The sequence below is a fragment of the Desulfovibrio inopinatus DSM 10711 genome (assembly GCF_000429305.1).
Lineage (GTDB): Bacteria > Desulfobacterota > Desulfovibrionia > Desulfovibrionales > Desulfovibrionaceae > Alteridesulfovibrio > Alteridesulfovibrio inopinatus.
Genome location: NZ_AUBP01000029.1, coordinates 1 through 57,671, shown reverse-complemented (window position 1 = coordinate 57,671; position 57,671 = coordinate 1). Strand labels below are relative to the sequence as shown.

Genomic DNA, 57,671 nt, shown 5'->3' with positions numbered 1-57,671 from the left:
AGGGCCGTTTTTCGATATCGGTGATGCCAAATTGTTTCTCGCCAAACAGGATGGAAATATCGTGGGGCGCATTAGTGCGCATGTGAATTATGCGTACGATAAACTCCATGATCCACGAACGGGATTTTTTGGTTTTTTTGAATCGATAGATGATACAGCCGTATCCCGAGCGCTCTTTGACACGGCAGCAGCGTGGGTTGCCGAAAAAGGTAAGTCCAAGCTGCACGGTCCGCTGAACTTTTCTATCTACGACGAAGTCGGTCTCCAGATAGAAGGGTTTGAAACCATGCCCGTCATGTTTCACGTTCATAATCCGGCGTATTATGAGCGCCTTGTGCTTGATTGGGGATTTGAAAAGGCGTTTGATTGGTATGCCTATCTCATTACGCGACCAGATACGTACGATGCAGACAAGATGGAGGCTATGCTCAATAAAATTTTAGAGCGCAATAACCTGACCATCAGCAACCCCAAGCGGAATGAGTTTCGGCTTCGTGCGGAAGAAGTACGCGCCTTGTTCAATGATTGTTGGAGCAAGAATTGGGGCCATATTCCGCTGACCGAGCGACAGTTCGATGATATCTTTGTTCAGCTCCGTAAGTTGCTGCGTACCGATCTGCTCAACGTCATTCTTGACGGCGATGAGCTCGTTGCCTTTAGTGTCGTTTCTCCGGACATGAACCCGATGGTCAAAAAATTTAATGGCCGATTTGGTCCCATCGAGATATTACGGCTTTTTTGGTATTGCCGGGTACGTCCCCTGACATCAGCGCGGGCAATTATTCTTGGGGTTAAGGCCAGCCATCAATGGCGCCGCCTTCATCATGCACTTATCCTCAAGATATGGAGCAATTTCCTGAAGAATTATCCGCACATTCAGTCGTGCGATTGTTCGCTTATTCCGGAATCGCTTACCGCGTGGAACAAAACACTTGTTCAGTACGGCGGCCAACGCAATAAAACGTTTCGTCTGTACGAACGCGAAATTTAATAACGCTCCGGCGTTTTGGAAAGAGCGAGGAGATGACGGGAACCCCCTTTAAGAATCGGGGGAACCTGTTATCTCCTCGCTCTTCTTTCAATTTCTCTCTTCCTGTCACCGTTACGGTTTTTCCTCAAACCATTGTCGCGGGTACAATAAAGGTGATGATATATGGTGTTGATGGGATTTCTGTATGATGACGCATCCAATACGGGAAGGGACGAGTCCTTTGTGTTCATTAAAGCCTTTTAATCTGTCGGAGGCATCTTCACGATGAACTCTTCCGAAACGCGTGACGGGGTTGTCGTTGCTGTGATGACACTGTGCGTGTATCTGGTCGCACACCGTTCTGGCATTTTGAGTGCGTTTGTTATCAATGACGACACCCGACAGCAGATTTTTTGGATGCGTCAGTATACCTCGCCAGAGCTTTATCCCCCTTCGATTCTTGTTGCCTATGCAAAAGCGTATGTGCCGTATGGTGTTCGCGCACTCTACTGGCTTGGCGCAATGTTTATGGATCCCGTGCAGTTTACTAAAGTCGTGGCTGGCGGATTGTTTGTCCTTCTGGCTGTTATTCTATCCGGACTCGGGCGAGTCTTTGCCGGACGTACTGGAGCGTTTGTCGCGCCGGTTGTTGTTTGGCTGATGCCGTTTTTTCTGAATAATATTTCTGGCGGATTATCACGGGCATTTGCAGCACCACTCTTGGCGCTGTTTGCCCTTGGTCTTGTTCGCGAACGATTGTGGATGGTCGTCACAGCTTTGTTGGTCATGGCAATCTGTATCCCATACATCTGGGTATTGGCAGCATTGGCTTCAGGACTTGGATATCTGGCGGGGTTGATATCCCGGAAATGGCGTCCGATTTTTCCTTCTACGTGGTGGCATCTCGGCATTTTAGGATGTATGGCACTGCCAGTTTGGATGTTCAAACATGCCATGGACACCATGGGATTTGGCCCTTTGGCCGGCCGAGCCGATATGACAGGGCCGCATGGTTCTATTTTGCCCCTGTATACCCAAGCAGGGCGGTTCGAAATCCTTCCCTTGCCGAATCCATTTATCGATCTGATCTATCGACCGTTTGAAAAGATCGGTCTCTTTCTCGATGTGGGCTTGGTTGCCGGGATCATCAGCCTCATAGTCTTGGCCCCATTCCTGGTTATGGGGTGGCGCTGGGTTGATTGGAAGCGAGTAGGGCACAAAGCACGGCCGTTGATTTTTCTCGGACTGTCATCGCTGCTGTTGTACTGCGTTGCACGATGGGTCGTGGTGAAACTCTTTGTTCCGGATCGATATGTACAATACAGCGTGAACATAGCCTATGCGCTTGGTTTTACCGTTCTATTTTCTGCTTTGATGAGCCAGTGGAAGGTTCGGCGGCAGGTTAAGGTCGTTTTGCTTGCTGTCTGTTGTGTGGCGGGAATGGTGCGCTTGAGTGGAGAGAGTCTGTATGATTACCGAGGAGATAGAGCCTTGACTCACGCTGTGCTTGATACCCCGGTGACAAGTGTTTTTGCCGGACCGCCACGGCTTCTGGATAATGTGTTGACGTTTGGCAAACGTGATGTCCTGTTCTCTTTTGAGCTGGCTCACCCATGGAATTTGGGATACTGGCATACCATTGCACCGCGTCTCACAGAAACTCTTGATGCTCTCTTTGCCGAATCGCGTGATGCGGCCGGTCGGTTCGCCCGGAAATATCGCGTTGATTTCATGATAGTGGACCCGACATGGTTCCATGATGACAGTGCTGTACGATCCGGATTGTTTGCGCCGTATGCGGACCAGGCCTTGCAACGGAAGCAGGAAAGCAAAAGGTTTTTCTTTGAACAGGATAGGAGTCTGCCACGTATTATATTGCCGGATGGGCGAAGCATTGTCGATCTGCGTCCTTTACTGTAAGGAGAGGCGGATGTTTCGACTCCCGATGCATGTGCTTACCACATAGTCCGTTCAGTGCGTTTCGTTTCTGCCACTTCAACAAACGAAGTTTTCCCCATGAATAGTAAACTATCGATTATTATTCCTCTCTATAACGAGGAAGACAATATTGAGCCTCTGTACGAGAAACTTGAATCCGTACTTGGGGAAATCGGTCACGAATACGAAATTATTCTGATCAATGACGGTTCCGAGGATGACACGAAGAGGCGTATTGATGCCGTCGCATGCCGCGATACGCGAGTGAAGGTCGTTCACTTGCGCCGGAATTTTGGACAGACTGCTGCCATGATGGCCGGCATCGACACGGCCGAGGGAGACATTCTTATCCCGATGGACGGCGACCTGCAAAACGATCCTGCCGATATCCCGGAACTCTTAACCAAACTTGCAGAAGGGTATGACGTCTGTTCGGGCTGGAGAAAAGATCGTAAGGATAACCCGCTGAAACGCAACTTTCCCAGCAAAGTGGCCAACTGGCTTATCTCAAAAATTTCCGGAGTCCATCTGCATGACTATGGATGTTCGTTGAAAGCGTATAAAAAAGAAATCATCAAAGGCGTGAAGCTCTACGGGGAGATGCATCGTTTCATTCCCATCTATGCCTGTTGGCAGGGAGCCAAGGTGACCGAAGTCGGCGTCCGTCACCATCCGCGCATCCACGGACAGTCAAAATATGGTATTGAGCGCACCATTAAAGTTATTTTGGACCTTATGGTTGTGAAGTTTCTCGACAAATATGCGCACAAACCCATGTATTTGTTCGGTGGCTTTGGATTGGTCAATATTTTTGTCTCGTTTCTCTTTTTTATGATGATGTTGGGCTACAAGTTTTTTGACAACAAGAGCTTTATTGAAACGCCGTTGCCTCTCGCTGTCGTGCTGTTTTTTCTGATGGGCTTCATGTCCATTTTCATGGGGCTTATTGCAGAAATCCTCATGCGAACCTACCACGAATCACAGAATAAACCGACCTACATTATCGACCGGACATGCAATTGTAAGGATATCTAATCAATGTGTGGCATCTGTGGGTTTGTCGGTTCGATTGATCGGGATGCACTCAATGCCATGAACGCTGCGCTTGCACGGCGCGGCCCCGACGGGGAAGGCGTTTTCATTGATACGCAAACCGGTGTCCATCTTGGACATCGACGTTTGGCTATTCTTGATATTGCGGGTGGGCATCAGCCCATGGCGCTGGCTGACGATTCGCTTATTATTGTGTTTAACGGAGAAATCTACAACCACCGTGAACTTCGTACTACTTTGGAAGCGGAGGGTTGTGTTTTTCAGACCGACCACAGCGATACCGAAGTTTTGCTCCATGGTTATGCACGATGGGGAACATCGCTTCCGACTCGTCTTAATGGCATGTGGGCGTTTGTTTTGTATGATCGAGCCCGGCATCGGCTTTTTGCCAGCCGCGATCGTTTCGGCAAGAAGCCATTCTACTATAGCAACACCTTACAAGGGTTTGCATTTGCCTCAGAGCTGACCGCATTGGGGGTTCACCCGTCTGTAGAGACAGACTGGGATATGCTGAGCCTGGCCAAATATTTTGCGTATGGATTTATCCCGGCCCCGCGTTCGCTTTACCAGGGTGTGCAGAAGTTGCCGGCCGGCTCCAATCTTGTTTACGACATCAACTCCCAGTCCCTTCATATTGATCAATACTATGCATTTTGTCTGGAACCGGATGAGTCTTTGGCTCGTGACGGCGAAGATGGATTAGCCGAGGAATTATCCATGCGGCTCCGTCGCGCTGTTGCGTGTCGGCTCGAAGCGGATGTACCTCTTGGGGTGTTTCTTAGTGGGGGAATTGATTCATCGACCATTGCGGCGCTGGCTGTGGATGAAAAAGGGCACGCAGATGCCGTCCATACATTTGCCGTGGGCTTTGCTGATCCCCGATTTGACGAATCCGGATATGCCGAGAATGTTGCTCGATTCCTTGGTACGACGCATCATACCCAGCGATTGGAAGTTCACGCCGGGTTGCAGATGGCCTCCGAGATAGCCGGCTTTCTGGACGAACCCATGGGGGATTCTTCGCTCTTGCCAACCGCGTTGCTCTGTCGGGAAACGCGTAAATCCGTTACCGTGGCGTTAGGAGGCGATGGGGCTGATGAACTGTTTGCAGGGTATGCTCCATTCAAGGCTTTGGGGCCGGCGATGTGGTACGACCGCTTGATGCCTCCCCGCGTACACCAGGCTATACGCCTTGCTGCAGCACGACTTCCTGTATCTCATGGATATATGACCTTTGCATTCAAGGTGAACAGATTTTTGCGGGGTATGGGCTACAATTGGCGTGTTCGCAATCCTGTTTGGCTTGGTCCGCTTGCTCCGGATGAGGTCTCCGATCTGCTTTCCACGCGGTATCATGTCGAAGAACTGTATAGTGAAGCTATCGAGGTGTTTGAACGTTGTCCTTCGACACATCCAATGGACAAAACATTAGAATTCTATACCCGTCTGTATCTGGTTGACGATATCCTGACGAAATTGGACCGTGCCTCTATGATGTTTTCCTTGGAAGCTCGGGCTCCATTTCTTGACCTTGATGTTGTGGATTTTGCTCAGCGTCTTCCCCGCCGCTTTAAATATAGACATGGTCAAACCAAGTATCTTTTGCGTCGAGCTATGGCTGGGCGTATACCGGAAGAAGTCTTGCAACGCGGTAAACATGGTTTTGCTCTGCCTGTCGGCCAGTGGTTCGCCAATGGAGCATTACATATTGATCAGCATAGTGCTCCTCCGGGATGTAATTTAGAAATTCTTGCCCAAAAATGCATGGCCCATAAAGCAGGCAAATCTGATGAACGTCTTTTCCTTTGGAATATTTGGTTGTTACAGCATCGTGAAGTGCTGTAATAAAAAGAAGATAGGCATCTCTGCTGTCATGTTTGTTAATATGATAAAATAATAGGGAAAGGACTTTTCATTCTGCTCGCCTCATTGTAGTGTATCTCCAAAAATAACCCTGCTTTCATACGTGCTCTCTTTCTTGATTTCCTCCCCTTGTAGTCGATATTTCCGTCCGAAGTACACAGCAGGATATCCACGGAGGAGAATATGCATGCCCTATTTTTTATTGTGTGTATCCTCGCAAGCATTGTGGGATTACCAGGCAATTCTCTGGCTGAGAATGAGATCTCGTCCATTATAGCATCGATTCTCCTTGATGATGAAGGAGTTACAAACCTCTCTGGTACAGTGATATTGCCGGATGGTGTTTCGCTTGCATCTTGTCAGATTGAGACAAGTCTCTCGACGACAACCATGGGAAGTGATGGGCAATACACCATTGAGACATTTTCCGATGAACCACAGTTGGCTTTAGCCGTCGATGCATCCGGTAATGTCGTTCTCTTGGGATTTATCGGCGAAGGACAAACCAAACTGGATAGTCTGTCCACAGCGAAAGCACTCGTTTTCTTCGGACTTGGATTCTATAGCCTGTCTTCTGTCGATGATGCGCTCACTTTGCTCGATACCCAGGAATCAACGCTTGCGCCTTTAGTAGAAGCCATTGAATCTGCTATGCAAACCGATCCTGCCGCATTGGCACATGGTAATAGCGATATCCATCAAGCCTTGCTCGATGTCGTGGAAACATTTCGGCAAGTCAGTGTGTCGACAACACATCGCGAAGCAATACCAAACGCTTTGAGCATAACCCCAACGCAAGGGGCCAGCGGCCTGCGTCTCAATCAACTTAGCGGATTCAACACTATACGGCTGACCAATGGATACCGCCGTCGACCGATCGTGCTTATCGAAGAGCTCGGATATGTGCCCGAATTATCTGATACATTTGTGACGTTGAGTGGTATCAATTATCTTGTTGATCCTTATTGGCTTGCTCCAACAGACGGACTCAATGGGTCTGTCGGGACGTTCGGCGATCTTCTCTCCGGCAAATTTGCTTATGAGGAAGTTGCAGACGCAAGTCATTATTTACCCTTACATGAGGGATCCAAGAAAACTGTGTATCGAGTCTCGGTCCTTGGCTTGGGAGCTTTCGCTGGAGACAACGATGGAAGCCTGTCGAGCAACCAGATCGATAAAATGCATGAGGCCTGGGGAACGGCGCTTCTTTTTGATATTTTCATTCCTCTTGTTCTCAATATCGCTTTACCGGCAACGGGTTCGGTTCAGCAGTATTATGAGATGCAACCGTCGCTTATGAAGGATGCTGGGTTTTGGAGTGATCTCACGAATTTTCAAATTTTGATGTGGAATAAGGACGGGTTGCTGAATAGCTTGTCGGGTGGGCATATCGGCGATGCCGTCCATAAATTGTTGGAGTATTGCGTGTTTAACGGCACGGCTCAGAAACAAGCCGCCAACCTTATTCGATATGTGGCCAGCAAGCTCGGGACTTCATCCGGCACGATGGGCAATCTCAACACCGTGTTTAAAAACGCATCCAACCTCTTTTTTGCTTTAGGTGTGCTTGATATCGCGATGAGCATAGGTGACCAACTGACGGTCATCGGTCACGCTGCGATGTCAAATCAAGCCGACGTTTGGGAAATTGACGCCACCAAGGCAAAGATTGTGATGGCTCCCGAATCGAGCGAGATAGAACCGGACTTTGTGGAGACTTTTAAGGTGACTTTGCCTGATACAACCGGTTCGATTGGAGATGAACCGACATTTTCTTTTGTTTTTAACAACACGGGGAATGCCGGGGTGTTAACCAATGCAATTGCAACTGGAAACACGATTACGACATCGTCAGATTGGATTAACTATAAGGGACGAGAAGAGGGAAGTGATACCGTTACAGTTGATGTGACCTGGAAGCGTCCGCTAGATAGCGGTGGATTTGAAGATGTCTATTTAGGTAAAACCACATCGGCAATCGAAGTTGTGGATGACGGCGTCACCATTGAACCAGCCGATACGTGGGTGTGTAATCAAGCTCTTGAGTTGACGGCTGTCGTCACAGCACCGGACTTGTCCGGAACGACACTAAGCTATCATTGGACCAATAGCGGCAATTCCAGCACCATAACGGATGGTGTGACCACGGCGAATTCTATTGAAAGTTCGATGGATCATGTCACGTATACACCTCAAGAGCAGGGGCAACTCGATGATACGGTCATGGTCACGGTCTATAAAGACGATGGTTCCGGCAAGAAAGAGTTGGTTGGATACGGAAAAGCATTCTTGCATCGTCCCGTAGCGACCATCACACCGGATGTCTCCCGCATCATGGTTTCCAAATCCGTCGATTTAGCCGCCAAAGTGGAAGATGGCGTGAGTGATGCACTTTACTCGTATGCATGGTCAGGAGGGACTGCAGGGAGTCTTGTTTCCACGGACGATACCGCAGTGTATACGGCCGGTACTGATGAGACGGTGGATGTGGTGGCATTGAATGTCACTCGGACTGATTCCGGCAATGTATGTAAATTGGCGATGGCGCAAGCTGAAATTGATGTCATCAGTGCAACATCTCCATTAGCCGGGGTGCGCGACCTTGTTGTTGAAAGTGGAGAGACATTGATCTTGTCTCCGGGAGTGTATGAGTTCGATACGTTTACCATTTCCGGAACGCTGTTATTGCGTGGCGATACAACGATTCGAGTAGTGGAATATCGTACTGATGAGAATGGAAACCCGAATCGTGCTGACGCTTTTGTCTTGAATTCGAATGGACGAATACAATCCGATGTTGTCGACAAAAAGCACGGAGCCGATGGCCGACCTGCTGCATCCTGCGTAACGAGTCCTCCGGATGATACCTATGCACCGGGGCGAAGTGGTGAATCAGGTCAATCCGGTAGCGCCGGTGGAGATGCACCGGACCTCACTTTAGAAGTATTCGGAAATGCTCGTATCACCGGCAATATTGATCTCAGTGGTGGCGCAGGCGGACGCGGTGGTGATGGTGGCTATGGTGCTTCCGGATGCTCCAGCGAAAACTACACGGGAAGAACTGGTGGAAATGGTGGTGCTGGTGGCAATGGAGGAAAGGGAGGCAATGGAGGATATCTTCGCCTTCTTATCCATGGCACATTGACGAGTGGTGGGCATTTTTACGCCAACGCTGGCTCCGGCGGTTCCGGTGGCGATGGTGGGGCCGCTGGCAATGGAGAAATTTGCGACAAGTGTTCTCCTGGAAATGGCGGAGTTGCGGGAGTTGGAGGTTCGGGTGGCGCTCCGGGGGAAGCGGGACGTATCGAAGTCTATGCCGACAATATTACAACCAAGGCCTACTTTATCGCTAATGGAGCAAGTCCAGGTTCTCCGGGACAAGGAGGCGATGGTGGAAATGGTTCATCTGCCAGTGGTGTCGGCTGTAAGGATGCGGGGTGCTCCTGGACGGATTGTCTGTGTATTCCGACGACTTCCGGAACAGTGGGCGCTCTTGCGCATTCTTCCTATGGTGTTGGGTCGGCTGGTGGAAACGTGTCGCTCCGGTCGGCAGGCACGGTAAATGTTTCCATTACTGCCAATGGTGGAGGTGGTGGTGCAGCCGGTAAAGCCGGCGAGCACGGGGCGCCTTCTGGAGGGAACTCCGCCGCCTGCTTTACGTCACACGATTCACGCCCTGGTCAAATAGGGCTCAGTGGAAGCACTGGTGGAGCTGGAGGAAAGGTGTCCATCGAAGCCACTGTTCTTGATGCGCTAACAGTCGATACGTCTGGTGGAACCGGTGGGAACGGGGCGGACGGCACGAGCGCATCGGACCCGACGACGTATCAAAGTTATGACTGCCAATGTGTGCCGTACGAATATGGTGATGGAAATCGTTTTGACTGTGATCCCACGGCATACCGTTCCTATGCCTCTGCCGGGGTAGGGGGAAACGGCGGTTTGGGGGGACAAGGCGGAACGGTACATATACGAACAGCGAACTATGACGACACGTCGTTGCATGTGTCTGTTGCAGGCGGAGACGGTGGGCAAGGCGGCGATGGTGGAACGACGTATGACGTGAGTGGATTTTCAAAAACCAAAGTGTACGCCGATGAAGGTGAGGACGGTGCATCTGGTTCAAGTGGAACCTCATCCATCACAATGTACACAGTGGATTGGACAACCGATCTGACGGTATCAGATTCCGCAGTACAAAAAGGTGATCTCCTCACCTATCGTTTCAGTCTCACGACCGATGCGGCATTATCCGATGCACATTTTACCCTGCCACTGCCAGAGCATGTGTATGCCCGTTCGGTCAGTACAGGTGGATATAATTATGATGGTCGCACCTGGAATTGGATTGCGGATGTGGGCGCAGGAGAGACTTATACGGTGGAATGCACTGCTGATACGAGTAAGATAACCGAAGCGACGACATTGTCTGTCACGGGAACGGTCAAAACTCCTCTAGGTGAAGGCAGTTCACCAACCGTCCAAACGACCGTCACCCCGTAGAACGCTTGCAGCGAGTGTGGATCGAGCCTTTGTCGAGAGACCCTTTCAAGAAGGAGAGCCCTCTTACGTAAAAGAAAGAGGGCTCTTTATGTCAGTGTGCGGTTTTGGGCTCAGTTCATGCGTTGTTGAACAATATTTCTGACATGTTGAGCGACATCGTGTTGTGGATCGACAGCAAGTGCGGAATCGGCAAAAGTTAAAGCTTCCTGATACCGTCCCTGTTTTGCTTCGAGCCACGCCGACGTTGCGAGAATCTGTGCATGATTCTCATGCTTTTTCCTTGCTTCCGTAAGCATTTTCGTGGCTTGTTCGTACTCGTTGAGTTTGCTGACGGCGGTCCGCAAAAAGTCATACGCCCGACTGTTATTGGGTTCTTCAATAATGGCGTGTCGTGTATATTCCAAAGATTGCTTGAACAAATTGGCGTCAATGAGACGTGAAGCAATAAGGGGAAAAAGGCCTTTTTCATCCACGTAGAGTTCCACCGCTTCGCGGAAATTGCGTTGCGCTTCCAGAATATTTTCCTGCTCAAGGAATTTTTGTCCACGCAGCACGCATTGATCGATCTTGAGCTTGCGTTCTCGCATGGCATCCAAAGTTTCCAGCTTTATCTCTTCGTCAATGCGCTTGACCAATGGAATAAGAAGCTTGAGCATTTTGGCTTCTTCACCCTTAAGGTAGGGCATAGGGCCTGGTGCCAATCGCTTCACATATTCCATCTTGTTGATATTGGCGATCGATTCACGCATTTGAGAATCGATTTGCATTCGATCTGGACCAATAAGGCGGACTTGTGTGTACGCTTTCAATGCCGTGGCTAAAGCAGTCATCGCACGCAAGTCGTCATTGCGAAGGTACGCGCTTTTGCAGCGGGCAAGGTCTTCCTTAATGGTTTTTGCCGTAATTTTCATATGAGGTTCCTTGGGGCAAAAAAAGATATCAATTTCAGTGCGCGTCGGCCCAACTTTTGCCAATGCCTTTGTCAACGGCGAGAGGGACGCTTAGTTTGTAAACTTCGCTCATAATTAAGGCAAGTCGTTCTCCTGCGGCTTCAGCCTGTGCGATCGGACATTCAACGAGAAGTTCATCGTGAATCTGAAGGAGCAACCGTGCATCGAGTTCAGCCAGTGTGGAATCTGCTTCGACACGCAACATGGCTTTTTTAATGATATCGGCAGCGCTTCCCTGGATAACGGTATTAATGGCTTGCCGCTTGGCTTGAGAGGCAAGCTGGTTGTTGCGGGAACGCAAGTCTGGCAGCATCCGGCGTCGTCCGGCAAGCGTGGTGACAAAACCGTTATCCCGGGCATCCTCAACGACGTGGTCGTAAAACGTTTTTAGCGCGGTAAGCCGTTCAAAGTATTTTACAATGAACTCTTTTGCTTGCGGTAAGGTCAGGCCGAGTTCCCGACCAAGTTTTTGAGGCCCCATGCCATAGAGGAGTCCGAAGTTGATGGTTTTCGCCAAACGTCGTTCCTCTTTTGCAACTTCCGCAGGCTCTTTATCGAAAAGCAGACCTGCCGTGCGTGCATGGATATCGATTCCCCGTGTAAACGCGTCCATGAGCGTCGGGTCTTGTGACATGTGTGCCAGAACGCGGAGTTCGATCTGGGAGTAGTCAGCTGCGGCCAACAAATTCCCAGGACCGGCAGTGAAACAGGCACGCATACGTTGTCCTAGTCGACCGCGAACGGGAATATTTTGCAAATTAGGATTTTTGCTCGATAGGCGACCTGTTGCGGTGGCGAGCTGATCAAAGGTGGTGTGAATGCGGTCCTGATCGTCGGCCAGCTTGGGGAGAGGTTCCAGATAGGTGGAACGCAGTTTTTCGAGCTTCCGGAATTCAAGGATACTTCCAATGATGGGATGGGCATCCTGAAGTTGCTCAAGAACGGCAACAGACGTCGATGCGGCACCACCAGGTGTTTTCCCTTTTGTTTTCAAGCCGAGATCGTTGAAGAGCACTTCGGCGAGTTGTTGACTTGAACGCAGATTGAACGATTTTCCGGCCTGTTGTTCAATGGTTTCAGTCAAGCGATTGAGGTCTGTTTCCACTTCGCCGAGAAATGAGGAAAAAGCGCCTCGATCAATGCCGATGCCGCGTTGTTCCATGGTAAAAAGAACTGGTTCGAGTGGAAGTTCAAGATCGGCGATAAGTTGCTTCAGACCGGCTGTCTCCAATTGGCGATCGAATAAGTCGGCTAATGCGAGTCCCGCCAAGCCTCGTGAGCCTTCGGGTAAGCTGGAAGGATCATGGTTTGGGTCCAGCAGGAGGGATTCGCGAAGTCTTTCAAATTGGTAATTGCGCTGTTCAGGACTGAGTAGATAGGCGGCCAATCCCAAGTCAAACCATGTTGTAAGAGGAATGTCGCACCAGGCTGCATTGCGGGCAAACATATCTTTGACTGATGTTGTGACCACGGTTTGGGCATTTCTGACTCGCTGTGCCAATGCCGCTTCATGTTCAGTTCCGGCAAGGCGTCGTTCTTCCGTGTCCCAGGCTACATACAGGGTCTTGTTAGCTTCAATGATGGCAACGGATTTTCCTGTCATATCAGGTAAATCCTCTGGGTGAATCGGAGCGGCTTCGATGGGAGCAGCTTGTGGAGAAGATTGGGGAAACAAAGAAAGTTGCTCTCCAACCTTTGCCGGAGAGGCCGGTTTGACCGCCGGAGCGTCTTTGGCCAAGGCGGCAAATTCCGCGGCGAGTGAACGGAACTCGTATTCCCGTAGAAACGAAGCCATGGCTGCAGCATCGGACGGTGTCGGAGCAAGTGTTTCCAGTGGAATATCCTGTGCCAGGTCGGTGCGCAGCCGTGTCAATTCGCGATAGGTAAACACCGCATCAATATGCGATTCGATCTTCTTGCGGAGATTGGGTTTGAGTTCGGTTACATGCGCGGCCAATTCTTCCAGGGTAGGGAATTGCTCCAGAATGGTCATGGCAGTTTTGGGGCCGACACCGGGGACACCCGGAATATTATCACTTGCGTCACCTGTTAATGCTTGAAAGTCAGCCCAATGATTTGGAGGAAGGCCGAATTCATTATGGAAATCGTCCAAAGTGACGATTTTTTCTTTTTTTCCGGCCGGATCCCACATGATGACTTGTTTATCCAGGCACTGACGCAAGTCTTTATCCGACCCGACGATGACGACGGGATGCGTGGCCTTGAATCGAAATGCCAAGCTGGCGATGACATCGTCGGCTTCTACATTTTCCCGAATAATGACAGGGATACCCAGTAAATTAATTCCCTGACGCAACGGGGCGATTTGTTGGACAAGGGGTTCCGGCATGGCGTCCCGGTTCGCTTTGTACTCGGGAAAGATCTCGTGCCTGAAGTTTTTCCCCCTTCCGTCGAGAATGAAGGCGATATAGGTCGGATTTTCTTCCTTCAGAAGACGGACAAGAAGGCGGATAACAACAAAAAGTGCATTTGTAGGAAAGCCGTCAGAGCGGCTGAGATCGCGTAATGCGTAAAAACCGCGATAAAAAAAAGAACTCCCATCAATAAGATAGATGGGGTTGCTATCGAGAGGACATTTTTGGGCTAGAGACATGCGTTTTTCCCATTCAGAGCAAAGATTTTATGACGTCGACGATGTGTACCTGCTCGGCAGGATTCTGCCAAGTCGTCCCGATTGATTACTTGGGTAAGTAAATGATTTTTGGAAATTGGAAATATGTTCAAAATGTCACAAAGCCTAGAGCCTGTCACGGCTTGAGGTCAATCAATTGATCAAAGATTGATACGGCAATCGATCAGTAAGGTATAAAAAGAAAAACGTTGCCATAAGTTGACACCGTTGTTATACAATGAAGTTCTCACGTATTCTCTTGTTTAGGTGATTTTTGTCATCGAAACAATCCCCACTGCATGCCATGAGTCGTTGAATGAGAAGACAGGCGGCATGCGATAACATGATCGAAGAGGAGTTCCATAATGGCAAAAACCGTCAACATTATTCTTTTGGCTGTCGTTTGTGGTCTTTTATATTTCGGAAATGATACTTTATCGAACATGAAAGCTGAATTAAATGATTTGAAAGATCGCAACACCGCCCTTGAAACAGCGCTTTTCAAACAGCACGACATCAACGTGCTCCTGCAGAAAGTCGTCTTGGCAGCGCGCGGCGAGAAAGCAAGCACCAAACCTATACCGACAAAAAAACTGACCGTCACCGCCTACAGCCCTCGCCCACAAGAAACAGATGATACTCCGGGGATAACGGCATCAAATACCCGTGTCCGGGAAGGGATTGTCGCTGTATCACGAGACCTTTTTCGACAAGGTTGGGTTTTTGGGAAAAAGGTGTACATTAAAAACCATGGTGTATTTACCATTTCAGATCTGATGAACAAAAGAAAACAAAAGAGCATGGATATTTTTATGCACAATACCAACAAAGCTCTTGAGTTCGGACGGCGCAAACTTGAAGTGATTTTGCTGGATGTCTAACATCCCGTTTGAAACGAAAAGCCTCTGCTTCTGCAGAGGCTTTTTTTTCTGGAACATGAATTCGGTGCTTTCCGAGCTTTTCAATACGGTCAATTCTTGATAGGCGAAGTCAAACAGCGTAATGCGAAATCGCCCTGCAGGCCCTATTCATCCAAATACAACATCGCGAAGGTCCATGACCATGACGACGAAACTCTTTTTCCGTATGCTGGCGTGCACCTTGGTCGCCATCTCGTTTTGTCTCGGAACCACTCCTGGTTTTGCTCAGAAACTTGAAGACCCTGATAAGTTGATCAGTCAGTCTGAGATTGAACTGGCAAGCCCCCCTGTGACACCGGGAAAGCGTACGATGCCGACCGCTGCTCAAGTACAAGCGGGTTCAAAAAGCAAAGCGAAAGAGGATGCACAAGACGCACAGGTGTATAATGATGTCAAGACACTTGACTCGGGTGACAGGTCTATGCCGAAAACCGAAGGGCCGGTTATTGACCTCGAGAAAAGTGTTCAACGTGCTTTAGACGCCAACCCTCAACTGCAAGCTGCGCAGGCCGCTATTGTTTCGGCTGAACAAGGCCGTCGAAAGGCTATGGCCGATTTTGGTTTTGTGGGTACGGTGAGCTACGGCTATTCCAATAACAACGTCTTATATAATACGCATACAAGTACGATGACGATGTATGACCCCATTACGTCATCCTCGTCGTCTTTGACGTTTCGCGATCCGAAATGGAGCCGTGATCAGGAATGGGCGTTGAGTTTCGATATCACTCAGCCTTTGTTTACTGGCTTCCGTTTGTTGAGCACCTATCAGAAGGCCGCACTGTCCAAGGACTCTGCGACGGCTCAATTAACGCAAACCGAACTGGATTTGATTTTGGCTGTTCAGCAGGCGTTTTTGAGTTTGCTTAAAGGACGTTCTGATGTGAAAAGTAATCAGGACTCGGTGACACGGCTCGAATCACAATTTCAAGTGACGCAAGCGTTTTACGATGTTGGTTTACGGCCTCGCCTCGATGTCCTTCAGGCCGAAGCCGATCTTGCGACGGCTGAAAGTCAACTGCTTATTGCACAAAACGACGTTGCGACGCAAACTGCACAATTGAATTCATTATTGAACGTACCGTTGGAGCAATCGACAAATTATGTCGGTGAATTGACGTATTTGCCGTTTACTTTGAGTGTGGATACTTGCCTGGCAGAAGCCTATAAGTACCGTCCCGATCTGTATATAGCACTCAAAAGCGTCCAGATGGCAGAGAAAGATGCGAAGATCGCGTTGTCTCCGGCATATCCGCAGGTCAACGGTGCATTCAACTACACGTTTGTCGGCGACAATCCCGACCTGACTTATGATGAAGCCGAAATTTCGGCACCGCAATCATGGACATTGTCTGTTCAAGCACAATGGCAGGCTTGGGACTGGGGAAGCACCTATTTTAACTATCGCGCTGCCAAAGAAAATGTGAAACAGCTCCAGGCTGAATTGGCCAACACGCGCTTGAATGCCGGGTTCAGTGTGAAGGCCGCTCACCTGAGCATTCAAGATGCAGCCAAGCGTATTGGCGTGGCACGCAAAGGACTTGAAGCTGCGAAAGAAGGCTACCGTATGGCCGTCGCTCGCTATCAGGCACAGGTCGGTACGAACACCGAAGTTTTGGACGCCCAATCTCGTGTGTCCACGGCAGAATCCGATCTGAACCAAGCGTTAGCTGATTATGAAGTCTCCATTGCAAGTATTTATTATGCCATGGGGAAAAAGAATATGACGCTTACACCGCAATAGTGCAAACGTACGTCGAATGCGTTCATGAATAGACTTGCACGAAGGTATGGGCGGCGATGCTGGAGTGTTCTCCTCGTTGTGGGCTGTTGTATCGTTTGTGGAGCCTGTTCGGACGCAGTGGAGCAGCAACAAGCGGCGCAATATCCGCAAGAGCTGAGAGATTCGTTTTTATCAAGCTGTGTCGCTCGAGCTAAGGAGAATATTCCGAGTGAGGCTGCAACAACACTTTGTAAGTGTGTGTTGCATGGTCTTGAGACGAATTTTTCGCTTGAGACAGTCTTTAAAAACCAAGTTTTGATGGGGATCAACACCACACTTGATCCCGACTTCAGCGATCGTTTATCGACACTTGTCGCTGAATGCCAAGTTGAGTTTTTTCAGAAACGCCAGCAAGCTCCGTAGCGAATTCGATTTTACTTTTGATGAACAGCGCCTCTGTCGTACGATGGGGGCGCTTTTTTGTGTATCGAGTGAGGAGGATGACAAAACGTATCATACTGAAGGGAGGAGATACGTTGGGTGAGAATATAAGAAAACGGTGCGAATTCGAATCACGTCTCAGAATCGCATGACATCATACGGAATGGAGACGTTTGAAAATTCGTCGAGGGAAACAGGGAGGTCGTCACAACTCTCCTCTCGGCGTCCGCAATACGTTGAACTATGGATTAATATGCTGGGACATCATGGCAGTCTGTGATGATTGTGCTTTGGTGAAGTGTCCGGAGCTGAGGCTGGAAGCGGTTTGAGCAAAAGCCATGAGGAGACAGGCTGTGATAACAAGAATGCGAATTGAGGACATAGGACACTCCTTATTTTGTCGAAAAGATCGACAGAACACAAAGCAATCCGCAGGCCAATCTGTCATTGTTTCGTCATAAACAACAACATTGGGCTGTTTTGCACTCAATATCTTGAGATTTCAGCTACATCAAGTTGTCTCCTCTTTAGCTGTATACGTTTCCCATACGTTGTATATTCAGTTTGGGGGTTTCTTTTTCGTTACTCAATACAAAATTGTCATACATAATGTGAGGACGATGAGAAAAACGATGGTCAATGGTAAACCCGCCTTGATGAAGTCTCGACTTGTATAGCCGCCAGGCCCCATGTAGAGCGCGTTCACTTGGTGTGTTGGCAGCAAAAAAGAATTGGACGCCGCCAATGCCACGGTCAAAGCTGCAAGTCGAGGATCGGCTCCAGTCGAGTTCGCCATATCTACAGCTAAAGGAACGAGCAGCACTGTTGCGCCAACATTGGATACGACCAATGTCACGATTGTCGACACGGCACCCAGGATAAAAAAGAGCAAACCGGGAGATGGAGTGCCGACTGCCGCCAAAAGTTTTGTGGCAAGGTAGGTGGCGGCTCCCGTTTTTTGCATGGCAATACCGAGTGGAATAAGTCCCGCCAGCAAAAACACCGTCCGCCAATCCACTCCACGATATGCTTCGTCAATATCAAGCACACCTGTGACAATCATACCGGCCGCCCCAGCCATAAGGCATACAGCCAATGGTAATCCGGAGAACATGACGAGAATGGTCGCCATGGCAAAACAAGCTATGGCAAGCCCGGCTTTTTCTGGTTGAATGATTTCACGGTCCATGGGTTGGGCAAACAAAAGGTCGCGTTGCGGGCGCATAGCGCTGAATCGTTTCCAGGCTGCATGCATGAGAATGATGTCTCCCGCTTCAAGCACGAGATGACCAAGACCCGTGTAAACGGGATGATCGCCGCGAGAAACTGCAAGGGGAGCCATGTGGTAATTGTGTCGAAACCGAATGCTCGACAAGGACCGACCGACAAAGGTTGATCGCGGCGAGATGATTGCTTCCACAACTCCTGCTTGTTCTAACGACAGGTCATTGGCAAAAACATCGAGATCGTCCTGCAATTCAAATCCGAATGTACCACAGGCGCTTTGGACATGGTCACGAGTCCCGTAGACGGCAAAGACTGATCCGGAAGGAATGGCCATATCACGATCAGGTGGAATAATCTTGTCATGTCCTCCGTCTGGAGACAGCGCAACGGTATGAACGTTCAGTGGGTCGCAGAGATTGACAACTTGAAGCGCGGGGCCGCTCCCTCTTGGGTATCGGAGTTCATAGAGATTTCCGAGTTCGGGGTAAAATTGAACGGGATTACTTGAGGGAGGGCGTTCCGAGCCGGCATCTCTCGTTCCGGGAAGAACCTTGCGACCAAGAACGAGAAAGTAGGCAATTCCGGTTCCGACGAGGAGAAGACCGATGGGAGTGACATCAAAGAGGTTGAATGGTGCGAGCTGGAATGGTGTCAACAAGTCGTTGAGCATAATGAGCGGGCTAGATCCGACAAGGGTGACCGTTCCTCCGAGAATGGCAGCAAAGCCGATAGGCATGAGCAATTGGCCGAGCGGGATGTTGGCAGCGACCGACAAGCGTTTAATTGCCGGTAAAAAGAGTGCTGCCGCACCGACGTTTTGCATGAAGCTTGAAATGATGGCGATGGTGCCCGAAAGAAGAGCGATACAGCGTGTACGACTTGAACCGGCGAGGCGCATCAGTGGGTTGACGAGACGGTTGACTACGCCGGAATGGTCCAGGCCACGTCCCATGATGATAACAGCGATAATGGATAAAACGGCTGTACTGGAGAGGCCGGAGAATGCTTCCGGCCCGCTGACGTGTCCCATAATGGGTAAGATGACCATGACGACAATGGCGACCACATCGACACGAAGCCATTCCGTTACAAAAAAGACGACGGTCAATGCGGTGACAATCAGAACCGACGCCATTTCCAGGGTGAACGTTGGGGCTGTCATGCGCACCTCCTGAAGAAAATCGGATTTCGTGACAGGACAGCCTCCATCGTGAGCCGGACTGAATCACTCAAACCGGCCAACGTTAAGACGGTCCCTGATTATTCGTAATTTTTGCCGTTTGAAGGATAGGTGTCAAGGTGTGGCGTAATGGCATTACCAAGCCACACAATCGCCTGGCCGAGCTGTTCCATGTTGGCCAAACCTTCTTCATCGGAGGACACTTCACCTTTATTCAGGCCGAACCCCAAATTCCAATAGTTGGAACCCGGGACGATCATTTGGGACATAAGATACATGTGATTGATGGTATCATAGACATGGATACCACCTCCACGGCGTACTGCGACGACCGCTGCGCCGATTTTTCCACAGAACAATTTGTCATTGGCCAGAGATACAAGGCCCGATCTGTCGATGACCGCTTTGAGTTCGGCACTGACATCCGTGAAATATGTCGGTGATCCCATGATGATAGCATTGGCTCGCGTCATTTTTTCCATGACTTCGTTGAAGAGGTCTTTCTTCACTGCACATTGCCCATCAAGTTTTTCAAAGCATTTATAGCACGCAATACAACCACGAACTTCTTTTCCTCCAACCTGAATGAGTTCCGTTTCCCAGCCTGCTTTTTCGATGGGGGCGAGGGTTGCTTTAAGTAAATATTCGGTGTTGCCGTCTTTTCTGGGGCTTCCATTGATAGCAAGGGCGTACATGATATCTCCTTTTCTTCTTGACGTGTTTCCTTTCATGCTCGTATTACCCTTTCCTTCTTTCTGTGCAAGTACACACTTTTTTGTCATGTACAAACAAAAAGTATAGTATGAGGGGATCATGCCAAGCACGTGTAAAGCCAAGCAGCTCAACGGGAAAAAATACCATTGTTTTTTTGAACTCACGTTGCTTGTTATCGGTGGGAAATGGAAACCGATCATTTTGTATCATCTTGCCATGTCTGGAGTCATGCGATTTAGCGAGTTGCGTCGGTCCATTCCTGATATCACCGAGCGAATGCTCACCCGCCAACTTCGGGAACTTGAGGCCGATGATTTACTTATTCGAACTGTATACAAACAAGTTCCCCCTAAAGTGGAATATGCATTGACGCCTATGGGACGCAAATTACTTCCGGTTCTTCAGCAACTTCGAGATTGGGGAGCGGAATATGAACAAGAACAAGGAGGGCAATTCTTTGGTGAAGAATATGAGCGACTTTGAAAATATTGAGCAGAGAGTTGTATAAACATGTGCTCCAGCCTTTTCGATCCATGAACGCAATTGTTCAGAACAATTGGAAAGAGTATACAGTCTCTCTTTTGTGTTGGTGATAGTGTATGACTATGGTGATATTTCTCAAAAAATACTTTTTTATTATGTTTTTATCTTGCATCTCTCGTCTTGAGTCTTATTCTTATACAAGAAATGTCGTAATGCATAAAACGATTGGGGGATGCCATGAAGCAACGTATTATCCAATTTATCCGAGACGAAGAAGGGGCTTCGGCCGTTGAATATGGCCTCTTGGCTGCGCTTATAGCTGCTGTCATTGTCGGATCTGTGGCTGCCCTTGGACCAAAGCTAAAGAAAGCCTTTGACGACGTCACAGCCGCACTTCCATAAAAATAATTCTACAGATACGATCCACAAAAAAGTGACCATTTAGGTGGTCACTTTTTTTGTGCGGAATGCATACGCTGTTAATCTCATGATTGTGGAATGCGGTCGCTTTTTTGTGGAATGAAGTCCATGCGTCGTGGACTGAGGTAGACGGTATGAATATCAGAAATTTTCAAATTATGGATGTGCGCCTTGTACTTGAAGGGATTGCTTTCGATTTAAATTGCCTTGCGTTGTGATCGCAAGAGAAGGCATCAATATTGCTCAGAGGAAACAATTTTAATTTGCGTGGAGGGTGTTTAACGTGGATTCCACTGAATGAAAGTACTTTCTTTGAGAGTCTTGGATTGAGGGCCACCTAAATACGAAACACCTCGGATCAATCTCTTGCTATGATGTTGCGTCTTGTGCTGTCAGAGCTTGAACGCTGTACAGGAGAACCGTCGTATTACCAAGGCGAACGAGTTTTCGGAAATTACAGACGCAACTTCACCATATCGGCAGAGTCATACGACTCCCGTAAGCACATGACAAGGCCCCTCCGTCGAAAGGGGCCTTGTCACGTTTAGGCCGTCTTGTTTTGTGCGAAACATCTTGTCGTTTCGGAAAGACTGCAATGCACTCGGACAAGCAGAGATATGATTATATTGCGATGCTACGGGTATGGTGTTCAGTGATGAGGCGTATGCAATGAACGTTACTGGTTTTCAGGGCACAGACACACATCCGCCTGGGCATCCATCACACACCCTTTGATCATACCATCTTTGTCTACGGTCATAATGGCTTCACCCTGGTCTGGTACCATGCCGTTGCTGAATGTAAAGTTCAGATAAACGATGGTAGCATCGTCTTTTTCTTCGGTTTTCACCACGTGTGTTTCGTATAGTCCGGTATCGCGGCAGTTATTCCAATAGGTCGAGAAAAGTTGTCCGTAGTCGGCGCATGTAGCAGGACCGGCGGCGAATACGCACGTCATGGCGAGCCCAAGAGAGATAAACCAATGATTCATCATGTCGAGTTCCTCTAAGTTGTATTCATGTAAGACATGGCGATAGTGAAGATATCCTCATACGGGAAGTGATTTCGTACGCCAAGGGCCAATTCAAGAGCCATATCCATTTTGCATGCCGTATCGCTCAGTAATTCCTTCTTTCGAGAACGTAGAATCGAGATGACAATATCTTCTTCGAAACCGTCAGCGATAAGAAGGAACGCTTCGGAGAGTGAGCCGAATCGGACATACGGGGCAAGCAGGCGGCAGGCATCGCGTCCCATTCGTCGAGCGTACATTTGACAGAATATCAGTTTTATCAGGAGCGTTTCGCTCCGATGGACATGATCCACTTCGGCGAATTTAGCGAGATCGGCATCGTCTTCACGAATGGAGGCCAGCCATTGTGTTGCTGTTTCAAATACTTCATGCTCCGCAATACGTGGTGCAGAAAAGATGGCGTTCATTCGGACAATAGTGAGGCGAGGGTTCTCATTGGCAAAAAGTGCGCGGACCGTGATATCGACGAGGTCGAGTTTACGCCGCAAATCATGGAGAAGCGTTCGTTTTTTTTCTTTTGCCAGAAGGCTGACTCGTTCATCGCCAAAAGGGGAGGCGGCCAGTCGAAGGATGTGACTTATATATGGTTCGGAGGTGTGTTGCGATTCCTCAAGCAGCAGTGAGTCGTCTTCTTGATCGTCCAAGATCTTTTTCAAAGAAAGCCAATACGCGGCCAGTCCGCTGACCGGCATTTCCATGATGTCAAAATCCCTGTCCATCAGGCTATCATCCGTATTGTCCTTCGGGGAGTTGTCGACGTCGTGATGCATCGGATTCTTTTGTGCTACCTGTCTCGTGTTGGAAGGATATGATGTCCAGGAGCTTCAGTACGGGAGAACCAAAGGTACGTAAGTCATTCTAGCCTGCTCAAGAAGAGCTGGCAAGGCTGAGGAAAAAGCGACAGAATCGTAAGAGAGATACATATAAGAAAGTTTTTTTTAAACGAAACATTTTTTTTGTTGAAAATCCGTGGTATGATTGTAACACTTATATAAGTACATTGATCCAATGCTGTGTTGATGCTCCATAGCTTTGTATTGTACCGTCTGCTTTCAAAAGTATGCTCTTGTGCGAAGATTGCGTGATTGTTCTCGCCAGTCTTGAGAAAATCGAGTAGGGCAGCGCGAATGCAGCAAAATCGGCGGGTTATCCTGTCATCACTTTCATGAATACGAGGCCGCGATGTCGCAAACGAATATCCTTTTGGAGTCTGGAACAAATGAACTTGAAATTGTTGAATTTTACATCGACGAGGTTGATGTAGACGAAGACAAGCCGTACCGTGGGTATTTTGGCGTTAATGTGGCCAAGGTTCTTGAAATTATACGTATGCCGAGAGTGACGGAGATGCCGAACCCTCCGCATCCGTCTGTTGTCGGAACATTTAATCTTCGTTCGCGTGTTATTCCTTTGATTGATCTCAGTGTCTGGCTCGGCAAGCACATGTCGTCGAAACATCCTCCCAAAGTTATTGTCTCCGAGTTTAATCGCGTCACGAACGCATTTCTTGTTTCCGGTGTGACACGCATTCACCGTTTGAGCTGGGAGCAGGTCGAACCACCAAACAGTTACGTTGCCAGTGTGAGTTCCAATAGTTTTACTGGAGTCGTCAAGTTTGAAGACCGTATTTTGTTGTTGCTTGATATGGAACAGATTATTTGGGATTTGAACCCGAATCTGGCCATGCATATGTCTCCAGAAGATGAAGCTCGTCTTGGGGGCGAAGGCGACAATGTCACAAGGGCTATTGTTGTCGATGACTCCAATTCTATTCGTAAAATGATCGTGAACGTGCTTGAGCGTGATGGATATGAGGTTATGCAGGATATCAATGGACAATTCGCTTGGAATCGTCTGCTTGATCTCAAACGTCGCTCCATTGAAGAAAAACGGAGCATCTTCGACTTCGTCAAGCTCATTGTATCCGATATCGAAATGCCATCGATGGACGGGCACAATTTATGTAAACGGTGTAAAGATGACCCCGTGTTAAAAAATGTTCCTTTTATTCTTTTTTCGTCTTTGATTAACGAGCGACTGTTCCACAAGGGTGAGTCGGTTGGAGCAGACGCGCAGGTCACAAAGCCTGAGATTGCAACACTGACACAGAAGGCCAAACAGCTTATTGAACAAATGGCTCGATAGACGAGGCATTTGCACTGTGCCATAAAGAGAAGAAAAGGCGTGTAATCTGCATAGAGCAATGTGTTGTCCGGAGATTCTAGCGGACGTCGGTTGATCGAAGGTCATGCTACGGCGTACTTCGTATAGAGCGTGAGGGTTGTGGCTAACGACGTGGCGCACAGTGTAGTAATTCTCAAATTGGCACTACCATGAAACTGTTACTTGTCTCTGGGCCGGGAGAGGCCAGGAACGCATTTCTGCGAGAACTCACATCATTTGCTGATGTTGAGGTCGAATGTGTTGCTCACCCTGACGAGATTGAATCTGTATTGACCAACGAGTCGGTCAGCGGAATCCTCTTTAACATCGCCACAATGGTTCGTGAAAAGAACTATAATAAACGGCGTATTATTGAATTTACTGAAATGTATCCGGTCGTTCGGCTTCGCTACAACCTGCAGGCCGGGACAGTACATGTTCTTCATTATGATCAAATCGTGGAACGTGAGGATACGTTACGGCGATTTGTGCTTGAAGAGTGTGCTTCTTTCACCGCGCGGCCCCTACGTCAGCGAGAAAGAGTGCGTGCGTATTTTCATGTTTTCGTATATACAGACTCCGAACTTGGAAATGAAGCAGGCGAAAGAGCTTGTACGCTCAATTTGTCTGGACTTGGATGCTATATTGTAACATGCGTGGAGCATAGTGTCGGCCAGATCGTGTGGTTGAAGTTTATGGACCATCCTGATGTGCCTGCCATTTCCAGCAAAGTAGTCTGGAGAAAGCCCTGGGGAGAAGGTGTCGGTTTGCCGGGCTTGGGGCTGATGTTTTTAAACTTGAAGCCGGAACAAACAGAACTCGTTGAAACTCTCATCAAAAGTTCCGCTTCATACCGTCAGAAGTAAACAACATGAGTACAAACACTTCTCGTGATTCACTGATGGGCCGTGTCGTTGAAGCACAAAATCGGTTTTGTGCTAACATGACTAAGCGCTTCAACCTTATGCAAGGGCGCATGCTGAATGAAAAAGAGTTCTGCATAAAAAAAAGCATATTCGACGAACTCGGCCAATCGTTTGCCGATGATCTGCGACAAAAAATAATTCTCCCTCATACAAAATCCCTTTTGCAAGTTCGCAATACCGTTTCTGGTGTAAAAAGTGGTTTCCTTGAAGAAGCGACCGCTTATATAAATCGAAAAACTGAACGCTTTGATGAATCGATTCGCTCTTTGTTTCGTAAGACCATGTTGAAACAGAGTGAATTGTATGATCAGACTGTTTTTTCAACCAAAGAAATTGAGCAGTCTGCTGAACAGTTTGGTTCGCAGGTGAAGAAATTTATTCTTCAATACAATGAATCTATTTTATGTCTGCTTGGCCTAGAAGGCGTGTCCCAGGCGCAATGCTCATGTTCCTTGCTTGAAGAAACCAACTCGTCGTCTGACTATGTTGTGCAGGATGTGTTCGGCCGTATTATCTTGAATCCATTGGATGAGTATTACAGCGTTGAAGATATTGTTTCGGATGTTGACTTGCAACGACTTGTGTTCCCCCGGACATTTTGCGCCGCAACTCTGAATGTTCTTCGAACATATGTTATCGGAATAGAAAAATATCAGCGCCTCAATGCTGGAATTGTCACCAGCATTCAGCGCTTGTGCGGCAAAGAGCAAATTAGCCGTGATGATTGTCGCAACTATCTCAACGGCCCTGATCTCGAACGTTATCTTATGAGCTATTGCCTGCATATTTTGAATGCGCTGCAAGATGAAGAGCGGCGAGAAAGCTTTCTTCAGAGCATTAATATTGAATTGAGTCAAAAACGACCAGGCCTTGAGTATTGTTTTACGGAAAAACACCTCCGCATGCTGCTCAATAGCTGGGCGCAGTACGTTTTCGATAAAGTGGAAGATTTGGAAAAACGTAAGAAAACAAAACAGATTTTGCGAACGTTTATTCCTGATCATGTGGCCCGCTTTGAAGCACGAAGCCGTTTTATTGCAGTGTAATGTGGTGTACGATATCATAGACAGAGCAGTCTGGTTTGTGGTTTGAGATAAAAATATATTTTATCCCTATCTCCTACTTGCTCATCGTAATGATGCTATGTATAGTCGCCGCCTCCTACCGCGGAGGGATGGCCGAGTGGTTGAAGGCGGTGGTCTTGAAAACCACTGACGGGGTAACTCGTCCGGGGGTTCGAATCCCTCTCCCTCCGCCATTTTTTTGTCCTGCCAAATCCAGTCTAGTCCAAAAAATCAATAAAATCAGCATGGAAACGGAGTTTGTTCGTCCTCTGTTGTCCGTTTTGGTTCATTGACTCTCTCAATTGTAGAGTAATCCCCACGTCGCGTGAAGTTTGTGTGGATGTATAAGAGCCGTCTTCTTTGAAATTGGGGAGGGCAATGATCGTCCAAAGCCGACCGAGTTCTGCGGGCTTTTTAGGCATCTTTCACTGAACAAAATAGAAAATTCTTATGAAAACGGCTAGGCTTTGTTCGATGTTCCAAACGTCTCAGTCAGTTTTTTAAAGACGACCTTTCGAGCCTGTGTACCTCCAAAATTCAGGAAAATCCTGAGTTTCTTTTTTTCGATTATATGCTAACTGTATTCATTTTCTCGATATATCCTTTTTCTATTGTGTGAATCATAGATAGAAAAATATTTGACGATGATTCGATTGTTATTTATCAAACGCTGGGTATATATCTTTTTTTCGACAAAAATATTCTTTGTTTGTTGTATGTTTCTTTTGCATTAGGCGTTGACGGGAATATAATCCTCTGATTTTTCGAGTGGTCATGATGATAAAATGATTTGCCTCTTAAAAAATAAACAACAAAGTCCTGGATATATAATTGTATTTTAAATGAATACCATAAAAAAATAAATAAGAAGTAGATTGAGACAGCAATTGTAGAACTATAGGGATAAGATGTGAGACCAGATACTCCTAATACGTTTCATAGTGAGAGATTCGCTCTTATAACCGGTGCAAGTAGAGGTATAGGCCGGTCAATCGCATTACAGCTTGCGGAAGATGGGTACTCTATCTTGCTCAACTATCATTCGAGAAATGATGCAGCAGAGAATGTAAGAGAGCAAATTATTGATCTCGGTCAACAATGCCATCTTGTGCCGTTTGATGTTTCCAGTGCAAAGGAAACAACAGAGTGTCTCAGTGATATTGTTAAACAATTTGATCCATCTGTCGTTGTCAACAACGCCGGATTTGCTCGGGATGGGTTGCTTGCCATGATGTCGGATGAACAGTGGAATGATGTCTTAGCTGTTCATCTTAATGGGTTTTATCACGTCACACGGGCTGTTCTCCCTCGGATGATACGAAAACGATATGGACGCATCGTCAACATCGTTTCGATTTCAGGACAAACAGGTGTAGCAGGGCAAGTCAACTATAGCGCCGCAAAGGCTGGGATTATCGGAGCGACCCGTTCGCTTGCAGTGGAGGTTGCTCGACGTAACATTACAGTTAATGCTGTTGCGCCGGGGTTTATTGATACAGAAATGCTTTCAGAGCTGCCTTCCGATGAAATTCAGAAAACGATCCCCATGCGGCGTATAGGTTCTCCCGAAGATGTTGCCCATGCTGTTTCTTTTCTTGTCTCCGAAAAAGCTTCGTATATTACTGGCCAGGTTTTGGCCGTTAATGGTGGCTTATACACATAGTCTTTTATTATGTATCGTATAGCAATCACGGGAATCGGCATTGTTTCGTGCCTTGGATGTTCAGCCGAAAACGTGGCTCGGGCCTTGTCATCGGGGCAATCCGGCGTTGTGATTGATGAAGAACGCGAGCGCCACCACTTTCGTTCCGCTTTGACGGGCATGATCCATGATTTCAATGTCCCGGATGATTTAAGTCGTAAACAGAAAAAGACCATGACCGAGTTCGGTGTGTGGGCATATTCAGCGGCTGAACAGGCTATTACTCTCTCCGGTCTGGAACGAGAAGATTTACGCAATGATAGAACCGGACTCATCTTCAGTTGCGACTCAAGTAATCTTGCTCCTGTCAACGCGCTCGCATTGCTCGAAGAACGTGGAGCGACTTCTCTTGTAGGAAGTGGACAAGTCTTTCAATCCATGACTTCGAATGTGACTCTGAATCTCAGTGTCATCTTTGGCATACAAGGAGCGTGTTGGACCATCGCTTCGGCGTGCGCAGGAGGAGGCCATGCTATTGGTCAGGCTGCGGATCTCATTGCTCTTGGACGGCAAGACCGTGTCCTCTGTGGCGGAGCTCAGGAAATTAACTGGCAGTCTATGGTCGGGTTTGACGGCATCTCGGCATTTTCTTGCCGAGCAGACTCACCACAGTCGGCCAGTCGTCCTTTCGACATCGATCGCGATGGGTTAGTTCCCAGTGGAGGGGCTGCTGTCTTACTCCTCGAACGGTACGATCTTGCCCAAAAACGCGGAGCAACCATTTTAGGAGAAGTTGCCGGGTATGGTTTTTCCACCGATGGCACGCATCTCTCTATCCCCAGTGGTTTGGGACTGGAACGGGCCTCACGGAATGCTCTGAAATCTGCTCAACTCAGTCCCGCAGATATCGATTATGTGTGTGCTCATGCCACGTCAACTCGAGTCGGGGATGCCGTGGAAGCGGAAACGATTTCTCGCCTGTTTGAAGACTGCCATCCTTACGTCTCTTCCATCAAATCCATGACAGGACACGAACTGTGGATGGCGGGCTCTTCACAGGCTGTCTATACAACCATCATGGCCCAATACGGCTTCATTGCTCCCAATATCAATTTGGAACATCCTGACCCTAAAGCCCAATCTTTGCGCCTCGTCAGTCAAACTGTTTCGCAGCCTCCCAAACGCGCCTTACTCAATGCTATGGGATTCGGCGGCGTTAACAGTTCTCTTGTCTTGAGATTTGACCATGACTCGTAAAGTAGTCGTCATTGGTGCAGGCGTGGCAGGAATGGCTACAGCTCTGATTTGTGCCGGCCAGGGCGACACGGTGACCTTGGTTGAGAAAGCTCCTCAGCTTGGACCGAATTTACGCGGTTTTCACCGGGGAGGAGTCGCCTTCGATATTGGCGTCCATTACTTGGGGGCTATTGATGAACATGACATCATGCCAAGCTACTTTCGTTATCTCGGTTTGGCACCACTCACATTTATCCCGTTCCAAAAAGAGGGTTTTGAGCGGCTTATTCTGGAATCAAGTGAGAGTGTCATCGACGTCCCTGTAGGGTGTGAACGCGTAGCTGACATGGCTTCTTCTCTTTTTCCAGACGATTCGAGCGGTATTTCCGATTATCTTGATCAAGTTCAAGCCCGTTGCTCCACCTCGCCATTTCTCAATTTCGACACCAAGTATGCTCCGTCAAGTTCCTTTCATTTGTTCGAGAATCTCAGCGTCGAAAATGTTCTTAACGAGAGGATGGAGTCTCCCGAAGCGCGTGCTCTGTTCGGGGTAGGTTCTATGCTTTATGGCACGCCACCTTCGCGTGCACCCTTTGATATTCACGCCAAGGTTGTTGGAACGTATTATCGTAGTGCTGGCATGGTCGAAGGCGGAGGCGAAGCCTTAACCCGCTCGTTTGTTCAGGCCCTTGTTGATCGAGGTGTCGAATGTATCGTCGGTGCTGCAGTCCAAACGATCGAATTGAGTGCATCGGGAGCTGTTGCAGCCGTCCAACTAGACAATGGGCGCCAGCTTGAGGCCGATATGTGCGTGTGTTGCACGCATCCGGGCATTTTGCCGGAACTCTTGCCACAAAAAGCTCTTCGGCCAGTCTATAGAAAACGACTGCACAGTCTGCAATCAACCCCATCGGCCTATGCCATTTTTGCTCGATGCCGTCGTCCGGTTCCGGAATTTTGGGGGCGAGCTACCTGTGTCTTGTCGAGTCCTGATGTAGAAATCGGATATTCGCCTACGACTCCCCAAGAAGAAAGACCGTTATGGTTTTATTCTACCAATTATAATGGGCAACAAGGTTTGACTATTTTCACAAGCGGTTTTTTTGACGAAGTCTCGGATTGGCAAGACTCCTCTCGTACAAGCCGACCTGGCGAATACACAGAATTCAAACAAAGATGCACAGAGCGCATTCTTCATCGTGTGTATCGTCTTTTTCCGAGCCTGCGAGGCAACTTGGACATCCTTGAGAGTGCGACCCCTTTGACATTTAAAGACTACCTTTCTTCTCCCGGTGGAGGACTCTATGGCCCTATGCACACTGTGGATCAATCCGACGTACTTCCCATGACCAAAGTTCCTGGGCTTTTCTTGGCCGGGCAGGCCACTATTGCACCCGGAGTGCTCGGAGCTATCGTCTCCTCCTGCGTCGCTTGTGGTGTAATATATGGATTTGAAACGATTCTGGAGGGCGTGCGTTCATGCCGTTAAGACGTGTTGTTATCACGGCAGCTGGAGCGGTCTCTCCTTTTGGTGCGGGCGTTGATTCCCTGTGGACAGCCCTGACAAATGGTCAAAGCGCCGTTTCCTTGCGACCGGAATTGCTCGATATTCAAGGTCTTGCTTGCAAGCTCGGGGCAATTATACCTCCTGAAGCCGGGATGAATGGACGTAATATCCCAAGAAAGACGCGCCGCTCTATGTCACCTATGTCGTATTATGCTGTGGCGGCCTGTCAGGAAGCTCTCAACGAATCCGACTTAGATAAGGACGCTATTACCGGAGGACGACTCGGCCTTGCTTTGAGTTCCACCACAGGAAGTGGTGAGAACATGGAGGCGTTTTTTTCAGAGTATTTACACTCTCACGATATCAGTAGCATTAAATCGATGCTTCTGTTTCGCATCATGAGCCACACACTCGTAACGAATGCAGCCATGTATTTCGGCATCGCCGGTCGCATCCTCGCTCCTTCAGCGGCCTGTGCATCAAGTTTACAAGCTATCGGTCTTGGCTACGAAACAATCGCCATGGGTCTGCAGGACATGATGTTGTGTGGTGGAGCTGAAGAATTTTCACCCATGTCTGTGGCGTCTTTCGATGTGATACAGGCTGCTTCTCAAGCGTTCAACAACAGTCCTACGCAAACACCACGCCCGTTTGATCGTGCTCGTGATGGCATCGTATGTGCGGAAGGAGCAGGTGTTATTTTGCTGGAATCACTGGAGCATGCTGTATCACGCGGGGCTCCAATTTTGGCCGAAGTGCTCGGGTTCGCCACTATGGGTGACCCTGACGGCATGGCCAACCCAACAGACACAGCCTTGGTTCGCTGTATGAGTCAAGCCCTGGAACAAGCAGGGCTCTCAGCATCCGATATCGATTATGTCAACGCTCATGCGACAGGCACCATTCTTGGCGATGCTGCAGAATGTCGAGCTGTGGCTTCGCTTTGTGGTTCCGAGGTGCCTATAAGTAGTCTCAAAGGGCATCTTGGACATACTTTGGCGGCGAGCGGCGTTCTGGAAATGATCGCGTCGCTTCTCATGATACGTGAGAACCGCATTATCTCCACCAAGAACCTCTCCGTTATTGCTGAAGATTGTCTTGGACCAATGCACATTCAAAGCGATGTGGAACGGTCCGTATGCACCGTACTCAAAAACAGTTTTGCCCTTGGAGGCATAAATGCCTCTCTGGTTATTGGAACAACGCACTTATGACTCCTCAAGAAGTTACCCAAATTATTAATACGTCTTTGGCAGAAGAATTTGAACTTGACCCGGAACTCATGCAACCCCAAGCCCTTTTAAAAGACGACCTCGGGCTGGATAGCCTCGACGGGGTAGACATGGTCATCGTACTTGAGCAGGCTTTTCATTTTAAAATTGGGAAAGATCCTGATTTATCTGGCATCCGTACGTTACAGGATGTCTATGATTTTGTTTTGTCGAAAAGACAACCTGAATAGCCTGGAATAATCAGGTAAAGAATTTTTGGGAACAAAGACGGAAATAATGAACGGTATGACGATACGGACAATTGTGCTCAATATCGCTCATGTTCCATTCTTGTTGATTTGGACAGGCATCGCTATCGTGTTCACTCCATTTGCTTTTATCCTGTACAAAATCATCATGAAGCGAACATCACCGTCTGCTATCCGAAGTATTGTCTGGTTTTATGCCAGAGTATGGATTCACTTTATTTCGCTTTTTATGCCCATAGAAAGAAAGACAGGGAAATGGGACGATTACCCGCAGCCATGTATTATTGTGGGAAATCATCAGTCCATGACCGATCTGTATTTTATGGCGTCTCTTCCCATTCATGATGTCGCATTTGTCGTTCGAGGGTGGCCATTTCGTATTCCTTTTTTTGGATTCTACATGCGAAATGCTCAGTATGTTGATGTGGAACAGTACACGCCAGAAGGTATGTTTGAACACATACAAAATCTTTTTCGGCAAAAAACGAGCATCATGTTTTTCCCAGAAGGGACGCGCCACTCGGATGGGCATTTCGGTCGCTTTCATTCCGGAGCGTTTCGCTTGTCCTGTCAGACAGGTCGGCCGGTCGTACCATTGTGCTTTTACAACACCGGTAAGATGCTTCCCAAAGGGACGACTTGGCTTCGAATAACTCCCGTTACAGTGGTCGCTCTCCCTCCTGTGTACCCACACAATTTCTCTGGAGAACTTGGCCATATAGCGATGCGAAAGCATGTTAAATTACTGATGGAAAAAGCAATCCTGGATATACAACAGCAATATAAGAACTCCGAGAGAGTCACTTTACCCTACTGTATTGGAGCAAATACAACGAGGCTATAGACTCAGTTCGATGAAGTTCTCCATACTGATTTTTGTATATCCATGTTTGCAAGCCTAAATTTTATCATGTTGTGAGTAATAACGCATGTATTTTGTTCTGAATTGTTGGGAAAGTTTTGGGGTTGAGGAAGATAGTTGTTTGTGGAAACAATTATAAAATGTGGAGATCTCGTATGACTTTACAGAGTGTACGCCGTATCACGGTTCTTATTTGTATCGTAGGTATGTTGTCGATTGTTGGTTGTAAAACAATTCCAATTTATAATGTCAATAATCAACCGATAGATACAGGATCGCATACGAATATTGGAATGTATGAAATTGAGGTGGCGATTCATCGAGCCTGTAATAAGCTCGGTTGGAAAATGTACGTCGAAAAAGAAGGGCTTATTGTTGCTACGCTCAATATCAGGAGCCATCAGGCCGTTGTCGATATCAAGTATGACAAAAATAAGTACAGCATCATTTATAAATCAAGTACCAACTTGAAAGCTCGTAATGGAAAAATCCACAAGAATTATAAAGGTTGGATCATGAATCTTGACCGGCAAATTCAAGAGGAATTGCTTAATTCATAAAATGAATAGACCACGTTATGGTCAATGACAGCATGTTGTTCTGTCCGTTTAGGAATATAAGGACTCGAGCTGTTTCATTCGGGAAGAGGTACGTATGGCTTTAGATCTTCGATTTCCACTTGCTGCTGATTTGCTTATTCCACACCGGCCGCCTATGGCGTTGATCGATTTTTTACTCGAATCCAACGATAACTACGGTGTTGCGACGGTGGATTTGCATGAAAAAGCCGTGCCTCTTCTTGGCAACACGCTCCATCCAGCCGCCTATGTCGAAATCGCAGCCCAGGCTTATGCTGCCATGCGTGGATATTGTATTCTTCAACAAGGGCTTCCCCTCCAACCTGGATTTCTTGTCGGAATCAACCGGTTTGTCGTCTCCAATCAGGTCGGACCTGATGATCGTCTTCGTATTGAAGTAGAAACGGTGACGGAGATCGATCGGTTTTACGTCGCAAACGCCCGGCTGTTTCTGGAGGAGGGGGAACTCGTTGCTTCGGGGGGCTTTCGAGTCTTTAGCCCCCCGGCGGCTGACGTACAGGGGAGGGGAGTATGATTTTCAGATGCCTTACCCTTTGTGTCGTATTGTTATTCTGCCCCCTCTTGGTTTGGGCGCAAAATGAGACAGATCTTCTTCAGGAAATAGAGAGTAAAGCGCGCAACGTATCGACTCTTGATACGCAGTTTACCCAGATCAAAACGATGTCCATGTTTAAAACATCAATGAAGTCATCTGGGCGACTTGTCTTTGCTTCACCAGACAAGTTGCGTTGGGAATATCTCGAACCATTCCATGCGGGATTCGTCATAGATGGGGAAAACTGTCATCGTTTGGGGGCAGACCAAAGTAAAGTCTCCCCCCTCCAAACGGGTTGTACCGATCCCATCTTGCGTGCTCTCTCCAAACGCCTTTTTGCCTGGATGCAGCTTGATATGAGCGCCCTGAAGAAAGAAAATACAGTTTCTGTCCTCTCTTCGGAACCACTTGCCATCGTCTTGTATCCTCTCAATTCCCAAACATCCGGCATTGCATCCATGACCATGCAGTTCACACAGCCAGACATGACTGTTGAGCATATTGTCATCCACGAAAGCGAAGGGGATGAGACACGTATTGATTTTCACGAAACAACGATCAATGCTCCGCTTTCCAAAGGTCTCTTTTAATTATCATGACGCATCGTCTTTTCAACCCGTCTTTTTTTAAAGCGCTACGCCGTTATAGATATGTGCTTTTTTTTGTGAGTGTGGTCATGCTGGCGATATCTATTTTGGTTGTCGCCCGAACGCCTCTTGAGCGTGATATCAGCATTATGCTGCCTCAAAATGAAAAGAACGATGTCAATGACATCGACTTGTTGACAATAGCTCCGTTTGCAAAAAAAATATTCATCACGCTGACAAGAGACGAGACGATTCCTCCTGCTCGGTTGACGCAGGCTGCCGATGCCTTGCAACAGGCTCTGCCGAAAACTCTTTTTCCGAATGTGCTTGTGGGACCGCCTATCGACATATCTCCGGCGATGTTTCAAGATATTTTTGTCTCATTTCCTTTGCTCTTCTCGGCCCAAGATGAAGCCGCCATATCGCGTCTGCTTACGCCTGAAGCTATTGAACATTCCCTGACCGAAGACAAACGAATCTTGCTCTCCACACCTGCTGGTCCGATAAAACGTCTGATCAGCCAAGATCCTTTGGGACTTCGAAGGATTTTGTTGAAAAAGTTTCGGTCTGCAATGCCTGCTGATTTCGTCGATTTGCGTTCCGGTCGGTTCATTACTGACGATCGTCTTCACCATCTCATTGTGGTCGACACAGTCGTCCCATTCACTGACCCTGAGGCTTCCCAACACCTGCTTGAAACTGTACAGCGCGTTATAGCTCAAACACTTCCCGCAGGTATAAGCGCCATGGTCACGGCAGGGCATCGCTATACGGAAGCCAACGACAACCGAATCCGGGAAGACCTCAGTACGGTTTTGCCTATCTCCGGCATTTTGCTTATCGGGTTGGCTGCCTTTTTCCTGCGCTCTCTGTCTGGCCTTCTTGTTTTGCTTATTCCGGCTGGAGCATTCATTTTTGCCGTGGCGGGCACAGTGGTTTTTCAAGGAGCGATATCCGGTATTGTCGTCGGCTTTGGGGCGGTTATTCTTGGCATCACCATGGATTACGGCCTGCATGTTTATTATGCGTTGGCTGATGCTCACGGCACCGACGGCGCGGTCCTCCTCTCGCGTCTGAGTCGACCTCTCGCCATGAGCTGTTTAACTTCCCTCGCAGCGTTCATTGGACTGGCGTTTTCCGACATGCCCGGTATCCGTCAATTGGCGGTCTTCTCGATGATCGGTCTTGCTACGGCTTTTGCAAGTTCTCTTGGTATTTTGCCTTTGTTGTTGCCAAAACGTCTTTCGATTCGACAACATCGAATATCTCTCCATCTTCCTTTCTCTTCTCATATACCGCGTACCGTTGTTGTCGCTGTCTTTATCGTAAGTCTCGCCGCAAGTGCCTTGGCTATTACACATCTGGAGACAGATGGTGACTTACGCAATCTCGGATATATTCCTCAGCAGCTCAAACTCGATGAACAGCGTTTTCATAAAATCTGGGGCGGAGCCCGTGATATGGCTCTCATTTTCTCACTCGGCAAAACCGCCGAAGAGGCTCTCGAGCATAACGAACATATTGCGAATCGATTTCATGCGCGCTTTCCTGACACTGAAATGGTCAGTTTGGCATCGATACTGCCGTCATCCCAAATTATGCAGGCCAATGTAACCCGATGGAACCAATTCTGGATCAAACATAACGAATCTGTTCAAAAACATTTGAGCACACAGGCTCAAGTACTCGGCTTCAGCGGCACAGCCTTTCAACCATTCGTTCATATGATTTCTACGCCGGCACAAGTCGAAGAAGAGGAACAATTCCTTCAAAGGTTGCCCGGTGGCCTGCGTGATCTCTTTTTTAAAACAGGCCCGACGTATACGGCTGCCATATCTCTCGTGCCGGACACCGCAGAAATTGCTGACTTTTTTTCGAATGAGTCGACCGAGGGGATACGTTTTCTTTCTCTGTCACAGTTTCGCCAATCTACGGCCAGGCTGATGGGAGAAACCCTTGTTCGGTTCGTTGGTTTCACTCTGGTGCTTGTACCAATTTTTGTCTTTCTTCTTTTTCGTAATCTTACCAGAACCGCAGCAGCTCTTTTTCCTGTTGTCGCCGGTCTTCTTGCCGTTTTGGGTTACCACGCCATCAGTGCCGCACCGGTAACGCTTTATACTATCGTGGCGGTTCCACTCATTCTTGGTCTTGGTGTTGATTACGGAATTTTCATGGTCAGCGAACTCGATGGAGCTATCAGTCCGATAGCGCGACAGGCTGTCATTGTCTCGGGTCTGAGCACCATTATCGGACTCGGAACGCTTGCCTTCTGTAGACATCCTGCTCTGTTGGGTATCGGGACGACTGTATTGATAGGAACACTCGGCGGACTTGTCGCGTCTCTTGTCATTTTGCCGGCATTGTGGAGGCAGGCATGACAAAACAGAGACCCAAAAGAATATGGCTGGTGTTCCTCCTGGTTGCGTTGAACCTCTTGGCAGCATGTACCAATCCGCCAGCTGTTAGCAATGATTTGACGCAATCCGCTCCTCCATTTGCTGTTCCCGATACGGCAAATGGTCATGATGTGACTTTATCCCATGCTGGCATTCTCACACTGGGGGATGCTTCTCTTGCGGTGCAGGGGATGGTCCAGACCGACGCTGACCGCCGGGCACTCCGAGCGTCTGTATTTACAGATTTTGGCATTCCTCTCTTTGATGCCCAAGTGAGCCCGACTGCCCATACGCTACGAGTACGCAACGGTGGTTTGCTCCGCGTAAAGGATTTTGCCGACACGGCTGCTTTGGTTCTGCGCTGCTTGTTTCTCGATGATGCCGTGCGTCGATGCGCCTCAGAGACCGTGCGGAACAATACCGTTCAATGCATATGCCGGCACACAGCCGAATCCGAGGCCATCCTTCGAATTGAAACTCAAGGGCCAGACGCCCCCATGCGCGTCGAAGGGCTCGGGAAACATGCATTTACTTTGCGTATTTCGCCATGTTCCTTACAGGGAGAAAAACAATGAGCCAGGAATATTTTGATGTTTGGCGCTTGGCCGTGACGCCTGTCTTCAGAGATGAGGGAATGCTACGGCAACGCTATCGCATGAATGGCGATCATCCTGTTTTCGCAGGCCATTTTCCGGGGTATCCGGTTTTACCCGGCATGATGCAACTCCTCTTTGTCTTCAATACGGCCGGAATAGATCAACAAATCTTAACGGGTTCGATTCATTTTGAAAAATGTAAATATCTCAAGATGATCCTGCCTGATGAAGTTTTTGAGGTTGCATGTCTCTGCACGACAACAGGCAACACAACAAAACTGGCAGCTTCACTGCACGTCGAGAACGAACTGGCATCTTCATTTCGAATTCAATTTTCTCCTACGACCTCAGCAATTCTATGAAAAAAAATTATTTTCGATTACAGCCCAATGCGCCTGCACCTTTGGAAATGACGATGACACGGCCGGTCAAATTTCATGAAGCCGATCCTCTCGGTATTGTGTGGCACGGCAACTATGTGGTTTATTTCGAAGAAGGCAGAGAGGCATTTGGGGCCAAATTCGGCATTAACTACCTTGATTTTCATAATCATGGTCTCACTGTGCCTATCCGCAGACTTGAAGTCGACTATCTTTGCCCACTCCGTTACGGCGACCATGTTACCGTTATGACTCGGTTGCATTGGTCGGACGCGGCCCGTCTTAATTTTGAATACCGCGTGACAAATCAGTCCGATCAATTGATTGCTACGGGTTGCACAGTGCAACTTTTCGTCGATCTTTCGGGAGAACTCGTCATGACGTTGCCCGATTTTCTGCTCGACTTTCAGACACGTTGGTATGACCTTCTTGCTTTAATGTCATGAACGTCCTGCTCTTTTCCATCAATACGGAAACAAGCCCCTACCCGGTTTATCCTCAAGGGGTTGCTCTTGTTGCCCAAAGCGCACGTCGTGCCGGACACACGGTCGAAATCTATGATTTTTGGCATCATGGCGATGGCGAAGAAGTGGAGACCCGACTTCGTACATTCTCTCCTGATGTTGTTGGCATTAGTATTCGAAATATTGATAATGTCGATATCTTTACGGCCCAAGCACATTGGACACTCGATCGCCTTCGAATGCTTGTTGAACGAATCAAAGCATGGTCTGGCGTGCCGATCGTGCTTGGTGGGGCTGGCTTTTCCCTTATGCCACAGTCTATTCTTGAATATTGTCGGGCCGATTGCGGTGTTGTCGGAGAAGGCGAAGACGCATTTGTCGACATATTGGACACTCTGAAACAAGGACAACGCGTGACCGGGCTTATACGTCGCGCCATTGATCTAAAAAAACCATTTCTTCCTGGCAAAGGCGAAAATGAAAGCCTCGCATTAACCTATTACGCCGAAACCGGCATCTATGGGATTCAGACGAAGAGAGGATGTCCATTTCACTGCATCTATTGCAGTTATCCAGGACTTGAAGGAGAAAATCTTCGATTCCGTGATCCTCAGGCCGTTGTTGATGAAATTGCGTATCTCAAAAACAAACACGGCATTGATACCTACTTTTTCACCGATTCGGTGTTCAATGATCCACACAACCAATTTCTCGAAATTGCAGAAGCATTGATCCGGAGCAATCTCTGTATCAACTGGAGCGCGTATTTCAGGCCTGGGAACATAACACAAGACGCTATAGATATACTTGTCCGATCAGGATTACGTTGTGTTGAGATTGGTGTCGATGGAACATGCGACGAGACACTGCATTCTTTGGCGAAAGGCTTCGATTATAGTCAGGTCTTCGCAATGAACGAATTTTTTTTCAAAGCCCGTATTCCGCAATCGATTTTCATTGTGTATGGCGGCCCAGGAGAAACACCGCAGACTATTGAACGTGGGCTTGTGCTGCAAGAACGCCTCAAGGGAAGCATGGTTTTGGGATTCCTTGGGTATCGCATCTTGCCGCAGACTGCGCTTCAAACGCTGGCTATCCACGAAGGCATGATTGAAAGGGACGATCCGCTCCTTGAACCCGTGTTTTATTTTTCTCGGCAACTCCACCGTAATGCCGTCCATGCTCGACTCATGAAGGCGTATGCCGGAAGACATGATCGCATCTATCCTCCACAAGAGGGCCAAGAGAGACTGGAGATTATGCGCCGATTCGGAATGCGCGGTTTTTTGTGGGACAAGAGAATTAAATTTGAATCGACAGCCTTAGCTGTGAAGGAGACTGCCTATGACTGAGCCATTCTCCTTGAATACGCTCCTTGTCGTCGTTCCGACATATAACCACACCGGGACACTTCCCGACGTGGTCAGACGCATCAAAGCCCAACACCCACATGTGCTCGTTGTGGACGACGGCAGCGATATTCCCGTGTCTGCCAATGATTTGAGCGATACAATCGATGTTATTCGCCATCCGGTCAATCAAGGAAAAGGGGCCGCGATGAAAACGGCTGCCAAAAGAGCACGACAGCGAGGGATGACGCATATCCTGACAATAGATGCCGATGGTCAGCATTTCCCCGAGGATATCCCTCGTTTCATCTCCGCCATGGAGCAACATCCGGAGAGTATCATTGTCGGGAGCAGAAATTTTAACGCCAAGAACATTCCTGGTTCCTCTCGATTCGGTCGTTGGTTTTCCAATCTTTGGTACCGCATTCAGACTTTGCATACGATTTCGGATATGCAAAGCGGATTTCGCGCATATCCCCTTACCGTATTCGAGAAGATACAAAGCACGGAGAATCGTTATTCTTTTGAAATCGAAATTTTGGTCAAAGCCACTTGGGCAGGGTTTCATATTGAAGAAATCGACATCCCGGTCTTTTACCCTGAACCGGACCAACGCATATCCCATTTTAAAGCCTTCTGGGATAATGCCCGAATCTCTTGGCTCAATACCCGATTAACGGTCTGGGCTATCCTCCGGCTTCCTGGTCTTTTGAGGAGGAGGCAAGAAAAGGTTACGCCCACCACGCGTCGTCCTTCTCGTTGGTCAAGCAAGAGTCTGGGATCGCGACTGCAACATCTTTTTTTCTATGCGGTTATCCGTCTTTTTGGTGTTCGACCAACTTATGTCGTTTTGGCTGTCATCACTGCGTACTACACGCTCTGGCCATCAATTCGCGCTCGATCAAAGGCCTATCTTGTACGGCGTTTTTCCAATCATTCCCGTATAGCACTTTTTGTCTACGCTTTTCGACTCCATTTCGAGTTCGGAAAGATCCTCGTGGATCGGGCTGCCATGGGAATACAAGGGCGCCATCACGTTGAGCTTGATGACAACGTTGAATCAACCATGCGTACTCTTTTGGCTCGTGGGCGGGGGCTCCTTGTTCTTACGGCCCATGTCGGTTGCTGGCAGACGGCGATGTCCGGGTTCGAGCTCATGAATACGCGCACGGCTATTTTGCTTCATCGTGATGCTGGGGACGTGGATCGACAGTATTTCGAACATACAGGGAAGAAAGCTCCTTTTCGTTTCATCGATCCTCTGGGGACTCTGGGTGGAGTGTTTGAAATCATGGAAGAGCTTCGTCACGGTGCCATTGTTGCCATGACGGCAGACCGTGTTCTCGGCAATGAGCGCAACGTCGTGTCAGTCGATTTGTTCGGAGAGCCTGTTCAGTATCCTTATAGTGCATTTTCCTTGGCTTCGGCGATGAACGCTCCTGTGATTGTTTTGTTTTCGGCACGCACCGGTCCTGAAGCCTCGCGACTGTGGATTGGCGATATCATCGAAGTCCCATCCGGTCTTGGCCGAGAAGCAGCACCCTATGTGCCGTATGTGCAACGGTTCGCTTCATGCATTGAGGTGTATGCGACGGCCAATCCTTTTCAATACTTTAATTTTGTCGACATCTGGTCGAATGATGAGAAACGCGATGGACATAAAGACACGGCTTAAAGAAATGCTTATTTCCGGACTCCATCTCACTGGAGTTTCGGTTGCTGACATTGATGACGACAGCCCGCTTTTTGGCGAAGGCCTTGGATTGGATTCTTTAGATGCCGTTGAGGTCGTTGTATTGGTGCAGCGAGAATTCCACTGTGAAATCAAGAATATGGAAGAGGGAAAAGAAGCGTTCGCATCGATTTCGGCCCTCGCTCGTTTTATCGAGGAACGCACGTCATGAGTCCACAGCCCATTCCTGTCATAACGGGCATGGGGTGTCTATGCGCTCAAGGATTTGATCTTAACGCATGCGTGAAAAAGCTTTTTGGTGAGCCAAATCTTCCACACAGTCTGTCCGTTCCCGGCGGTCCCACTCGGCCAAGCCCGGTATTTGCCGTTCCCGAATCCGTTCGCGCTTCATTCGTGACCGATTCCGACATGCGGTACAGCTCACTCTCAACGCTTTTCGCAAAGCACTCAGCTTGGGAAGCCCTGACAAATGCCGGCTTTCATCCAGAGGAACTTGCAGGTCGACGTATTGGAGTCAGTATCGGGACATCGGTTGGAGCGAGCGTTAATCTCATGTCGTTTTATCGAAATCAACGCGCCGGGCGCGATCCCGAACTGTTTGCTGTTCAGCGCTGGCTTGCCGTCAATCCCGCGTTATGGCTCGCGCGACATTTTGATGTGCACGGTCCTTGCCAGACTGTTGTCAACGCGTGTGCCTCTGGCACCGATGCCATTGGTTTGGGGGCTGCATGGATTCGTCAAGGATTGTGTGATGTGGTTCTTGCCGGAGGGACCGACGAACTCTCCGAATTCACCATGACCGGCTTTGGCCGGTTGCTCATTGTGGATGAGAACCCTGTAAAACCGTTTGATGCAGACCGACAGGGGCTCAATCTCGGAGAAGGGGCTGGTATGGTTGTTCTCGAATCTGAACAGCACGCAGCAATGCGAGGCGCACAGGCTCGGGCGATGGTACAGGCATATGCCACGGCCGGCGATGCATATCATCCGACAAAGCCCCACCCCGAAGGGAGGGGGCTGGCTGCCGCTCTCACACAGGCGGCAGACGCGGCCGATCTCAAAGTGACCAGTGCCGCATTTATCAATACGCATGGGACAGGGACCAAAGATAATGACGCCGTCGAATCGTGTGTCTATGGAAATCTGTGTCCTGACGTTCCTCTTTGTGCCACCAAAGGCTATACTGGACACACACTTGGAGCCGCCGGTGCCATAGAAGCGATTTTCACTGTTGTCAGTTTGGAGCAGGGCGCTCTTCCCGGAAACACGCGGTGCTCAACACCCGATCCCGCATTACCAGTCCATCCCGTGACGCACACGACATCCATTACCGGAAATTGGGCTATATCCACATCGCTTGCTTTTGGAGGTGTCAATTCCGTCCTGTTTCTGTCTTTGGGAGATGGAATATGAATATGGTTATTACCGGTCTTGGCGTTATGGGGTGGTTTGGTACAGATTCAGCTTCTTTGTGCCAAGCTGCTGGAGCGGATACCCCGATCCAAGAACCTGCTGTCGCGGACACCTCGATTTTAACGACGATTGCATCGCCTCGCGATCTACGGCGTATGGATCATTTCTCACAGCTTGCTTTGTGGGCTGCTCAACAAGCAATACGAGATGCAGGTGAAGACGTTTCCGCGAGAACTGGACTTGTCATGACAACAGGATACGGCCCACTCCATGCCACATTCGCCATGATGGATTCGATGATTGAGTATGGCCCCGACCTTGCTTCCCCATTGGCGTTTTCCCAATCGGTTCACAACATGCCGGCCGCAGGTCTGGCCAGACAATGTAACCTCGACGGGCCATGCATTACGCTTTGTCAATTTGAGACATCTATGGCTGCTGGTCTCCTCGTGGCCCATGATTGGTTGGCGTCCGGACTCGTTGATCGAGTTCTTCTCGGAGCCGTCGATGAGTACGCGCCACTGTTATCGGTTATCGCTGATCGTTTTGAACAGGAACAAAACGCGGCTCCAGCTATACAACGTTTTCGCGGTCCGCTTGCCGATACGGCATCGTTTTTCTGTCTGGTTCCTGAAGGCAACGTCCCCGGATATTGCCTGATTGACCAAATCGATTGCGGCAATGGAGCTTCTCCGACATGTGACGACGACGTCAATACAATCTTTTTTTCAGCTCAAGCAACAGAATCGAACGGCTTTTGCCTCGGCACGTCACCAACAGCCGTCGGTTTCGATCTCATTCTTGTTGCGCTGGCACTCCAAGGACAGTCCGTTCCCAACATCGATGGCAATATGCGGCAAACTCGTTTCGTGTGTGAAGACCAGCTTGGCGGGTACGGCTGCTGGCGAGCTCGCTCCTTGCCTCAATCCGTAAGAAAATCAATATGACAGGCGCGTTTCGATTTGAAAAAAAACATGTCATTGCTCTCATAGAGGACACCATTCGAATAAAGTACAGTCTTGATGAGAATGCTTCCTCAATAGAACCGAGCATGAACGTATGGCGACTCTTGCTTGACGATATGGCAACTTTTTTTCGGCTCAATACCGAAGCGCAAGCAGAGCTGCATCGATGTGGTGGAGTCGACGCGATGGCGGAATGTATCGTTCAGGCGTTGTCCGCTCATCCGGTAGGCATTCGTTTTGTGACATCGGGCAGTACGGGAACACCTGTCGCGGTTGATCATTCTTTACAGGCGATTTCGCAGGAAGTCCGTCAGCTTATTCCGTTGTTCCCCGGCGTCAAAAACGTCGTGGCCGTTGTTCCACGCTACCATCTTTACGGATTCATGTTTGCACTCGTCCTCCCTCAAGAACTCGCTATTGGAACGCGATGCCTTGCTCCTGTGCCTACAACCGATTTTTTTGAGATATTACGGCCAGGAGATGTTGTTGTTGGTTTTCCCTTATTTTGGAAGGCTGTGGCGCGTATTGGCCGCCGCTTTCCTGACTCTGTGACGGGGATAACGTCGACCGGCCCCTGTCCCGCAGACGTTATTTATGATCTTGAGGCCGCAGGGCTCCATCACATGAGAGAAGTCTTCGGTTCATCTGAGACCGGCGCTTTAGGAATGCGATCACATCCCGATGAGCCATTTGATCTTATGCCCCATTGGCAACGTGATCCTGAAAATGTATTTGGACTCATTCGTAATGTACCCGGTCAAGGTATACAGCGACTTCCTTTCCCTGATGACGTGCAGTGGAAAGATTCTCGTCGCTTTTTGCCTTTAGGACGAAAAGACAAAGCTGTTCAAGTCGCTGGTATCAACGTCTATCCGGAGCACATTGCGAGCATCATTGCTGAGCATCCACTCGTAAAACTGTGTACTGTCCGTCTCGACAGTTCCGGCTCCGAGCGCCTCAAAGCGTTTGTTGTCCCAGCTCATGGGAGCAGTCTCAGTCCAACCGATACCAACCGCTTGCGACAGGACTTGGCAAAAATTCTCAAGCCGGAGCAAATGCCACGATATATTGCAAGTGGACGCACATTGCCGATCAATGGCATGGGAAAAATCTGTAATTGGGAAAAAGCAACCGGGGAAGTTCTTAAAAATACATCCCTATAAGAAAAACGGTCGAATTAATGCCTCGGTTCTGCGGGTGAAGATTGGCATTAGAAATGTGTTGCAATCGTATGGCTCCAAAAAATCGATGTCCCGATTGTGTTTCAAAGTCTGACCCAATGCTCACTTGGGGACAAAAGTTTACTTTGAGGCCTTGGTTGTGCAGTTGAAAATCGGTGTAAATGCCACCAATACCCAATTCAGCATAGGGCATGACCGAATCTGATTGAAAAAACGGGGGGAAATATTGAGCAAACATGGACAAGGAAGCGAGAAAGCCCTTGTCTGCACCGCCCGCGCTCGCTTCTACTTTAAAGCGCAATCCATCGGGTGCCGGATGATGCCAGATGTTTTCATAATCGAACGTCGCGAATACAGTTCCCATTCCGAAATACAATGGTTCTGAAGAATTGAAAGCCGAACCGTAGCTCAGCGCCATGCCGTATCGGTTGGGGACGTGTTCTTCGGTTTGTGAAGCGAACTGGGTATTATCCGTTGCTTTCGACTGTTGTTGTTCTGCTTCTTGACCGGCAACAGCCACACCGCTCCAGAGCAGCCACATTAAAAACAAAACTATTTTGAGAGAACTCAAACCAAGCTTTCGGTTCCGAACCATAGATATTCGCTTCCCATCTTTGCGTTTCGTTTATATCGAAGTTCGACTACGCCAATCAGCCCAGAATAGCAATGTAAATGGAATAAATTCCGTTATGATTCTCTGTTTAAACGGCAATGTGCTCAATGAAATGGAGACTAGGCAGACAGCAGGAAGAAGTATTATTCTGGAAATCGGTATTGACTGCGAATACGTCATGAACCAGCCCTTGATACTATATTGTGCTGTTGCAAAGACAGAAGCAATAAATATGACACACAACATTCCAGTTACCTGAGTCTGCTCAAAGAAATGATTGAGCCAATATGGGCCCAACCAGAAAACAAACGCGACGATGACGAAATAACAATTAACGCCTGAAAAAACCCAATCTGCCGGACAAGAACGTTTCGTTTGAAGAACAAGAAGAGGGACTGCAAAAACTGCACATAACGTGAACAACACCCCCCAAGTCATTGTTGATTGTGGGGTGAAGAAATGAAAGACGGTTACAAAAATCGATAGCGGAACACTATAAAGAAATTTGATGAATCCATCAGAAAAAGGAGGTAGCAGGGCATTGTGTACACATCGAGTATAGGCAATATTACGTCGATGGAGTTTTTGCCAAGTATGTTTCCATACTTCTTTTACTTCTTCAGGCTGAAATTCTTCTGCTGACATATCTATCTCTTTTGTACTTTGCAAGGACAATTCATGACATCTCATTTATAGATATAAATCATGTATATTTTGCGGTTAAGATTTATGTTTGATGCACGTATATTATTATATTAACGAAATTACTTACATTTAATGATTATGAACACGTCACATGGTGGACGGTAACGTATGCAGATTTTTTACCCAAAAAAATACGGCGACAGTTGAGGGCTACTGAAACATTTATGCAGCTATTTAAAAGATCATAATACGATAAAACATTCATGCTTGGACAAAAGAACGTTCCTAGAAGCATTTTTCTATGGAGAGTGATTAAATCCACTATTTCTCTAGGACGTTAGAAATATGGTGGAAAGAGAGCTGGCCTAATTTGAACCAGAAGATTCCACCAGATTTTGTCGGTCCATGGTCTCCAAATGATTTTAGTGGAAGTTACATTATGATTAAGATTAAATAAATGAGCCAATGTCAGAGAATTATGGGGTTAACATCGAGACAGAAGGAAGGGGATTGCTAGAAGACGTTTTTTCGCGTTGTCAGTATTTCCGGCTTGACGTATCGTGTGGACGTTCGGGCTGATCCTTTGCCGGGTGTAGCAACCTGTTGTCTTAATCATCATGAAAGCGGTTTAGAGATCAGTCTGAACAAATAACACTTTCTGCTTTAATCGTATTACATGTTGCACGAAAAGCCGTTTGTTTCGATCAATAGGCCCAGCCTATGGGAAAGTCCGCGCTATTTCTTGTATAATGTTCCTGCCGCGTAATGGTCCTTATGTAATCTTTACACTTTTTATATTTTATCATGTTATATCTTGGTATGTTAGGCCAGGGTGTAGAAGTGTTTGTCAGGTGAAATGCATCTCGAATATCGTGTTAGTGTAAATTTTATCTCTCGGTCGATGGCTGCACTCGATCATGTTCTGTTGCAAATCGTCATCCGCCGCGAAGGCGGGAACCCCATCTGGTGAACGCCCTTACATGAAAAACGTGTTCTAAAACGAATAGAACGAAAGCATTGGAAGAAAAGCATGCATCGAAGTGAGCTTCTTGTCCCTGCGGGGTCTTTAGAAAAATTGAAGGTTGCCCTTCTTTATGGCGCAGATGCCATTTATATGGGCACGCCGGATATGTCTTTGCGCACACGCTCGCAATTCTCGTTAGAGCAGGTGATTGAAGGCGTGCGCCTTGTTCATGCACATGGGAAAAAAGCGTATTTAACGCTGAATCTTTTTTCGCATAATCGCGATATTGAAAAGCTGCCGCTTTTTATTGAAACGATCCGGAAGGTTCGGCCTGATGGTGTGATCATTGCGGACCCGGGTGTGTTTCAGTTTGTTAAAGAAAATGCCCCCGATCTGGAAATCCATATATCAACGCAGGCGAATGTTTGTTCCTATCTGTCGGTAGATTTCTGGAAAAAGATGGGGGCGGATCTCGTCGTTCTGGCTCGCGAGGTTTCTTTTCATGAACTTACCGAAATCAGAACGCGTTGCCCCGATGTGAAGCTTGAAGTTTTTATCCATGGCGCGATGTGTATGACCTATTCTGGACGTTGCCTTCTATCCAATTTTTTGGCGCAGCGTGGCGCGAACCAAGGGAATTGTACGAATTCCTGTCGGTGGCAATATAAAATGCACGTGGCGTTACCGGATGGCACCCTGGAAGAACTGACCTTGACGGATGAGAATAAGGACCTTTTTCGATTTTTCTTGGAAGAAAAAGAACGGCCTGGCGAATTTTTTCCGATTGAAGAGGATGAAAAAGGGGCCTACATCCTCAATAGCAAAGATTTGTGTTTGATGCCGCATTTGGAGGCCATTTTACAAAACAAGATCGATTCTTTGAAGATCGAAGGACGGAACCGCAGCGCCTATTACGTGGCCGTGACAACGCGAGCCTATCGTCAGGCGATTGATGCATTTTATAAAGATCCCGATCATTGGTCCCCCGATCCCTATATGCAAGAATTGCGCACTATCCCAGTCCGGGGGTATACGCACGCGTTTCATGAAGGGCGTTTGACCCATCATGCGCACGATTATGAAGGAACGAACACGCTTGCTGCGTATGAATTCGCCGGTTTGATTACCGAGGTTACGGATGATGCCTTTTATTTGGATGTGAAAAATCGCATTCTCTCGGGTGATGTTCTGGAGTTTATCGCGCCTAGTGTGCGCACGCCAATGCGGCTGCGCATTTATCAGTTTGAAGATGTTCGCAACGACAAAACTTATGAAGATGCTATTCACGCGGGGGAAAAACCCCTTTTGAAAATACCTTTTGCGTGGCTGCATGAGGAGGATCCTGCGCGATTAGCCAAAGATTTCCCGCCCTATACCATCGTGCGGAAACGCCGCATGCTCTCGGATCAAGAGCAACAACGACTAAAAATGGACCTCACCGCCCAAGCGGTAGAAATGGGGCAAGCGCCCGAAGCCGCGTATCAAAAAAGGCTTACCCATTACAAACGAACGCAAAAAGAGGCGCCTCCTGTCTCCAAGGGGAAAGGCCCCGCGCTTGGCCGTGATGGCTGTTGTGGGTGCGGGTGCAATGGGTGCCTTCATTTCTGGCATGATCCAGCTTTTGAACAAGCCCGCGCAAAATTGCGTGAAAAGAAACCGGGAGAGCTTTTGACCAAGCAAGAATATAGAGGGGGACTCTCTGGATAACGTGCAATGGTAGAAAAGGGCAAGAGCCCATTCAGTTTTACAGCGTGAGTTCATGAGGTCACTTAATAAAAGCATCTTCAGCAAAAAGAATTCCTTCCACACATCGCGAACACACTCAGAATCTCTTTAACTCGATTGCCCGCTTTCGTTCGGTTGGTTTGGTGAGTTTACTTCAATCCAAGCCTCTCAAATGCGTCACTGAGCAAAATTGAACGCCGGATTTATACGGATTTCGTGTCGCTCCCGCATGCAATCAGATGGAGACACCCACCCCCAAGCATTTTTTAAGGGAAAGCCGTGTGACCTTTTAAGGAAAACTTGCATAGACCATTCAAAAGTCACCAATAAAACACGGAGGTCCCATCATGAAAAAAACAATCGCTTGCGCCACCTTGTGCGCCATGATCGGCATTATGTCTCTCCCCCTGGAGAGCATAGCCGCCAAGTCATTCAACATGAACGATATCCCCCAAATCGCCACCTCGAACACTGGACAACTCCCGTTGCTCCTCGCACATGGCGGTTTTGGAAATGGCTCGGGCGGAGGCGGCTACGGACCAGGTGACGGGACAGGCACTGGAGATGGGCCCCATGATGGAACCGGAAATGGCCCTGGCGACTGCACAACGAGCTAAATATCTATGCTGCCTCATACCCGCAGAGAGGCCAACTCTGGAAGAGCCGGGACCTCAAATGTCCCGGCTCTTCCTTGATTTTAATTGGTTAGAGTGGAGATGGCTCCCTTTTGGGGAGGCGCGCAGAATCCTTATCGTAACTATAATAGCTAGCCCCCTGGTGTCATCTCAGGTCAGAGAAAGATAAACAGAAAGTATTTTTCGCAGCCCCTCTTCGTCAATGATCATTTAAGAGTAATTCCCGGGCTGTCAGCAATATCAGAGACACTTCTTCCTGCTTCAACCAATATCACGGCATTATACTTAAATTCCGTATCATATTTTCTGTAAGAGTTGCTCATCCTCGTTTCCTCTTTGCTTGCCAGGATGGTGGCTTCACTTCGTGTCCACTACTTTGTAGCAGGAGCAGGCGTCGTGCTGCCGAGCAGTATCGTAACATCGGGTGTGGAGTCGTACTTGATTGTCAGCGGGAGGCAGTTTTTTCTGATCCAGTTCGTCGGTGCCTCGTTCCATGTAATGGCTTAGGACGTAGGAGAGTTCATTTTGTTGTTTGCCATCGTATTTATTGAGGATTTGGTTTTTTTTGAATATTGTAGTAAACGCAATGGAGTACGCTGGATTGTATTTACTATGTCTTGTATCGTGATTTCTGATGTATTTGTCATGTATTTATCAGGTTTTTATGTATCTAGATGATGATGTTTCGTTTCGTGTAAGACGAACTGTTATAAAGGTGTTTTTATCATGTTGATATGAAGCTTATGTTTGTGCGCTTGATTTCTTTTGATAAAAAAATAATTCTTTACTTTGATTTTTTATGATTGACTATTACACATCGTTTTTTTGTGATGTTATTCATAAAAGTAGCTTATTGTAGTTGACATATCTGTCTTTTGTGTACATATAAATTGTAGTTGGCGTTGTCATTGTGATGTGAAGCGGAGAATATGGAGGCAAGAGAACCATGTCTAATAATATTCACTCCCTCATCAGCCGGGAAGAAATGGATTTCCTTCTTTCGGGAGAGTTCAAGCCAAAGGGTAAAAAAGTCGTTGCAACCTCTCTCCTCACGAAAAGTACGAGTCGCACTCGTCCCTCTCGTTCCTCTCGTTCCTCTCGTCCCTCTCCAAACGTGCTCAGTTCTCTTGAAGTGCAATTCCTTCTGAGCGATTTCGATGTATTTGTAAAAAAAGCCTACAAAGACATTTCTCGACACAGCTAGAAGGTTCTGTTGGAAATAGGAAGGCACTTCCGCTCAGGAAGCATCCTCCCATTTTTGAGTCAACTTGGGCAACCAAGTCGATACGCTCTTTATGGATTTGACCTTTCTTCTGCTTCCTTCACCTACTTTTTTGTATCCAGTGCAACGCCTTTTTGTGTTGAGCTTGATTCTTTTGTTTGGTGGAAATCTCGTGCATTCGCATAAACCGGAAATGGCCCCGGCGACTGCACAGCAAACTCAATATCTGTGCCACTTTTATCCGCAGAGAGGTTGATTCAGGAAAAGTTGAGATTTCAAATCTCTCGGCTTTTCTTTGACTTGAATTGTTCAAGAAGGAGATTCCACAAGGCTGGAGCTTTCTTTGGGAAGGCACGCAGATCACCTATAATAGCCAGCCTCCTGGTGTCTTTTGGGGCCAAAGGAGCGGTCAAAAATATGGTTCCGGTTACTGGAGGGCAACGTCACGCTTGACATTAAGCCTCGGTGGATTGGTGTGGAGTTTGTGGGGAAGTTTACGAAGTCGCTTTCTTTGAGGTCGGGGGAGGCTCTTGAAGAAGGGGGCAACAATCGTCGCCCGCACAAGGCGTTTAACGGCAGAAAGCCGATGGAGATATATCAGAAAGGCCCCAAGCCAGAGAGGGAGCGCCCTCTCTGACTTGGGGCCACAAGGCGGCATAGCCTATGAAACTGTTCACCTTAATTTGTCGCTGAGTGGTCTGATAAAGTGAACCCGCCTGGATATCCTCCACCTTGCCCGGTTATGCCCTGGGTTTAATTGCCTCAATTGTCGCTGAGACAACATAATCCGCAGTTTTGCTGCCGGGCACCCATTCGCGTATAAACTCACGGCTTTCATCCTTGGGCGAAATGCGGATATCGCCGAACCCCGCCTCGGATAGATAGGATTCAATATCCGGAAGCGAACTGGCACCGGCCATGCAACCTGTGTAGAGGGACAAGTCGTTTTGAAGTTCTTCCGGCAACGCCGCCGTGAGAACAATGTCGGAAACTGCGATACGACCGCCTGGTTTCAAGACACGAAATGCCTCCGAGTAAACCTTCCACTTTTCAGGCGACAGGTTGATTACGCAATTCGAGATGATGACATCCACATTGTTATCCGCCACAGGAAGGTTCTCGATTTCACCAAGGCGGAACTCCACATTTTTTACGCCGGTTTTTTCGGCATTTAACTTGGCCTTGGCAATCATTTCGGGTGTCATGTCCACCCCGATCACCAGCCCCCTAGCGCCAGTGGTCTTTGCTGCCAGAAAACAGTCCATTCCTGCACCGCTTCCAAGATCGAGAACCGTCTCGCCCTGTTTAATTGAGGCAATGGCTTGAGGATTACCGCAACCAAGACCGAGGTTTGCGCCTTCTGGCAGGGATGCCAGCTCGTCTGACGAATAGCCAAGTGCTTTTGATGTTTTATCTGGCGATAGCGCCGGTCCGCTGCAGCACCCCCCTTGGGCGCTGCTGATGTCACTTGATGGTGTGGCCCCGCAACCACAAGCGTTTTCGTCGACCACCTCTGCCTCGGCATCTGCTACGCAACAGGCTTCGGCGTCTTTCGGGACCGGCCCCCCACAGCAGCCCTCTGCTGTCTTGCCATAGTGGTTACGTACTGCATCGCGGATTTCGTCGTTATTGAGTTGTTTCATGATTATCTCCTTTCGTGATGAGAGTTGGCGCGGAACCATTTCCGCTTCCTACTCAGGTAGACGGAGACATCACGAAAAGGACGCAAAATCAGAGAGAAATTTTAACAGAACTTGCAATCGCCGTTTTCTTTGATGTAATCAACTATTTGATTTTTTGTGTTAATTTCTACTTTACAGCAGTCGTGAAACATGTCTTTCAACAGCGCTCTTCCGCGCTGTACTCTCGACTTTGCCCCGGAAAGGGAAATGTTCTCAATTTCCGCGACCTCTTTTTGGGTTCTTCCTTCGATCTCAGAAAGCTGAACTGCGTGGCGGTATTTTTTCGGTAGCTGCTGAATCATCGGAGCAAGACACAACGATAATTCCTGCCTGTTCGTTTCCTCCTTGCCAACTTGCGGTTGTTCAAGCCACACCGGTAACTCTTCCAGCGGCTTGTGAGAGCGATAGAAATCAATAATGGCATTCCTTGTTATTTGATAAAGCCAGCTTTCAAGCCTACTCCTGTTTTCAAGGGTGCCGATCCGCGAATGAACCCGAACAAAGATATCCTGAAGAATATCTTCGGCTGCAACCTTATCGTTGACCCGCTTTCGTATAAAAGCGAGCAGGTTAGCGTGGTATTTTTTCCATACTTCTTCAGTTGTGTTCATGCTATCTCATCATACGGTATCAGTAGGTCATGAGCCTCGCAGCCCCATTCCCTTTTAAAAGTGGTACGTGCCAGTTCCCCATCAGTACCGCTCAAGCATTTCAAAGGCAAACCTTGCTGAGCGGTCCAGCTGCTTAACCTCTTATGGTGTCACACGTGCTCTAAATTCGCGAGCAGACATGGCTGACAATAATTTGCTATCCTTTCTGTTCCTGTATTTTCATAAGTACTTTGCGAATTCTGGTATATAAGGATTAGCTGCCGCAGGGACTTTTATATGTCTCCTGATTCCTATAGCGCATATTCTCACGACCTGGCAGATTTTTTCTACGTTTTTCCTGGCCTTGGCTTTAACGGCAAGAATATGTTTCTGGCATGACAGCCCACTTTCTTGTAGCAGGATCAGGTTGTTCCGAGCGGTGGGAAGTGGTGGAAATGAGAATATCGCTTTCAGCGGAAAACGAGGCGTGATTTTTGGGGGGGGGCGAAGTGTATCCCTGAGTCGCATGGCTTTCGCGAAGAGCGTGTCCAGAAGATCCTAAGGCAGCCCCGTGGGCAATTCAATGATGAACTCACTGCCTTTTCCTTCCTCGGATTTGACTTTGATGTGGCCTTGATAGTGTGTAACGATCTCCTTGCAGATGGCCAACCCTAGGCCGGTTCCTTCGGTCTTGTTGTCTTGGGTGTCCCTTTTGGATACTTGGTGGAATTTATCGAAAATTTTGCTTTGTTCTTGAAGAGGGATGCCCTCGCCGGTATCGGACACTCTGAATTGAATCATGCCATTGGGCGTGACGCTGCCAGACAGCGTCACGCTTCCTTGGTGGGTAAACTTGGCCGCGTTGCTCAGCAGATTAATAATTACCTGTTCGATACGATCCGAGTCAACGCGCATGGCGGGCAAGGTTGGTGGGAAATTCTTCACTAACGTAATTTCCGACTTATGAACGAACAGGCCTTTGGCAGAATTGACAGCCTGATGTATGATCTCAACAGGGTTTATAACTCGGTCGTGCCATTCGAGACGGCCTGATTCTATTTTGGTCAGATCCAGGAAGTCATTAATCATCCTGGTCAATCTTTTCCCTTCGTACTGGATTATCTCCAGGTTACTTTGGATGCGCTTACCTTTTTTTTCTAAATGTTTTATATCGTTGGATATGGGGAGAAAGTGCTTAGAGAATTCTTTGTGGATGAGTTTTGCAAAACCAAGGACAGAGGTCACGGGGGTACGAAGTTCATGCGAGACAGATGTAAGAAGTGCTGACTTCAACTTGTCAAGAGCCAAAAGTTCTCTATTGGCCGTTTCCAGTTCCTTGGTTTTGGTCAACAAATCTTGCGTACGGGTGTCTACTAAACCTTGCAAGTTGCGGTTCATTTCTTCCAGTTTCTTTTCGGTTTCTTTACGTTGGGTGATGTCCAGAAATGTTCCGATGATGCCTGCTGTGCGTCCAGCCTCGTCGAGAAATACATTTTTGCTGAAGATCACGTCGCGGACAACGCCGTTCTTGGTCGTGACTTTGGCTTCGTAAACTTGAGGAGTCGGGGTGCGTAGAATTTCAAGATCCTTCTCATGGTAGATTCTAGCCTGTTCGCATGGCCAAAGTTCATGAACGGTTTTTCCTCGAATGTCCTCAGCTGATACGCCCATGAAATCTGTGAAGGCTTGATTGCAATCCAGGTATCGTCCTTTGGTGTCTTTGGAAAAAACTGAGATAGGAATGGCTTTGAGCAATGCCTCCGTGTAAGCCAACTGTCGTTGCAACTGACGATTTGTTTTGGCCTGTTCTTGCTCGGCTTGTTTGAGCTGCGTAATGTCCTGATGAGTTCCGGCCATACGAATGGGCTTCCTGTTATTGTCCCATTCGAAGACTTTCCCTTGATCCAACACCCATACCCAGTGGCCTTCCTTATGCCGCATCCTCATCTCGCAGCGATAGAATTTCGTTTCACCCTGAAAGTGTTTTTGGAGCAATGCCTCTGCGTCCTTCAAGTCCTCAGGGTGACAAAGCGATGTCCACGTTTGGATTGAAAGAGGCTGAAGATCCTTTAAGGTATATCCCACCATGCTGGCCCATTCTTCATTGAGAAATACTTTGCCGGTCTGCACCCGCCAATCCCATAGTCCGACCCGTGTGCCCTTTACAGCGAGCGAGAGGCGTTCCTGGCTTTGGCGCAACTGCTCAAAAAGAGCGTCTTTTTCGTTCATAGAGCAGGTGAGCTTTATATTGCCATAGCTTAAAGATGCTATCATCTCAGCCAATTGAGAGTAGAAGCGCATCATGGTGTTTATGGTGTCGCGACGCCATCGAGGTAAACGATCTAAAGCAGCCAGGTATTCATACTCATCGAATCCATATTTTTGAGCTTGTTGGCGAAAAAATTCTCTGTCAATTTCTTCATCATCAAATAAAAATTGGCCCATGAAAAGGTTGCCGACATGCTTTCCGCCAACAATAAGAGGAGTTGCAATGTCCCACATATTGTTTTTGCATCGATAAAGTTTGTAGTCTCCTGGGAGGATACCTTTGGAAAGTTCAACATCACTTTCACGACAGTATTTTGCTGTTTCTGGATGGACTCTGTGGAAGCGTGTGCATATGTCTTGCCATCCTGAGGCAATAAGAACTGTGCCTTTTAGATCAAGCAGAGCAAAGACCATACCTGTTATTTTGTGAAAATTATCCATCATGGCTTGCAATGCATCAATATCTATGAAGTCGGAAATTTCTAAATTGGCATGACCACCTTCTCGTTCAAGAACAGTTTTAGGGTCGCCATGAAGACGAGCTTCGTTCTCAAGCAAGGTTGTTTCTACGCGTTTGCGTGTGGTAATGTCGGTGATCGCCATCAGGACCTGATGTATCTCCCCAGTTTTTTCCTGCACAGGCTGCGCACTGATAGTAAACCATCTCCGATTTGCCGGATTATAGTAGTCAGTGTGTCCAATTTTTCCTGCGTTGAAGCTCTCTATGGCTGGACATTGAGGGCATGTGGTATCTCTATTACGATATACCTTATGGCATAGTTCCCCTATTTGGTCTTGATATGGAAAGAGTTGTGACATCTTGTCGTTGGTCCAGATCACTACCATGTCACGGTTGATGAGATATAAACCAATGCCGAGCGGAGATAGAAATTTGTTCAATTTGTTTTGTGCATAAAAATTTGTACAGCTCACTTCATTTACAAGTTCATTAGTTAACTTATTTGACGGGTTTATCTCTTCATTGAGTTTTGCAATTTCTTCCCGAGCTGCACATAACTCCGTGATGAGTTCTTGCTTGCTTTTGTCTTTGTCTCGCATGCTATTGCTCCATGGCGTGGTGCTGGAATTGAATATAAGAGGCAAGTTTTTGGGAGATCACTATGGATGGCCCCGTTGCATAGAAAGAAGCACCTCGCAAGACCTTTTCTCTACGAGAATCGACTGTATCCAAAACACTTCTGAAATCCAATTCTTAAATTTGAGAGTAATGCGAGAGTTAAGTCTTAGTGATATAGAATGCCGAAAAGCGGCGGAAAGGAGACTTAGCAATCAACAATGTATTTTGACAAGGATCTGTCCCCTATTTGTGTTGAATTTACCCCAGAGCCATTGTGAAGATCCGGATTGGAGACAACTGGTCTCCAATTCGCTCAAGCATTCGTCTCCAAGCCAAGGTAGTTGGGTAAGTTTGGTTGCAACGCCCTTAAATCGTGTCATCCAGGTCTTGAGTCGGCTGTCGTAGGTGTTGACATGCTGGACATGAAAAACCCGCTCTTTGACATAGCCGTGCTTGGCGAAACGCACTGACTCATGCGGAATTTTGTAATCTTTCGCGACCGAACTGTAGACATGAGCACCATCTGTGCATAGCAGGCTTTCATCGGAAAGCAGCTGCGGCAAAATGACGCCAATGGTAGATTGGTCTACGCTTTCAAGCACTTGATCAAAGTGGTTTCCGCGTCCGTCCTCGACGACCAGGACAGGAATTTGCTCTTTGGAGAGTCCACGTTTTTTGGCTTTGCTGCCTTGAACCCCTAGCGCCAAATATCCGTGGATTGACAATAAGGGCAGACGGTAAAGCGTCTGCCATGATCGTTAGCCACATCAAGAACGCCATCAGAAGCACTTGCATCTTGCAGAGTCTGAATTGCAAACCGGCGCTGACTTAGGCAGTGTCGTCACGAGATTGTTAGCCACCAAAAGAGACAGCGAATCTGAACAGCCGCGAGAAATGAAGTTGTCATTTTTGCGTAACGTGTAGCTATCCCTCTCCATTGCTTGATGTATAAAAATGCGTTTTCAACAAGATGACGTAACTTATAAATATACTTATCATACTTTCGCTGTTCTTTACGGTTTCTCCTCGGAGGAATAACAGGTGTCATATTTCTTCTTAATGCTTCATCAACAATTTTTTGCGTGTCGTATCCCTTGTCCGCAATAAGAAATAAAGCGTTTATTCCTTGAATGAGCGAGAGAGCTTTTGAGCAATCAGCTT

The 57,671-nt window shown here is 47.9% G+C and carries 48 protein-coding genes and 1 tRNA gene (1 of these 49 running past the window's edge); 35 read left to right on the top strand and 14 right to left on the bottom strand.

Going from position 1 to position 57,671, the window contains the following annotated elements:
* The 5 genes from G451_RS0117470 to G451_RS0117450 all read left to right on the top strand — a co-directional run.
* Nucleotides 1-991: the 3' portion of a hypothetical protein gene (locus tag G451_RS0117470; protein WP_034642638.1), read on the top strand. The gene continues 140 nt to the left of window position 1, outside the view; only the last 991 of its 1,131 coding nucleotides appear in the window; the start codon falls outside the window, past its left edge; the stop codon is at nucleotides 989-991.
* A gap of 264 nt (nucleotides 992-1,255) precedes the next feature.
* Nucleotides 1,256-2,890 carry a hypothetical protein gene (locus tag G451_RS30090; RefSeq protein WP_051261625.1) on the top strand — a complete coding sequence of 545 codons (1,635 nt, stop codon included), beginning with the start codon at nucleotides 1,256-1,258 and terminating at the stop codon, nucleotides 2,888-2,890.
* 96 nt (nucleotides 2,891-2,986) lie between these two features.
* The gene (locus tag G451_RS0117460) at nucleotides 2,987-3,943 is read left to right on the top strand and encodes a glycosyltransferase family 2 protein (RefSeq protein WP_027185272.1); all 957 of its coding nucleotides are present in this window, start codon (nucleotides 2,987-2,989) and stop codon (nucleotides 3,941-3,943) included.
* A 3-nt stretch (nucleotides 3,944-3,946) separates the two neighbouring features.
* On the top strand, nucleotides 3,947-5,806 hold the full coding sequence (gene asnB / locus G451_RS0117455) for an asparagine synthase (glutamine-hydrolyzing) (protein WP_027185271.1): 1,860 nt from the start codon (nucleotides 3,947-3,949) through the stop codon (nucleotides 5,804-5,806).
* Between the two features lie 201 nt (nucleotides 5,807-6,007).
* Complete coding sequence (locus G451_RS0117450) at nucleotides 6,008-10,327, top strand: hypothetical protein (RefSeq protein ID WP_027185270.1); 4,320 nt, start codon at nucleotides 6,008-6,010, stop codon at nucleotides 10,325-10,327.
* 110 nt (nucleotides 10,328-10,437) lie between these two features.
* Here G451_RS0117450 and G451_RS0117445 read toward each other — a convergent pair whose 3' ends face one another.
* Nucleotides 10,438-11,238 carry a tetratricopeptide repeat protein gene (locus G451_RS0117445; RefSeq protein WP_027185269.1) on the bottom strand — a complete coding sequence of 267 codons (801 nt, stop codon included), beginning with the start codon at nucleotides 11,236-11,238 and terminating at the stop codon, nucleotides 10,438-10,440.
* A 34-nt stretch (nucleotides 11,239-11,272) separates the two neighbouring features.
* Entirely contained in the window at nucleotides 11,273-13,891 is a 2,619-nt protein-coding gene (gene polA / locus G451_RS0117440; protein ID WP_027185268.1) for a DNA polymerase I, read from the bottom strand.
* Between the two features lie 383 nt (nucleotides 13,892-14,274).
* On the opposite strand from polA, the gene G451_RS33030 reads away from it, so the two are divergent.
* The 3 genes from G451_RS33030 (at nucleotide 14,275) to G451_RS0117425 (ending at nucleotide 16,975) form a co-directional block, all read left to right on the top strand.
* Nucleotides 14,275-14,790: a 3D domain-containing protein gene (locus tag G451_RS33030; protein ID WP_051261624.1), complete on the top strand. Its 516-nt coding sequence runs from the start codon at nucleotides 14,275-14,277 to the stop codon at nucleotides 14,788-14,790.
* A gap of 175 nt (nucleotides 14,791-14,965) precedes the next feature.
* On the top strand, nucleotides 14,966-16,573 hold the full coding sequence (locus tag G451_RS30080) for a TolC family protein (protein ID WP_051261623.1): 1,608 nt from the start codon (nucleotides 14,966-14,968) through the stop codon (nucleotides 16,571-16,573).
* Between the two features lie 24 nt (nucleotides 16,574-16,597).
* Nucleotides 16,598-16,975 (top strand): hypothetical protein, encoded by a 378-nt coding sequence (locus tag G451_RS0117425; RefSeq protein ID WP_156921696.1) that lies wholly within the window; start codon nucleotides 16,598-16,600, stop codon nucleotides 16,973-16,975.
* Between the two features lie 259 nt (nucleotides 16,976-17,234).
* Here the strand turns inward: G451_RS0117425 and G451_RS34215 are convergent, their stop codons facing one another.
* The 3 genes from G451_RS34215 to G451_RS0117410 all read right to left on the bottom strand — a co-directional run bounded on the left by G451_RS34215 (nucleotide 17,235) and on the right by G451_RS0117410 (nucleotide 20,095).
* A complete protein-coding gene (locus tag G451_RS34215; protein WP_156921695.1) occupies nucleotides 17,235-17,375 on the bottom strand; it encodes a hypothetical protein in 141 nt (46 codons plus the stop codon).
* A 204-nt stretch (nucleotides 17,376-17,579) separates the two neighbouring features.
* Nucleotides 17,580-19,382 carry an SLC13 family permease gene (locus G451_RS0117415; RefSeq protein ID WP_034642635.1) on the bottom strand — a complete coding sequence of 601 codons (1,803 nt, stop codon included), beginning with the start codon at nucleotides 19,380-19,382 and terminating at the stop codon, nucleotides 17,580-17,582.
* A 98-nt stretch (nucleotides 19,383-19,480) separates the two neighbouring features.
* Nucleotides 19,481-20,095, bottom strand: a complete 615-nt coding sequence (locus tag G451_RS0117410; RefSeq protein WP_027185265.1) for a flavodoxin family protein — start codon at nucleotides 20,093-20,095, stop codon at nucleotides 19,481-19,483.
* A gap of 118 nt (nucleotides 20,096-20,213) precedes the next feature.
* Between G451_RS0117410 and G451_RS0117405 the strand changes: the two genes are divergently transcribed.
* Both G451_RS0117405 and G451_RS33735 read left to right on the top strand, forming a co-directional pair.
* Complete coding sequence (locus G451_RS0117405) at nucleotides 20,214-20,597, top strand: winged helix-turn-helix transcriptional regulator (RefSeq protein ID WP_027185264.1); 384 nt, start codon at nucleotides 20,214-20,216, stop codon at nucleotides 20,595-20,597.
* Between the two features lie 237 nt (nucleotides 20,598-20,834).
* Nucleotides 20,835-20,999, top strand: coding sequence for a Flp family type IVb pilin (locus tag G451_RS33735; protein ID WP_084448630.1), 165 nt, complete (start codon nucleotides 20,835-20,837; stop codon nucleotides 20,997-20,999).
* A gap of 694 nt (nucleotides 21,000-21,693) precedes the next feature.
* On the opposite strand, the gene G451_RS30075 is transcribed toward G451_RS33735, so the two are convergent.
* Nucleotides 21,694-22,011 (bottom strand): hypothetical protein, encoded by a 318-nt coding sequence (locus tag G451_RS30075; protein WP_051261622.1) that lies wholly within the window; start codon nucleotides 22,009-22,011, stop codon nucleotides 21,694-21,696.
* A gap of 11 nt (nucleotides 22,012-22,022) precedes the next feature.
* Entirely contained in the window at nucleotides 22,023-22,820 is a 798-nt protein-coding gene (locus G451_RS0117390; protein ID WP_051261621.1) for a hypothetical protein, read from the bottom strand.
* Nucleotides 22,821-23,232: 412 nt separating this feature from the next.
* On the opposite strand from G451_RS0117390, the gene G451_RS0117385 reads away from it, so the two are divergent.
* From G451_RS0117385 to G451_RS30040, 23 genes are all read left to right on the top strand, one after another.
* Nucleotides 23,233-24,195, top strand: a complete 963-nt coding sequence (locus G451_RS0117385) for a chemotaxis protein (protein WP_027185262.1) — start codon at nucleotides 23,233-23,235, stop codon at nucleotides 24,193-24,195.
* A gap of 188 nt (nucleotides 24,196-24,383) precedes the next feature.
* Nucleotides 24,384-25,079, top strand: coding sequence for a PilZ domain-containing protein (locus G451_RS0117380; RefSeq protein ID WP_027185261.1), 696 nt, complete (start codon nucleotides 24,384-24,386; stop codon nucleotides 25,077-25,079).
* 5 nt (nucleotides 25,080-25,084) lie between these two features.
* Nucleotides 25,085-26,185: a hypothetical protein gene (locus G451_RS0117375; protein ID WP_156921694.1), complete on the top strand. Its 1,101-nt coding sequence runs from the start codon at nucleotides 25,085-25,087 to the stop codon at nucleotides 26,183-26,185.
* 122 nt (nucleotides 26,186-26,307) lie between these two features.
* A tRNA-Ser gene (locus G451_RS0117370) sits at nucleotides 26,308-26,397 on the top strand.
* Nucleotides 26,398-27,113: 716 nt separating this feature from the next.
* Nucleotides 27,114-27,866, top strand: coding sequence for a 3-oxoacyl-ACP reductase FabG (fabG, locus tag G451_RS0117365; RefSeq protein ID WP_051261620.1), 753 nt, complete (start codon nucleotides 27,114-27,116; stop codon nucleotides 27,864-27,866).
* A gap of 9 nt (nucleotides 27,867-27,875) precedes the next feature.
* Nucleotides 27,876-29,102, top strand: a complete 1,227-nt coding sequence (locus tag G451_RS0117360) for a beta-ketoacyl-[acyl-carrier-protein] synthase family protein (protein ID WP_027185258.1) — start codon at nucleotides 27,876-27,878, stop codon at nucleotides 29,100-29,102.
* Entirely contained in the window at nucleotides 29,092-30,570 is a 1,479-nt protein-coding gene (locus G451_RS0117355; RefSeq protein WP_027185257.1) for a phytoene desaturase family protein, read from the top strand. Before G451_RS0117360 ends, G451_RS0117355 begins: the two co-directional genes overlap by 11 nt.
* Nucleotides 30,561-31,802: a beta-ketoacyl-[acyl-carrier-protein] synthase family protein gene (locus G451_RS0117350; RefSeq protein ID WP_027185256.1), complete on the top strand. Its 1,242-nt coding sequence runs from the start codon at nucleotides 30,561-30,563 to the stop codon at nucleotides 31,800-31,802. Before G451_RS0117355 ends, G451_RS0117350 begins: the two co-directional genes overlap by 10 nt.
* Nucleotides 31,799-32,050 (top strand): acyl carrier protein, encoded by a 252-nt coding sequence (locus G451_RS0117345; RefSeq protein WP_027185255.1) that lies wholly within the window; start codon nucleotides 31,799-31,801, stop codon nucleotides 32,048-32,050. Before G451_RS0117350 ends, G451_RS0117345 begins: the two co-directional genes overlap by 4 nt.
* 55 nt (nucleotides 32,051-32,105) lie before the next feature.
* Nucleotides 32,106-32,912: a lysophospholipid acyltransferase family protein gene (locus tag G451_RS0117340; RefSeq protein WP_169727897.1), complete on the top strand. Its 807-nt coding sequence runs from the start codon at nucleotides 32,106-32,108 to the stop codon at nucleotides 32,910-32,912.
* A 173-nt stretch (nucleotides 32,913-33,085) separates the two neighbouring features.
* Entirely contained in the window at nucleotides 33,086-33,490 is a 405-nt protein-coding gene (locus G451_RS0117335; RefSeq protein WP_034642633.1) for a hypothetical protein, read from the top strand.
* Between the two features lie 94 nt (nucleotides 33,491-33,584).
* Complete coding sequence (locus tag G451_RS0117330; protein ID WP_027185252.1) at nucleotides 33,585-34,043, top strand: hotdog family protein; 459 nt, start codon at nucleotides 33,585-33,587, stop codon at nucleotides 34,041-34,043.
* On the top strand, nucleotides 34,040-34,654 hold the full coding sequence (locus G451_RS0117325; protein WP_027185251.1) for a LolA family protein: 615 nt from the start codon (nucleotides 34,040-34,042) through the stop codon (nucleotides 34,652-34,654). The genes G451_RS0117330 and G451_RS0117325 overlap by 4 nt, the downstream gene beginning before the upstream one ends.
* Nucleotides 34,655-34,740: 86 nt before the next feature.
* Nucleotides 34,741-37,029 (top strand): MMPL family transporter, encoded by a 2,289-nt coding sequence (locus G451_RS0117320; protein ID WP_156921693.1) that lies wholly within the window; start codon nucleotides 34,741-34,743, stop codon nucleotides 37,027-37,029.
* Nucleotides 37,026-37,622 carry a hypothetical protein gene (locus G451_RS0117315; RefSeq protein WP_027185249.1) on the top strand — a complete coding sequence of 199 codons (597 nt, stop codon included), beginning with the start codon at nucleotides 37,026-37,028 and terminating at the stop codon, nucleotides 37,620-37,622. The genes G451_RS0117320 and G451_RS0117315 overlap by 4 nt, the downstream gene beginning before the upstream one ends.
* Nucleotides 37,619-38,005, top strand: a complete 387-nt coding sequence (locus tag G451_RS30070; RefSeq protein ID WP_034642631.1) for an ApeI family dehydratase — start codon at nucleotides 37,619-37,621, stop codon at nucleotides 38,003-38,005. Before G451_RS0117315 ends, G451_RS30070 begins: the two co-directional genes overlap by 4 nt.
* A complete protein-coding gene (locus tag G451_RS30065) occupies nucleotides 38,002-38,469 on the top strand; it encodes an acyl-CoA thioesterase (RefSeq protein ID WP_034642629.1) in 468 nt (155 codons plus the stop codon). Before G451_RS30070 ends, G451_RS30065 begins: the two co-directional genes overlap by 4 nt.
* Nucleotides 38,466-39,839 (top strand): lipid biosynthesis B12-binding/radical SAM protein, encoded by a 1,374-nt coding sequence (locus G451_RS30060; protein WP_051261619.1) that lies wholly within the window; start codon nucleotides 38,466-38,468, stop codon nucleotides 39,837-39,839. The genes G451_RS30065 and G451_RS30060 overlap by 4 nt, the downstream gene beginning before the upstream one ends.
* Entirely contained in the window at nucleotides 39,832-41,511 is a 1,680-nt protein-coding gene (locus tag G451_RS33025; RefSeq protein WP_051261618.1) for a glycosyltransferase family 2 protein, read from the top strand. Before G451_RS30060 ends, G451_RS33025 begins: the two co-directional genes overlap by 8 nt.
* Complete coding sequence (locus G451_RS0117285; protein WP_027185248.1) at nucleotides 41,489-41,740, top strand: phosphopantetheine-binding protein; 252 nt, start codon at nucleotides 41,489-41,491, stop codon at nucleotides 41,738-41,740. Before G451_RS33025 ends, G451_RS0117285 begins: the two co-directional genes overlap by 23 nt.
* Nucleotides 41,737-42,942, top strand: a complete 1,206-nt coding sequence (locus G451_RS0117280; protein WP_027185247.1) for a beta-ketoacyl-[acyl-carrier-protein] synthase family protein — start codon at nucleotides 41,737-41,739, stop codon at nucleotides 42,940-42,942. The genes G451_RS0117285 and G451_RS0117280 overlap by 4 nt, the downstream gene beginning before the upstream one ends.
* Entirely contained in the window at nucleotides 42,939-43,889 is a 951-nt protein-coding gene (locus G451_RS33020) for a beta-ketoacyl synthase N-terminal-like domain-containing protein (protein ID WP_027185246.1), read from the top strand. Before G451_RS0117280 ends, G451_RS33020 begins: the two co-directional genes overlap by 4 nt.
* A complete protein-coding gene (locus G451_RS30040; protein WP_051261616.1) occupies nucleotides 43,886-45,070 on the top strand; it encodes an AMP-binding protein in 1,185 nt (394 codons plus the stop codon). Before G451_RS33020 ends, G451_RS30040 begins: the two co-directional genes overlap by 4 nt.
* Here the strand turns inward: G451_RS30040 and G451_RS30035 are convergent.
* Together G451_RS30035 and G451_RS0117260 are read right to left on the bottom strand one after the other, a co-directional pair.
* Nucleotides 45,051-45,683: an acyloxyacyl hydrolase gene (locus tag G451_RS30035; protein ID WP_051261615.1), complete on the bottom strand. Its 633-nt coding sequence runs from the start codon at nucleotides 45,681-45,683 to the stop codon at nucleotides 45,051-45,053. The genes G451_RS30040 and G451_RS30035 overlap by 20 nt on opposite strands.
* A gap of 30 nt (nucleotides 45,684-45,713) precedes the next feature.
* The gene (locus tag G451_RS0117260; protein WP_027185245.1) at nucleotides 45,714-46,346 is read right to left on the bottom strand and encodes a hypothetical protein; all 633 of its coding nucleotides are present in this window, start codon (nucleotides 46,344-46,346) and stop codon (nucleotides 45,714-45,716) included.
* A gap of 1,030 nt (nucleotides 46,347-47,376) precedes the next feature.
* Between G451_RS0117260 and G451_RS0117255 the strand changes: the two genes are divergently transcribed.
* Together G451_RS0117255 and G451_RS34210 are read left to right on the top strand one after the other, a co-directional pair.
* Nucleotides 47,377-49,017 carry a U32 family peptidase gene (locus tag G451_RS0117255; protein WP_027185244.1) on the top strand — a complete coding sequence of 547 codons (1,641 nt, stop codon included), beginning with the start codon at nucleotides 47,377-47,379 and terminating at the stop codon, nucleotides 49,015-49,017.
* Between the two features lie 365 nt (nucleotides 49,018-49,382).
* A complete protein-coding gene (locus G451_RS34210; RefSeq protein ID WP_156921691.1) occupies nucleotides 49,383-49,652 on the top strand; it encodes a hypothetical protein in 270 nt (89 codons plus the stop codon).
* Between the two features lie 1,980 nt (nucleotides 49,653-51,632).
* Here the strand turns inward: G451_RS34210 and G451_RS0117225 are convergent.
* The 5 genes from G451_RS0117225 to G451_RS0117205 all read right to left on the bottom strand — a co-directional run.
* Nucleotides 51,633-52,535 (bottom strand): arsenite methyltransferase, encoded by a 903-nt coding sequence (locus tag G451_RS0117225; protein WP_027185239.1) that lies wholly within the window; start codon nucleotides 52,533-52,535, stop codon nucleotides 51,633-51,635.
* 101 nt (nucleotides 52,536-52,636) lie between these two features.
* Nucleotides 52,637-53,185: an RNA polymerase sigma factor SigZ gene (gene sigZ, locus G451_RS0117220; protein WP_027185238.1), complete on the bottom strand. Its 549-nt coding sequence runs from the start codon at nucleotides 53,183-53,185 to the stop codon at nucleotides 52,637-52,639.
* Nucleotides 53,186-53,722: 537 nt separating this feature from the next.
* The gene (locus G451_RS33015; RefSeq protein WP_051261614.1) at nucleotides 53,723-56,491 is read right to left on the bottom strand and encodes a PocR ligand-binding domain-containing protein; all 2,769 of its coding nucleotides are present in this window, start codon (nucleotides 56,489-56,491) and stop codon (nucleotides 53,723-53,725) included.
* Between the two features lie 231 nt (nucleotides 56,492-56,722).
* Nucleotides 56,723-57,217 carry an IS1595 family transposase gene (locus G451_RS30025; protein WP_051261613.1) on the bottom strand — a complete coding sequence of 165 codons (495 nt, stop codon included), beginning with the start codon at nucleotides 57,215-57,217 and terminating at the stop codon, nucleotides 56,723-56,725.
* Nucleotides 57,218-57,351: 134 nt separating this feature from the next.
* A partial coding sequence (locus G451_RS0117205; protein ID WP_027185237.1) for an IS5 family transposase occupies nucleotides 57,352-57,671 on the bottom strand: 320 nt, incomplete at its 5' end.

Excerpts from the sequence above, each read along its gene's own strand:
- G451_RS30090 (WP_051261625.1), top strand. The coding sequence starts at position 1,256 with ATGAACTCTTCCGAAACGCGTGACGGGGTTGTCGTTGCTGTGATGACA.
- G451_RS0117460 (WP_027185272.1), top strand. The coding sequence starts at position 2,987 with ATGAATAGTAAACTATCGATTATTATTCCTCTCTATAACGAGGAAGAC.
- asnB (WP_027185271.1), top strand. The coding sequence starts at position 3,947 with ATGTGTGGCATCTGTGGGTTTGTCGGTTCGATTGATCGGGATGCACTC.
- G451_RS0117450 (WP_027185270.1), top strand. The coding sequence starts at position 6,008 with ATGCATGCCCTATTTTTTATTGTGTGTATCCTCGCAAGCATTGTGGGA.
- G451_RS0117445 (WP_027185269.1), bottom strand. The coding sequence starts at position 11,238 with ATGAAAATTACGGCAAAAACCATTAAGGAAGACCTTGCCCGCTGCAAA.
- polA (WP_027185268.1), bottom strand. The coding sequence starts at position 13,891 with ATGTCTCTAGCCCAAAAATGTCCTCTCGATAGCAACCCCATCTATCTT.
- G451_RS33030 (WP_051261624.1), top strand. The coding sequence starts at position 14,275 with ATGGCAAAAACCGTCAACATTATTCTTTTGGCTGTCGTTTGTGGTCTT.
- G451_RS30080 (WP_051261623.1), top strand. The coding sequence starts at position 14,966 with ATGACCATGACGACGAAACTCTTTTTCCGTATGCTGGCGTGCACCTTG.
- G451_RS0117425 (WP_156921696.1), top strand. The coding sequence starts at position 16,598 with ATGAATAGACTTGCACGAAGGTATGGGCGGCGATGCTGGAGTGTTCTC.
- G451_RS34215 (WP_156921695.1), bottom strand. The coding sequence starts at position 17,375 with ATGTCCTCAATTCGCATTCTTGTTATCACAGCCTGTCTCCTCATGGCT.
- G451_RS0117415 (WP_034642635.1), bottom strand. The coding sequence starts at position 19,382 with ATGACAGCCCCAACGTTCACCCTGGAAATGGCGTCGGTTCTGATTGTC.
- G451_RS0117410 (WP_027185265.1), bottom strand. The coding sequence starts at position 20,095 with ATGTACGCCCTTGCTATCAATGGAAGCCCCAGAAAAGACGGCAACACC.
- G451_RS0117405 (WP_027185264.1), top strand. The coding sequence starts at position 20,214 with ATGCCAAGCACGTGTAAAGCCAAGCAGCTCAACGGGAAAAAATACCAT.
- G451_RS33735 (WP_084448630.1), top strand. The coding sequence starts at position 20,835 with ATGAAGCAACGTATTATCCAATTTATCCGAGACGAAGAAGGGGCTTCG.
- G451_RS30075 (WP_051261622.1), bottom strand. The coding sequence starts at position 22,011 with ATGATGAATCATTGGTTTATCTCTCTTGGGCTCGCCATGACGTGCGTA.
- G451_RS0117390 (WP_051261621.1), bottom strand. The coding sequence starts at position 22,820 with ATGCATCACGACGTCGACAACTCCCCGAAGGACAATACGGATGATAGC.
- G451_RS0117385 (WP_027185262.1), top strand. The coding sequence starts at position 23,233 with ATGTCGCAAACGAATATCCTTTTGGAGTCTGGAACAAATGAACTTGAA.
- G451_RS0117380 (WP_027185261.1), top strand. The coding sequence starts at position 24,384 with ATGAAACTGTTACTTGTCTCTGGGCCGGGAGAGGCCAGGAACGCATTT.
- G451_RS0117375 (WP_156921694.1), top strand. The coding sequence starts at position 25,085 with ATGAGTACAAACACTTCTCGTGATTCACTGATGGGCCGTGTCGTTGAA.
- G451_RS0117360 (WP_027185258.1), top strand. The coding sequence starts at position 27,876 with ATGTATCGTATAGCAATCACGGGAATCGGCATTGTTTCGTGCCTTGGA.
- G451_RS0117355 (WP_027185257.1), top strand. The coding sequence starts at position 29,092 with ATGACTCGTAAAGTAGTCGTCATTGGTGCAGGCGTGGCAGGAATGGCT.
- G451_RS0117350 (WP_027185256.1), top strand. The coding sequence starts at position 30,561 with ATGCCGTTAAGACGTGTTGTTATCACGGCAGCTGGAGCGGTCTCTCCT.
- G451_RS0117345 (WP_027185255.1), top strand. The coding sequence starts at position 31,799 with ATGACTCCTCAAGAAGTTACCCAAATTATTAATACGTCTTTGGCAGAA.
- G451_RS0117340 (WP_169727897.1), top strand. The coding sequence starts at position 32,106 with ATGACGATACGGACAATTGTGCTCAATATCGCTCATGTTCCATTCTTG.
- G451_RS0117335 (WP_034642633.1), top strand. The coding sequence starts at position 33,086 with ATGACTTTACAGAGTGTACGCCGTATCACGGTTCTTATTTGTATCGTA.
- G451_RS0117330 (WP_027185252.1), top strand. The coding sequence starts at position 33,585 with ATGGCTTTAGATCTTCGATTTCCACTTGCTGCTGATTTGCTTATTCCA.
- G451_RS0117325 (WP_027185251.1), top strand. The coding sequence starts at position 34,040 with ATGATTTTCAGATGCCTTACCCTTTGTGTCGTATTGTTATTCTGCCCC.
- G451_RS0117320 (WP_156921693.1), top strand. The coding sequence starts at position 34,741 with ATGCTGGCGATATCTATTTTGGTTGTCGCCCGAACGCCTCTTGAGCGT.
- G451_RS0117315 (WP_027185249.1), top strand. The coding sequence starts at position 37,026 with ATGACAAAACAGAGACCCAAAAGAATATGGCTGGTGTTCCTCCTGGTT.
- G451_RS30070 (WP_034642631.1), top strand. The coding sequence starts at position 37,619 with ATGAGCCAGGAATATTTTGATGTTTGGCGCTTGGCCGTGACGCCTGTC.
- G451_RS30065 (WP_034642629.1), top strand. The coding sequence starts at position 38,002 with ATGAAAAAAAATTATTTTCGATTACAGCCCAATGCGCCTGCACCTTTG.
- G451_RS30060 (WP_051261619.1), top strand. The coding sequence starts at position 38,466 with ATGAACGTCCTGCTCTTTTCCATCAATACGGAAACAAGCCCCTACCCG.
- G451_RS33025 (WP_051261618.1), top strand. The coding sequence starts at position 39,832 with ATGACTGAGCCATTCTCCTTGAATACGCTCCTTGTCGTCGTTCCGACA.
- G451_RS0117285 (WP_027185248.1), top strand. The coding sequence starts at position 41,489 with ATGGACATAAAGACACGGCTTAAAGAAATGCTTATTTCCGGACTCCAT.
- G451_RS0117280 (WP_027185247.1), top strand. The coding sequence starts at position 41,737 with ATGAGTCCACAGCCCATTCCTGTCATAACGGGCATGGGGTGTCTATGC.
- G451_RS33020 (WP_027185246.1), top strand. The coding sequence starts at position 42,939 with ATGAATATGGTTATTACCGGTCTTGGCGTTATGGGGTGGTTTGGTACA.
- G451_RS30040 (WP_051261616.1), top strand. The coding sequence starts at position 43,886 with ATGACAGGCGCGTTTCGATTTGAAAAAAAACATGTCATTGCTCTCATA.
- G451_RS30035 (WP_051261615.1), bottom strand. The coding sequence starts at position 45,683 with ATGGTTCGGAACCGAAAGCTTGGTTTGAGTTCTCTCAAAATAGTTTTG.
- G451_RS0117260 (WP_027185245.1), bottom strand. The coding sequence starts at position 46,346 with ATGTCAGCAGAAGAATTTCAGCCTGAAGAAGTAAAAGAAGTATGGAAA.
- G451_RS0117255 (WP_027185244.1), top strand. The coding sequence starts at position 47,377 with ATGCATCGAAGTGAGCTTCTTGTCCCTGCGGGGTCTTTAGAAAAATTG.
- G451_RS34210 (WP_156921691.1), top strand. The coding sequence starts at position 49,383 with ATGAAAAAAACAATCGCTTGCGCCACCTTGTGCGCCATGATCGGCATT.
- G451_RS0117225 (WP_027185239.1), bottom strand. The coding sequence starts at position 52,535 with ATGAAACAACTCAATAACGACGAAATCCGCGATGCAGTACGTAACCAC.
- sigZ (WP_027185238.1), bottom strand. The coding sequence starts at position 53,185 with ATGAACACAACTGAAGAAGTATGGAAAAAATACCACGCTAACCTGCTC.
- G451_RS33015 (WP_051261614.1), bottom strand. The coding sequence starts at position 56,491 with ATGCGAGACAAAGACAAAAGCAAGCAAGAACTCATCACGGAGTTATGT.